At 66.1% G+C, this 49,067-nt stretch carries 41 protein-coding genes and 4 pseudogenes; 21 read left to right on the top strand and 24 right to left on the bottom strand.

Features of this window, described 5'->3' with window-relative positions; all coding sequences use genetic code 11:
* Positions 1–47 precede the first annotated feature (47 nt).
* Positions 48–845: pseudogene (locus tag CLG85_RS19285) on the top strand (FUSC family protein); the annotation flags it as partial.
* 193 nt (positions 846–1,038) lie between these two features.
* Here CLG85_RS19285 and CLG85_RS19290 read toward each other — a convergent pair.
* Positions 1,039–1,995: a zinc-binding metallopeptidase family protein gene (locus tag CLG85_RS19290; protein WP_095882087.1), complete on the bottom strand. Its 957-nt coding sequence runs from the start codon at positions 1,993–1,995 to the stop codon at positions 1,039–1,041.
* A gap of 313 nt (positions 1,996–2,308) precedes the next feature.
* On the opposite strand from CLG85_RS19290, the gene rimP reads away from it, so the two are divergent.
* The 4 genes and pseudogenes from rimP (at position 2,309) to infB (ending at position 7,724) form a co-directional block, all read left to right on the top strand.
* Positions 2,309–2,893, top strand: a complete 585-nt coding sequence (gene rimP / locus CLG85_RS19295) for a ribosome maturation factor RimP (RefSeq protein WP_095882086.1) — start codon at positions 2,309–2,311, stop codon at positions 2,891–2,893.
* Positions 2,894–2,897: 4 nt separating this feature from the next.
* Positions 2,898–4,529 (top strand): transcription termination factor NusA, encoded by a 1,632-nt coding sequence (gene nusA / locus CLG85_RS19300; protein WP_095882085.1) that lies wholly within the window; start codon positions 2,898–2,900, stop codon positions 4,527–4,529.
* A 7-nt stretch (positions 4,530–4,536) separates the two neighbouring features.
* Positions 4,537–5,191: pseudogene (locus CLG85_RS19305) on the top strand (RNA-binding protein).
* Between the two features lie 10 nt (positions 5,192–5,201).
* Positions 5,202–7,724 (top strand): translation initiation factor IF-2, encoded by a 2,523-nt coding sequence (gene infB, locus CLG85_RS19310; RefSeq protein ID WP_095882084.1) that lies wholly within the window; start codon positions 5,202–5,204, stop codon positions 7,722–7,724.
* Positions 7,725–7,943: 219 nt separating this feature from the next.
* Here infB and CLG85_RS19315 read toward each other — a convergent pair whose 3' ends face one another.
* From CLG85_RS19315 to CLG85_RS19330, 4 genes are all read right to left on the bottom strand, one after another.
* Positions 7,944–8,066, bottom strand: a complete 123-nt coding sequence (locus CLG85_RS19315; protein WP_095882083.1) for a hypothetical protein — start codon at positions 8,064–8,066, stop codon at positions 7,944–7,946.
* Between the two features lie 160 nt (positions 8,067–8,226).
* Complete coding sequence (gene mutT / locus CLG85_RS19320; RefSeq protein WP_095882082.1) at positions 8,227–8,628, bottom strand: 8-oxo-dGTP diphosphatase MutT; 402 nt, start codon at positions 8,626–8,628, stop codon at positions 8,227–8,229.
* A gap of 91 nt (positions 8,629–8,719) precedes the next feature.
* Positions 8,720–9,949, bottom strand: coding sequence for a bifunctional glutamate N-acetyltransferase/amino-acid acetyltransferase ArgJ (argJ, locus tag CLG85_RS19325; protein WP_095882081.1), 1,230 nt, complete (start codon positions 9,947–9,949; stop codon positions 8,720–8,722).
* Positions 9,950–10,825 carry a peptidylprolyl isomerase gene (locus CLG85_RS19330; protein ID WP_095882080.1) on the bottom strand — a complete coding sequence of 292 codons (876 nt, stop codon included), beginning with the start codon at positions 10,823–10,825 and terminating at the stop codon, positions 9,950–9,952.
* Positions 10,826–11,009: 184 nt separating this feature from the next.
* Here CLG85_RS19330 and secA point away from each other — a divergent pair, with 184 nt between their 5' ends.
* From secA to CLG85_RS19345, 3 genes are all read left to right on the top strand, one after another.
* Positions 11,010–13,733 (top strand): preprotein translocase subunit SecA, encoded by a 2,724-nt coding sequence (secA, locus tag CLG85_RS19335; RefSeq protein WP_095882079.1) that lies wholly within the window; start codon positions 11,010–11,012, stop codon positions 13,731–13,733.
* A 154-nt stretch (positions 13,734–13,887) separates the two neighbouring features.
* The gene (locus tag CLG85_RS19340) at positions 13,888–14,847 is read left to right on the top strand and encodes a translocase (RefSeq protein ID WP_095882078.1); all 960 of its coding nucleotides are present in this window, start codon (positions 13,888–13,890) and stop codon (positions 14,845–14,847) included.
* 22 nt (positions 14,848–14,869) lie between these two features.
* Positions 14,870–16,444 carry a phosphate ABC transporter substrate-binding/OmpA family protein gene (locus CLG85_RS19345; RefSeq protein ID WP_095882077.1) on the top strand — a complete coding sequence of 525 codons (1,575 nt, stop codon included), beginning with the start codon at positions 14,870–14,872 and terminating at the stop codon, positions 16,442–16,444.
* A gap of 3 nt (positions 16,445–16,447) precedes the next feature.
* Here CLG85_RS19345 and radC read toward each other — a convergent pair.
* The 3 genes and pseudogenes from radC to dnaK all read right to left on the bottom strand — a co-directional run bounded on the left by radC (position 16,448) and on the right by dnaK (position 20,516).
* A pseudogene (radC, locus tag CLG85_RS19350) lies at positions 16,448–17,213 on the bottom strand (RadC family protein).
* 143 nt (positions 17,214–17,356) lie between these two features.
* Positions 17,357–18,505: a molecular chaperone DnaJ gene (dnaJ, locus tag CLG85_RS19355; RefSeq protein WP_224847535.1), complete on the bottom strand. Its 1,149-nt coding sequence runs from the start codon at positions 18,503–18,505 to the stop codon at positions 17,357–17,359.
* A 76-nt stretch (positions 18,506–18,581) separates the two neighbouring features.
* Positions 18,582–20,516, bottom strand: coding sequence for a molecular chaperone DnaK (gene dnaK, locus CLG85_RS19360; RefSeq protein ID WP_095882934.1), 1,935 nt, complete (start codon positions 20,514–20,516; stop codon positions 18,582–18,584).
* 221 nt (positions 20,517–20,737) lie between these two features.
* On the opposite strand from dnaK, the gene CLG85_RS19365 reads away from it, so the two are divergent.
* Positions 20,738–21,343 carry an alpha-ketoglutarate-dependent dioxygenase AlkB family protein gene (locus CLG85_RS19365; protein ID WP_235865435.1) on the top strand — a complete coding sequence of 202 codons (606 nt, stop codon included), beginning with the start codon at positions 20,738–20,740 and terminating at the stop codon, positions 21,341–21,343.
* Positions 21,344–21,346: 3 nt separating this feature from the next.
* Here the strand turns inward: CLG85_RS19365 and CLG85_RS19370 are convergent, their stop codons facing one another.
* Together CLG85_RS19370 and CLG85_RS19375 are read right to left on the bottom strand one after the other, a co-directional pair.
* Positions 21,347–21,952: a COG3650 family protein gene (locus CLG85_RS19370; RefSeq protein WP_095882938.1), complete on the bottom strand. Its 606-nt coding sequence runs from the start codon at positions 21,950–21,952 to the stop codon at positions 21,347–21,349.
* Between the two features lie 81 nt (positions 21,953–22,033).
* Positions 22,034–22,864, bottom strand: coding sequence for an ABC transporter permease (locus CLG85_RS19375; protein WP_095882936.1), 831 nt, complete (start codon positions 22,862–22,864; stop codon positions 22,034–22,036).
* A gap of 121 nt (positions 22,865–22,985) precedes the next feature.
* Here CLG85_RS19375 and cysQ point away from each other — a divergent pair, with 121 nt between their 5' ends.
* The 8 genes and pseudogenes from cysQ to CLG85_RS19415 all read left to right on the top strand — a co-directional run bounded on the left by cysQ (position 22,986) and on the right by CLG85_RS19415 (position 32,435).
* Entirely contained in the window at positions 22,986–23,783 is a 798-nt protein-coding gene (cysQ, locus tag CLG85_RS19380) for a 3'(2'),5'-bisphosphate nucleotidase CysQ (RefSeq protein WP_095882937.1), read from the top strand.
* Positions 23,784–23,900: 117 nt separating this feature from the next.
* Positions 23,901–25,049 (top strand): glycosyltransferase family 2 protein, encoded by a 1,149-nt coding sequence (locus tag CLG85_RS19385; RefSeq protein ID WP_260349884.1) that lies wholly within the window; start codon positions 23,901–23,903, stop codon positions 25,047–25,049.
* Positions 25,050–25,140: 91 nt separating this feature from the next.
* Entirely contained in the window at positions 25,141–26,034 is an 894-nt protein-coding gene (gene galU, locus CLG85_RS19390; protein ID WP_095881006.1) for a UTP--glucose-1-phosphate uridylyltransferase GalU, read from the top strand.
* Positions 26,035–26,052: 18 nt separating this feature from the next.
* A complete protein-coding gene (gene galE / locus CLG85_RS19395; RefSeq protein ID WP_095881007.1) occupies positions 26,053–27,036 on the top strand; it encodes a UDP-glucose 4-epimerase GalE in 984 nt (327 codons plus the stop codon).
* Positions 27,017–28,234, top strand: a complete 1,218-nt coding sequence (locus CLG85_RS19400) for a glycosyltransferase family 4 protein (RefSeq protein WP_095881008.1) — start codon at positions 27,017–27,019, stop codon at positions 28,232–28,234. The genes galE and CLG85_RS19400 overlap by 20 nt, the downstream gene beginning before the upstream one ends.
* A 52-nt stretch (positions 28,235–28,286) precedes the next feature.
* Positions 28,287–29,298, top strand: a pseudogene (locus CLG85_RS19405) (glycosyltransferase family 2 protein).
* Complete coding sequence (locus CLG85_RS19410) at positions 29,295–30,995, top strand: DUF5927 domain-containing protein (protein WP_095881010.1); 1,701 nt, start codon at positions 29,295–29,297, stop codon at positions 30,993–30,995. The pseudogene CLG85_RS19405 and the gene CLG85_RS19410 overlap by 4 nt, the downstream one beginning before the upstream one ends.
* Before the next feature lie 6 nt (positions 30,996–31,001).
* Entirely contained in the window at positions 31,002–32,435 is a 1,434-nt protein-coding gene (locus CLG85_RS19415) for a nodulation protein NodH (RefSeq protein ID WP_095881011.1), read from the top strand.
* 85 nt (positions 32,436–32,520) lie between these two features.
* Here the strand turns inward: CLG85_RS19415 and CLG85_RS19420 are convergent, their stop codons facing one another.
* The 6 genes from CLG85_RS19420 to CLG85_RS19445 form a co-directional block, all read right to left on the bottom strand.
* Positions 32,521–32,985, bottom strand: a complete 465-nt coding sequence (locus tag CLG85_RS19420; RefSeq protein WP_095881012.1) for a PTS sugar transporter subunit IIA — start codon at positions 32,983–32,985, stop codon at positions 32,521–32,523.
* Between the two features lie 54 nt (positions 32,986–33,039).
* On the bottom strand, positions 33,040–33,606 hold the full coding sequence (gene hpf / locus CLG85_RS19425) for a ribosome hibernation-promoting factor, HPF/YfiA family (RefSeq protein ID WP_095881013.1): 567 nt from the start codon (positions 33,604–33,606) through the stop codon (positions 33,040–33,042).
* Between the two features lie 250 nt (positions 33,607–33,856).
* Positions 33,857–34,615 carry an LPS export ABC transporter ATP-binding protein gene (lptB, locus tag CLG85_RS19430; RefSeq protein ID WP_095881014.1) on the bottom strand — a complete coding sequence of 253 codons (759 nt, stop codon included), beginning with the start codon at positions 34,613–34,615 and terminating at the stop codon, positions 33,857–33,859.
* Positions 34,615–35,127: a lipopolysaccharide transport periplasmic protein LptA gene (lptA, locus tag CLG85_RS19435; RefSeq protein WP_095881015.1), complete on the bottom strand. Its 513-nt coding sequence runs from the start codon at positions 35,125–35,127 to the stop codon at positions 34,615–34,617. Before lptA ends, lptB begins: the two co-directional genes overlap by 1 nt.
* Before the next feature lie 7 nt (positions 35,128–35,134).
* Positions 35,135–35,734 carry an LPS export ABC transporter periplasmic protein LptC gene (locus CLG85_RS19440; RefSeq protein ID WP_095881016.1) on the bottom strand — a complete coding sequence of 200 codons (600 nt, stop codon included), beginning with the start codon at positions 35,732–35,734 and terminating at the stop codon, positions 35,135–35,137.
* A gap of 3 nt (positions 35,735–35,737) precedes the next feature.
* Positions 35,738–36,352, bottom strand: coding sequence for a ribonuclease D (locus tag CLG85_RS19445; RefSeq protein ID WP_095881017.1), 615 nt, complete (start codon positions 36,350–36,352; stop codon positions 35,738–35,740).
* 881 nt (positions 36,353–37,233) lie between these two features.
* Here CLG85_RS19445 and CLG85_RS19450 point away from each other — a divergent pair.
* The gene (locus CLG85_RS19450; protein ID WP_224847560.1) at positions 37,234–37,926 is read left to right on the top strand and encodes a sugar transferase; all 693 of its coding nucleotides are present in this window, start codon (positions 37,234–37,236) and stop codon (positions 37,924–37,926) included.
* A 127-nt stretch (positions 37,927–38,053) separates the two neighbouring features.
* Here CLG85_RS19450 and CLG85_RS19455 read toward each other — a convergent pair whose 3' ends face one another.
* Together CLG85_RS19455 and CLG85_RS19460 are read right to left on the bottom strand one after the other, a co-directional pair.
* Positions 38,054–38,704: a YiaD family glycine zipper/OmpA-like lipoprotein gene (locus tag CLG85_RS19455; RefSeq protein WP_095881019.1), complete on the bottom strand. Its 651-nt coding sequence runs from the start codon at positions 38,702–38,704 to the stop codon at positions 38,054–38,056.
* A 124-nt stretch (positions 38,705–38,828) separates the two neighbouring features.
* Positions 38,829–39,686, bottom strand: a complete 858-nt coding sequence (locus CLG85_RS19460; RefSeq protein WP_095881020.1) for a methylated-DNA--[protein]-cysteine S-methyltransferase — start codon at positions 39,684–39,686, stop codon at positions 38,829–38,831.
* Positions 39,687–39,839: 153 nt separating this feature from the next.
* Here CLG85_RS19460 and nth point away from each other — a divergent pair, with 153 nt between their 5' ends.
* Entirely contained in the window at positions 39,840–40,484 is a 645-nt protein-coding gene (gene nth, locus CLG85_RS19465; RefSeq protein ID WP_095881021.1) for an endonuclease III, read from the top strand.
* Positions 40,481–41,470 carry an adenosine kinase gene (locus CLG85_RS19470; protein ID WP_095881022.1) on the top strand — a complete coding sequence of 330 codons (990 nt, stop codon included), beginning with the start codon at positions 40,481–40,483 and terminating at the stop codon, positions 41,468–41,470. The genes nth and CLG85_RS19470 overlap by 4 nt, the downstream gene beginning before the upstream one ends.
* Positions 41,471–41,556: 86 nt before the next feature.
* On the opposite strand, the gene polA is transcribed toward CLG85_RS19470, so the two are convergent.
* Entirely contained in the window at positions 41,557–44,370 is a 2,814-nt protein-coding gene (gene polA, locus CLG85_RS19475; RefSeq protein ID WP_095881023.1) for a DNA polymerase I, read from the bottom strand.
* A 282-nt stretch (positions 44,371–44,652) separates the two neighbouring features.
* Positions 44,653–45,627, bottom strand: a complete 975-nt coding sequence (gene mbfA / locus CLG85_RS19480) for an iron exporter MbfA (RefSeq protein WP_095881767.1) — start codon at positions 45,625–45,627, stop codon at positions 44,653–44,655.
* Positions 45,628–45,779: 152 nt separating this feature from the next.
* Between mbfA and CLG85_RS19485 the strand changes: the two genes are divergently transcribed.
* On the top strand, positions 45,780–46,397 hold the full coding sequence (locus tag CLG85_RS19485) for a TetR/AcrR family transcriptional regulator (RefSeq protein ID WP_095881766.1): 618 nt from the start codon (positions 45,780–45,782) through the stop codon (positions 46,395–46,397).
* 7 nt (positions 46,398–46,404) lie between these two features.
* Here CLG85_RS19485 and CLG85_RS19490 read toward each other — a convergent pair whose 3' ends face one another.
* From CLG85_RS19490 to CLG85_RS19505, 4 genes are all read right to left on the bottom strand, one after another.
* The gene (locus tag CLG85_RS19490) at positions 46,405–47,112 is read right to left on the bottom strand and encodes an NYN domain-containing protein (RefSeq protein ID WP_095881765.1); all 708 of its coding nucleotides are present in this window, start codon (positions 47,110–47,112) and stop codon (positions 46,405–46,407) included.
* A 25-nt stretch (positions 47,113–47,137) separates the two neighbouring features.
* Positions 47,138–47,641, bottom strand: a complete 504-nt coding sequence (locus tag CLG85_RS19495) for a GNAT family N-acetyltransferase (RefSeq protein ID WP_141244503.1) — start codon at positions 47,639–47,641, stop codon at positions 47,138–47,140.
* Positions 47,641–48,423 (bottom strand): potassium channel family protein, encoded by a 783-nt coding sequence (locus CLG85_RS19500; RefSeq protein WP_224847579.1) that lies wholly within the window; start codon positions 48,421–48,423, stop codon positions 47,641–47,643. Before CLG85_RS19500 ends, CLG85_RS19495 begins: the two co-directional genes overlap by 1 nt.
* A gap of 90 nt (positions 48,424–48,513) precedes the next feature.
* A partial coding sequence (locus CLG85_RS19505; RefSeq protein WP_260349885.1) for a zinc-binding dehydrogenase occupies positions 48,514–49,067 on the bottom strand: 554 nt, incomplete at its 5' end.

The raw sequence follows: 49,067 nt of genomic DNA on the forward strand, positions 1-49,067 counted from the left end.
TCGAGCGCGCCGCCGCCCTGCCCGGGCTTGCCGAGACGCTGCGACCGCTGGCCCACGCCCTCGCCCGCTGGCGCGCGCCCGAGAACCGCTCGGTCCCCGGCACCGAAGACATGCTGCCGGTCGTGCTGCACAGAGACTGGATCGGTGCGCGCGAGGCCGCGATCCGCGCCAGCGGCGCCCTGCTGCTCTTCGGCGCGCTCTGGCAGGTCACCGGCTTTGCCGCCGGGGCGTTCCTGCTGCTCGGCATGTCGATCATGATCTCGATCTTCACCACCTTCGAGAACCCGATCGCCATGCTGCCCTCGGTCTTCTTCGGGCAGCTCCTTGGCGCGGGTATGGCGCTGGTGATCCGCTGTCTGATCTGGCCGCATGCCGGGGCAGACTGGCACTTGGTGGCGATGGTACTACCCTTCATCTTCGCGGGCGCGCTACTGGCAGGGCACGACCGGGGTATGAAGGTCAGCTTCGATTTCAACATGGTGATGCTGCTTCTGCTGCACCCTGCGCTGCCGCTCACCGGCGATTTTGGCACCTCGGCGCTAATGGCCCTTGCCGTCGTCGCAGCGCCACTCACGGCGTTGGTGGCATACCGCACGGTCTACCCGCCCACACTGCGCCGCAAGCAGGTCACGCTGGCGAGGATGATGCTGCACGACGTGGCGGCGCTGGCCGGCGACGCCGACGCGTTGCGCCACCGCGCGGTCTGGCGCGCGCGGCTCTATCATCGGATGCTGCGGCTGTTCCGGCTGACCGAACGCTCCGCCCGCGCGCAGCGCCACGCGTTGGACAGCGGGCTGGCGTTGCTCGACCTCGGCCATGCGACCATGCGGGCACATGAAATCCTCGCAAGCCCCGACACGCCCCCCCACAGAGCGCCGCGCGCTGAAAGCGGCGCTGGCCCGGCTCGAACGCATCCGCGAAACCCCCGCCCGTGCCGAAGGGGCGCTCAGCCGCCTTGCCCGCCGCGCCGTCGGGGCGGATGCCGAGATTTTCCGCCACGCGGCACGCAGCGCCGCCTCTCTGGCCGGCTGATCTGCCTCAGACGCGCCGCAGCCAGCGGTGCGCGAGGGCCATCTTCTCGCGCACCGGCTGGGTCAGCACGAAGGGATAGAGATCGGGCAGGTCAAGCGCCCGGTTCACGTGGTTCACCGCGATCGACAGGTGCACGGCGCGGGTGATCAGCGCCTCGGTGTCGGCCTCGAGGAAGGCATCGTAGCCCTCCGCCGGAAAATCCGGCAGCCGCAACCCGCTGGCCAGACCGCTGTCGAGCATCGACACGAGGTGCTGCAGATGCGCGAGCGTCTCGGCCCAGTCCTCGTGCGGGTGGGCGGTGGCATAGGTGGTGATGTACTCCGGTCCGCGCTCCTTCGGCGCGTCGTAGTGCTGCTGCAGCGCCGCCGTGTAATCGGCCCGCTCATCCCCGAAGCGCGCCCGGAAATCGTCGAGAAAGGCCGGATCCTCGGCCAGCCGCAGGAAGAGGAAATGCGCCATCTCGTGCCGCATGTGCCCCAGCATGGTACGGTAGAGCTCGTCGAACTGCTCTTGCCGGTGCGCCAGAACCGCGTCGCTTGCCTCGGTGACGTTGATCGTGATGATCCCGTTCGCATGCCCCATGATCACGTCAGCCTCGCCGTGAAGTGTCTCCTCCGAGAGCATGCGGAACACCGGGCGGGCGCCCGGGTCGGCGGGGGTGAACCAGCCCCAGCGCGCCAGTTCGGCGAGCATCCGCCGCTTGGCCAGCTCGCTGTCGGCCCAGAGCGGAAGATTCTGTTCGGCGCGCAGGTCGGGCACCGTCTCGGTCATTGCGCAGGAGCGGCAGAGGCCGCCCTGCTCGGCCACCCAGTTGCAGGCGATTTCGTCGCGATTGGCGCAATGAGGCGCGCCCGCGACCATGGTCTGCGCGTCGGGATCGAAACTGACCTCCTGCCCGCAACCGCAGGCGAGGTTGTGGAAGTAAACCGGGCTCGAGCAGGCGGGGCAGCGGAAGATTTGCATCTGGGATCCTCATGGGCGGGACACGGGTCGGTAACTTCGCAGGGCGACCAAGCGTTCCCATGCGCCAATCAAGCGTTATCGGGCGGCGCATGGGAAGAGAATTGCGTGACGGGCGGAGGACGCCGGCGCCCTCCCCCGGCGGCGGAGCGCACGTCCCCGCCGCCGCCCTTGGGTGAATCACCCTTGCGAAATCCGCTGCAGGCACGTATATGCCCCTTCAACAGCGGCGCGTCGGTCCTGGCACCGAAGCTCCACCGGGAAACACCGACGGGCCGCGCGCCCGTATTTTTGTTTCCGAAGGAGTCGGAGAAACATGACCGACCTCATCGCCAAATCATCGCTCGACAAGCGCCTCGCCGAGATCGTCGGCCCCGTCATCGAAGACATGGGGTTCGAACTTGTGCGCATCCGTCTCATGGGGGGCAAGACCGCCACCCTGCAGATCATGGCCGAACGCCCCGAGGGCGGCATCGAAGTCGATGAATGCGCCGACATCTCTACCGCGGTTTCCGCCGTGCTCGACGTCGAGGACCCGATCATCGACGCGTACACGCTCGAGGTCTCCTCGCCCGGCATCGACCGCCCGCTCACCCGCCTCAAGGACTTCGAGACCTTCGAGGGCTACGAGGTGAAGATCGAGACCGCCGAGATGATCGACGGCCGCAAGCGCTGGCGCGGCGTGGTCGCCGGGGTCGAGGGTGACGAAGTGCTCCTCAACATCGAGGAGGGCGGCGAAGAGCAGACGATCGGCCTGCAATTCGACTGGCTGTCGGACGCCAAGCTGGTGCTCACCGACGATCTGATCCGAGACATGCTCCGCGCCCGCAAGGCGCAGGAAGTGGACGAAACCAAATTCGACGACATCGAGGCCGACGACGCGGCCGCTCAGGAGGACTAAGACCATGGCAATCACCTCTGCCAACCAGCTCGAGCTTCTGCAGACCGCCGAAGCCGTCGCCCGCGAGAAGATGATCGACCCCTCGCTGGTGATCGAAGCGATGGAGGAGAGCCTCGCCCGCGCCGCCAAGAGCCGCTACGGCTCGGAGATGGACATCCGCGTGAAGATCGACCGCAAGACCGGTCGCGCCACCTTCACTCGCGTGCGCACCGTGGTCGAGGATGACCTCCTCGAGAACTACCAGGCCGAGATGACCGTCCAGCAGGCCAAGCAGTACATGGCCGAGCCCAAGGTCGGTGACACCTATGTCGAGGAAGTCCCGCCGGTCGACCTCGGCCGTATCGCCGCGCAGAGCGCCAAGCAGGTGATCCTGCAGAAGGTGCGCGAAGCCGAGCGCGACCGCCAGTACGAAGAGTTCAAGGACCGCCAGGGCACGATCATCAACGGTCAGGTCAAGCGCGAGGAATACGGCAACGTCATCGTCGACGTGGGCCGTGGCGAAGCCATCCTGCGCCGCAACGAGAAGATCGGCCGCGAGAGCTATCGCCCCGGCGACCGCATCCGCTGCTACGTCAAGGACGTGCGCCGCGAGGCCCGCGGCCCGCAGATCTTCCTGTCGCGGACCGCGCCGGAATTCATGGCGGAGCTGTTCAAGATGGAAGTGCCGGAAATCTACGACGGCATCATCGAGATCAAGGCTGTCGCCCGTGACCCGGGCTCGCGCGCCAAGATCGGCGTCGTTTCCTACGATGGCTCGATCGACCCTGTCGGCGCCTGCGTCGGCATGCGCGGCTCGCGCGTGCAGGCCGTGGTGAACGAGCTCCAGGGCGAGAAGATCGACATCATCCCGTGGAACGAGGACATGCCCACGTTCCTCGTCAATGCGCTGCAGCCGGCGGAAGTGTCGAAAGTGGTTCTCGACGAGGATGCCGAGCGCATCGAGGTCGTCGTGCCCGACGAGCAGCTGTCGCTGGCTATCGGCCGCCGCGGCCAGAACGTGCGCCTCGCCTCGCAGTTGACCGGCCTCGACATCGACATCATGACCGAGGAAGAAGAGTCCAAGCGCCGCCAGGCCGAGTTCGAAGAGCGCACCAAGCTGTTCATGGAAACGCTGGATGTCGACGAGTTCTTCGCGCAGTTGCTGGTTGCCGAGGGCTTCACCAACCTCGAGGAAGTGGCCTACGTCGAGCTCGACGAGCTGCTGGTGATCGACGGCGTCGACGAAGGCACCGCCGAGGAGCTGCAGACCCGTGCCCGCGAGTTCATCGAAGAGCAGGCCCGCAAGGCGCTCGAGAAGGCGCGCGAGCTGGGTGTCGAGGAGAGCCTCATTGAATTCGAGGGCCTCACTCCCCAGATGGTAGAGGCGCTGGCGCAGGACGACATCAAGTCGCTCGAAGACTTCGCCACCTGCGCCGACTGGGAACTGGCCGGTGGCTGGACCACGGTCGATGGCCAGCGCCAGAAAGACGACGGCCTGCTCGAGAAATTCGGCGTGGACCTCGAAGAGGCGCAGAACCTGATCATGACCGCCCGCGTGATGCTGGGCTGGGTCGACCCCGAGGAACTCGTGTCCGGCGCGGCAGAGAGCGATGAGCTCGACGCCGAGGATGGCGAGTCCGACGAGGCGGAGGCCTGAGTCCCAGATGAGCCGTGGAGGTCAGGATAAGGACAGGGCAGACGGGCCCGAACGGCGCTGCATCGCCACTGGCGACGTGGAGCCCAAGGGCGGTCTGATCCGGTTCGTGGTCGGGCCCGAGGGTCAGGTCGTTCCTGACCTCGCGGGCAAGCTGCCCGGTCGGGGCATCTGGGTCTCGGCCGATCGCAAGGCATTGGAAAAGGCGGCGGGCAAGGGTCTCTTTGCCCGCGCGGCCAAGGCGCCGGTAACGGTTCCCGAAGGGTTGCCGGATCTCATCGAGGGCATGCTTGCCCGGCGGGTGGTCGAGCTGATCAGCCTCGCCCGCAAGGGCGGCGGCGCCGTCTCGGGTTACGAGAAGGTGAAGGACTGGCTCTCGAAAGAGGAAGCCCGCGTCCTGATCCAGGCCGAGGACGGATCGGCCCGTGGAAAGACGAAATTGAGTACTCCCTACGGGGGGGAACTACATCGGCTGGCTCACCGCAGACGAGCTAGGGCTGGCCTTCGGACGCGAAAAGGTGATACATGCCGCGCTTGGCGCTGGTGGACTCACCAAACGTGTTGTAGAGGAGGCCCAACGTTTGAAGGGCCTGCGCGTCGCATCGGCAGACGCGAAAACGGCAGCAGGGGCTGCCGCGGGCGGCAAGGGCCGCCGGAAAGGATAAGAGAATCTTAATGAGCGATAACGACGGCAAGAAGACTTTGGGTTTGCGCGGCGGGTCCCATTCCGGGAACGTGAAGCAGAGCTTCAGCCACGGCCGCACAAAGAACGTCGTGGTAGAAACCAAGCGCAAACGCGTCGTGGTCCCGAAAGCGGGCGCCGCAGGCGGTGCAAAGGGTTCGGGCGGCGGATCGCATGGTGGTTCGGGCAAGCGCCCGGCGGGCATTTCCGACTCGGAGATGGAACGCCGGCTGCGCGCGCTGCAGGCCGCCAAGGCGCGCGAAGCCGAAGAGACTGCTCAGCGCGAGGCCGAGGAAAAGGCCCGCGCCGAGGAGCGTGAGCGCATGCGCGCCGAAAAGGAACAGAAAGAGCGCGAGCAGCGCGAGGCCGAAGAGCGTGCCAAGGCGAAAGCCGAGGAAGAAGAGCGCAAGGCCCGCGAAGCTGCTGCGGCCGCGGAAGCGGCCAAGAAGGCAGAAGCCGCGCCCAAGAAAGCCGCTGCAGCGGCCAAGGACGACGATGCCGCGGCTCCGGCCCGTGCAGGTGGTGCGCCCGCGGCCAAGCCTGCGGTCCAGCCGCAACGCAAGGCAGAGCGCGAGCGCGAAGAGCGCGGTCGGTCTGCCCGTGCCCGCGACGATGGCAACCGCCGCTCCGGCAAGCTGACGCTGAACCAGGCTCTGGGCGGCGAAGGTGGCCGGCAGAAATCCATGGCCGCGATGAAGCGCAAGCAAGAGCGGGCGCGTCAGAAAGCCATGGGCGGTGCGCAGTCGCGCGAGAAGGTCGTGCGCGACGTTCAGCTGCCCGAGGCGATCACGGTGGCGGAACTCGCCAACCGTATGGCCGAGCGCGTGGCTGACGTGGTGAAGTCGCTCATGCAGAGCGGCATCATGGCGACGCAGAACCAGACCATCGACGCCGACACTGCGGAACTGATCATCGAGGAATTCGGCCACCGCGTGACCCGCGTGTCCGATGCCGACGTCGAGGACGTGATCAAGACCGTGGACGACAAGCCGGAAGACCTCCTGCCGCGTCCGCCGGTCATCACGATCATGGGCCACGTAGACCACGGCAAGACCTCGCTGCTCGACGCGATCCGCAACACCAGCGTGACCTCCGGCGAAGCCGGCGGCATCACCCAGCACATCGGCGCCTACCAGGTGACGACGAAGAACGGCGACGTGCTGTCCTTCCTCGACACGCCCGGTCACGCCGCCTTCACCTCGATGCGCTCGCGTGGCGCACAGGTGACGGACATCGTGGTGCTGGTGGTTGCCGCGGATGACGCCGTGATGCCGCAGACGGTCGAGGCGATCAGCCACGCGAAAGCGGCCAAGGTGCCGATGATCGTGGCGATCAACAAGGTCGACAAGCCCTCGGCGAACCCGACCAAGGTGCGCACCGACCTGCTGCAGCACGAAGTCGTCGTCGAAGAGATGTCGGGCGAAGTGCAGGACGTCGAGGTTTCGGCCAAGACCGGCCTGGGTCTCGACTCGCTGCTCGAAGCCATCGCGCTGCAGGCGGAAATCCTTGAACTCAAGGCCAACCCGCACCGTGCCGCACAGGGTGCCGTGATCGAAGCACAGCTCGACGTGGGCCGCGGCCCGGTTGCGACGGTGCTCGTGCAGAACGGCACGCTCAAGCAGGGCGACATCTTCGTCGTGGGCGAGCAGTACGGCAAGGTCCGCGCGCTGATCAACGACAAGGGTGAGCGCGTCTCCGAAGCCGGCCCGTCGGTTCCGGTCGAGGTGCTGGGTCTCAACGGCACGCCCGAGGCCGGCGACGTTCTCAACGTCACCGAGACCGAGGCGCAGGCCCGCGAGATCGCCGAGTACCGTGCACAGGTCACCAAGGACAAGCGCGCCGCAGCAGGTGCCGCGACGACCTTGGAACAGCTGATGCAGAAGGCCAAGGACGACGAGAACGTCTCGGAACTGCCCGTCATCGTGAAAGCGGACGTGCAGGGCTCGACCGAAGCGATCGTCCAGGCGCTCGAGAAGGTCGGCAACGACGAGGTCCGCGTGCGCGTCATCCACTCCGGTGTGGGCGCGATCACCGAGACCGACATCGGCCTCGCCGAAGCCTCGGGCTGCCCGGTCATCGGCTTCAACGTCCGTGCCAACGCTCCGGCCCGCAACGCGGCCAACCAGAAGGGTGTGGAGATCCGCTACTACTCGGTGATCTACGACCTCGTGGACGATGTGAAAGCGGCGGCCTCGGGCCTGCTGTCGAACGAAATCCGCGAGAACTTCATCGGCTACGCGGCGATCAAGGAAGTCTTCAAGGTGTCCAACGTCGGCAAGGTCGCTGGCTGCCTGGTCACCGAGGGCGTCGCCCGCCGCTCCGCAGGTGTCCGCCTGCTGCGCGACAACGTGGTGATCCACGAAGGCACTCTGAAAACCCTCAAGCGCTTCAAGGACGAGGTTGCCGAGGTGCAGTCCGGCCAGGAATGCGGCATGGCCTTCGAGAACTACGACGATATCCGCCCCGGCGACGTCATCGAGATCTTCGAGCGCGAGGAAGTCGAGCGCTCGCTCTGATCTCCCCTGCCCCATTCAGGGCATCCGAATCCAGAAGGGCCGGCGATTTCATTCGCCGGCCCTTTTTCTTGTCCTGGGAAGTGCAGCAGCCCGGCACCTTTGGCCTCGCCGCCCTGAGCACACGGTGACCTTTGCGCAAGCTGACCTGTGCCGGGACAAGAAAAAAACGAGCCGCCTTATCAGGCGACCGCATGTCGTTGACTTCTAAGGGGCGTACAATCAGACCGGGCGCCCGGTGAAAACCTGCTGCCCGACGCGGACGACGAGACGTCCATCAGGGAGGGTCTTCTCAAGAAAGCCCTGGACCGAAATGCAGCTGCCCATAATGATGGTGCGCAACATGTTGTGTCCTCAACTAAAACTCTGTGCGAATTATTATTACCCCACCGAGGGCCACAAAACTACACAAATCTTGCACAAAACTGTTTCAATAATGGGCAAAACCGCCTGTTTTTGCGCTGAATTTCTGATCATAGGCACAGATAAGTTAAAAAATCCTTGATCAGAGCAAATCCCTGAGAATCGGAATAAGAGGCACGTCAGCGGGCGGCATCGGGTAATCGGTGAGCTCCCGCGCCCGGGCCCATTTCAGCACCTGGCCCTCGCGCGCCTGCGGCACGCCGTGCCACCTGCGGCAGGCAAAAAGCGGCATCAGCAGGTGGAAATCGTCATAGGCATGCGAGGCGAAGGTCAACGGCGCCAGGCAGCTGTTCCAGGTCTCGATCCCCAGCTCCTCGTGCAGTTCGCGGACAAGCGCCGCCTCGGGAGTCTCGCCCGGCTCGACCTTGCCGCCCGGGAATTCCCACAGCCCGGCCATGGACTTGCCCTCGGGCCGCTGCGCCAGCAGCACGCGCCCCTCGACGTCGATGAGGGCAACGGCGGAGACGAGGACGATCTTTTTCATGGCGAGGGGCCTTTGGTGGATGCAAAAAGGCGAGGGGCTCTGCCCCTCGCGCTCCCCGGGATATTTGCCCCTAGAAGAAGGGGCAACCCCGTTACGACCGGTAATCGGCGTTGATGCTGATGTAGCCGTGGGTCAGGTCGCAGGTCCAGACGGTGGCGCTGCCCCGCCCGAGGCCGAGATCGACCGAGATGGTGATCTCCGGTGCCTTCATGAGCCGTGCACCATCTTCCTCGCGGTAGTCCGGCGAGCGCCAACCCTTTTCGGCCACCAGCACGTCACCGAAGCGGATGGTGAGCAGGTCGCGGTCGGCGGCGGCGCCGGATTTGCCGATCGCCATGACGATGCGGCCCCAGTTCGGGTCCTCGCCGGCGATGGCGGTCTTGACCAGCGGCGAGTTGGCGATCGCCATGGCGTGGGTGCGCGCATCGGCATCGCTGGCCGCGCCGGTCACCTCGACGGTGACGAACTTGGTCGCGCCCTCGCCGTCCTTCACCACCTGGTGAGCGAGGTCGAGGAAGACAGTCTCGAGCGCCTCGGCAAAGCCGCTGTCCGCCTCGGTCACCTCGACGCCCGAAGCGCCGGTGGCGCCCATGAGCAACGTGTCCGAGGTCGACGTGTCGCTGTCGACGGTGATGCAGTTGAAGCTGCGGTCGTTGATCTGGCTGACCAGTTTCTGCAGCAGCGGCTGCTCAACCTTCGCGTCGGTGAAGATGTAGACCAGCATGGTCGCCATGTCGGGCGCGATCATGCCCGAGCCCTTGGCGATGCCGGCGATCTTCACCGGCCCGCCCGGCAGCTCGACCGTGACGGTCGAGCCCTTGGGGAAGGTGTCGGTGGTCATGATCGCCTTGGCCGCGCCGGAGATGCCGGTCGCGTCGAGCGAGGAAACCAGCTCCTCCACCTTGGCGGTGATGCGCTCGTGCGGCAGCGGCTCGCCGATCACCCCGGTCGAGGAGGAGAAGACGCGCGCCTCGGGCAGGCCCGTCGCCGCGGCCACGGCCGAGGTCACCGCGCGGGTGGACTCGATGCCGTTGCGGCCGGTGAAGGCGTTGGAATTGCCCGAGTTCACGATGATCGCCGCACCCTCGTCAGAGGCGGCGCCAATCTTGGCCTGGCAGTCGAGCACGGGGGCCGAGCGCGTCGCCGAGCGGGTGAAGACCCCCGCCATGGTGCTGCCTGCGTCGAGCAGGGCCAGCATGACGTCGGTGCGCCCCGCGTAGCGCACCCCCGCCGCGACGGAGGCGAAACGCACCCCCTCGATCACCGGCAGGTCGGGAAAGGCCGCAGGGGCCAGCGGGGAAACGGCGAGGGTCTTGGCCACTCAGTCCTCCAGCAGCTCGAGGTTGGACAGGATCGAGGGATCGACATCCCCCGAGGACTTGCGGGTGATCTCCGCGCCGGCCTCGGCTTCGTCCATATAGGCCGCCACGGCTTCCTGCTGCACCTGCTGCGAGAGCTGATCACGCACCTCGTCGAGCTTCGGCGCTTCCTTGGCGCGGGTCTCGTTGAGCTTGATCACGTGCCAGCCGAACTGGGTCTGCACCGGTGCGTCCGAGATCGCGCCCGGCTCCATGCCCGCGACCGCCGTTTCGAAGGGCTCGACCATCATGCCCTTGCTGAACCAGCCGAGCTCGCCGCCGTTCGGGCCCGAGGGGCCGGTGGACTTCTCCTTGGCCACGGTGGCGAAATCGGCGCCGCCGTTCAGTTCCTCGATGATCGCCTTGGCCTCGTCTTCGCTTTCCACGAGGATGTGCGAGGCGTTGTACTCCTGCCCCTGATCGGCATCTGCGAACTGTGCGTCATAGGCGGCCTGCAGCGCCTCGTCGGTCACCGCGGCATCGGCCACGGCCGACACGGTCTCGGCGGCGAGCAGCGTACGGCGCTCGGTCTTCAGCGACAGGTCCACGCGCTTGGTCTCGACCGCCTTCTCGTCCTGCGCCAGCACTTCCTGCTGCACCAGTTGGTCGAGGATGCCGTCCCAGAGCACGTCATCGCCAAGCTGCTGGTACTGCTCGGGCAGGCTGGCGCGCACGACCAGCATCTCGCCGAGGGTGATGTCCGTGCCGTTCACCGTTGCCACGACGGTGTCGGCGCTCAGCGCCTCGGTCTGCTCCGCGGCCTGATCCTGGGCGTGAAGGGGCAGCGCGAGGGTCAGGGCGAGCGCGGCCGCCCCCAGTGTGGTGAGGGTTTTGGGCATCTAGGCGTCCTTCCAGTTGGCCGCCCGCCACCGGGCGGCGTTGACACTTACCGACCTGCCGCTTACATCGCCTGAAGGCTCTGCAAGGCCGGTCGTTCCCCTGTGTCATATGGGTTGAGTGCGAGGCGGGCAAGCGGATGCCTCACGCAGAACACGACTTTGTCAGACAGCACAGGCAGGCCAAATGCTCGGAATGGGAAAACTCGCGCGGAAGGTGTTCGGCACCCCGAACGACCGCAAGATCAAGGCCACCCGACCGCTGATCGCACAGATCAACGCTCTGGAACCCGAGTACGAGGCCCTCGACGACGCCGGGCTGATCGCCAAGACCGAGGAGTTCCGCAAGCGCTTTGCCGAGGGCGAAAGCCTCGACGCGCTGCTGCCCGAGGCCTTTGCCAACTGCCGCGAGGCCGCCAAGCGGGCGCTCGGCCTGCGCGCCTTCGACGTGCAGCTTATGGGCGGCGTCTTCCTGCATCAGGGTAACATCTCCGAGATGAAGACCGGCGAGGGCAAGACGCTGGTCGCGACCTTCCCGTCCTATCTCAATGCCCTTTCCGGCAAGAGCGTGCACGTGGTGACGGTGAACGACTACCTCGCCCGCCGCGACGCCGAATGGATGTCCAAGGTCTTTGCCGCGCTCGGCATGACCACCGGCGTGGTCTACCCGCAGCAGCCCGAGGATGAGAAGAAACGGGCCTACGCCTGCGACATCACCTATGCGACCAACAACGAGCTGGGCTTCGACTACCTGCGCGACAACATGAAGTCCGAGCTGGACCAGATGATGCAGCGCGGCCATGGCTTCGCCGTGGTCGACGAGGTGGACTCGATCCTGATCGACGAGGCCCGCACCCCGCTGATCATCTCCGGCCCCTCGCAGGACCGCTCGGACCTCTATGTCGCCATCGACCGGCTGATCCCCGAGCTGCCCGACGAGGGCTACACGCTCGACGAGAAGACCCGCAACGTGACCTTCACCGACGAGGGCAACGAGGCGCTCGAGGACATGCTGCACCGCCGCGGCATCCTGCCCGAGGGCCAGACGCTCTATGATCCGGAAAGCACCACCGTGGTGCACCACGTGAACCAGGGCCTGCGCGCGCACAAGCTCTATACCAAGGACAAGGATTACATCGTCCGCGACGGTCAGGTTGTGCTGATCGACGAATTCACCGGCCGGATGATGGCCGGCCGCCGCCTCTCGGATGGCCTACACCAGGCAATCGAGGCCAAGGAAGGCTGCCAGATCCAGCCCGAGAACGTCACACTCGCCAGCGTGACCTTCCAGAACTACTTCCGCCTCTACGACAAGCTGGGCGGCATGACCGGCACCGCGCTCACCGAGGCCGAGGAATTCGCCGAGATCTACAAGCTCGGCGTGGTCGAGGTTCCGACCAACCGGCCGATCGCGCGGATCGACGACGACGACAAGGTCTACCGCACCACCGCCGAGAAATACGTGGCGATCACCGAAGAGATCAAGAAGGCGCACGAGAAGGGCCAGCCGGTCCTCGTCGGCACCACCTCGATCGAGAAATCCGAGATGCTCTCGCAGCTGCTGACCAGCGCCGGGCTGACCCACAACGTGCTCAACGCCCGCCAGCACGAGCAGGAGGCGCAGATCGTCGCCGACGCCGGCAAGCTGGGCGCGGTCACCATCGCGACGAACATGGCCGGTCGCGGCACCGACATCAAGCTGGGCGGCAACTTCGAGTTCCTCGTGATGGAAGCCATCGCCGCCGACCCCGAGGCCGACCCCGAAGAGATCCGCGCCCGCATAGAGACCGAGCATGCCAAGGCCGAGGCCGAGGTGAAGGAGGCCGGTGGTCTCTTCGTCCTCGCCACCGAGCGCCACGAGAGCCGCCGCATCGACAACCAGCTGCGCGGCCGGTCGGGCCGTCAGGGCGACCCGGGCCGCAGCTCCTTCTACCTGTCGCTCGAAGATGACTTGATGCGCATCTTCGGCTCCGAGCGGCTCGACCGCGTGCTGACCAAGCTCGGCATGAAGGAAGGCGAGGCGATCATCCACCCCTGGGTGAACAAGTCGCTCGAGCGCGCGCAGGCGAAGGTCGAGGGCCGGAACTTCGACATCCGCAAGCAGCTGCTGAAGTTCGACGACGTGATGAACGACCAGCGCAAGGTGATCTTCGGGCAGCGTCTGGAGATCATGGAAGCCAAAGATCTCTCGGAGATCGTCGAAGACATGCGCCACGAGGTCATCGACGAGCTGGTCGAGACCCATGCCCCCGCCAAGGCCTATGCCGACCAGTGGGACATGCAGGGCCTCTACGCCGCCTGCATCGAGAAGCTGGGCATCGACCTGCCGGTCATCGCCTGGGGCGAGGAAGAGGGTGTCGACGCGGAAGCCATCCGCGAACGCATCGAAGAGGCAACCGACAAGCAGATGGCCGAGAAAGCCGAAGCCTTCGGTCCCGAGACCATGCGCCAGATCGAGAAGCAGGTGCTGCTGCAGACCATCGACACAAAGTGGCGCGAGCATCTTCTGACGCTCGAGCACCTGCGCTCGGTGGTGGGCTTCCGAGGCTACGCGCAGCGCGACCCGCTCAACGAGTACAAGACCGAGGCCTTCCAGCTCTTCGAGACGATGCTCGAGTCGCTGCGCGAGCGCGTGACCGAGCAGCTTGGCCGGGTGCGCCCGATGACCCAGGAAGAGCAGCAGAAGATGCTGCAGCAGATGGCCGAACAGCAGGCCCAGCAACAAAAGCTCACCGAGCAGGCCCATGCGGTCGGCCCGAGCGAGAACGCCGGCGTGCCGGAGTCGCACGAGCCGCTGGTCGACGGGTTTGACGAGAACGAGCCGGCAACATGGGGCAACCCGAGCCGCAACGACCCCTGCCCCTGTGGCTCGGGCAAGAAGTTCAAGCATTGCCACGGCAGCCTCGCCTGACCGGGCAGCGCTGACATCGCAGACCGACTTTCCGGGGTGGGTCCGGGGCAAAAATGCCCCAGGCCCGCCCCGATGACTCCTCCCCATCGCCGCAACCATGCCTCTTTTGAAGGCCAGATTGTTTCCCGTACGAGTTCAGTTGTCGGGGACGATCATGGGACGGATCAAGACCTACAGGCTTGCAGTTGTAACCCTCAGCGCAGCCGTCAGCATCGGTTTCGTGATGCAGCAGCACGACGCCCGCAGCCGAAGCGCCGGCGCGATGCAGATCGCGCAGATCGAGGACACTTCCTCGGCCCGACTGCCGGATCTCCCCTCTGATCGCGCCGCCGAGGCCAGCCTGCCCGCACCTCAGACGGTGCGCGCCGCTGCCGTGGCCGAGCCAGAGGCCACCCCGGCGACCCTTCCCGAAGAGACCGAGATCACCGCAGCCGATTGCTCGGTCGCCATGTCCGCGCGCACCGGCGCGGGAGCCATGGTCTCGCTCGACATCGTGGCGCCCTGCTTCGCCTCGGAGCGGGTGACGATCCACCACAACGGGTTGATGTTCACCGAGGTGACCCAGCCCGACGGCACGCTGCGTGTCGAGGTGCCCGCGCTGTCCGAGCGCGCGCTCTTCATCGCCTCCTTCGCCAATGGCGCCGGGGCGACCGCCATGGCCGAGGTCCCCGCCCTGCCCTTCTACGACCGTGTCGCGCTGCAATGGCGCGGCGAGAGCGGGCTGTCCCTGCACGCCAATGAATTCGGCGCGGCGGGGGACGAGGCGGGCCATGTCTGGGCCGCCGCCGCCGGCGATCTCACCCGCACCGCGCGCGGCGAGGGCGGCTTTATGACCCGGCTAGGCGATGCCGCCAGCCCCGAGGCGCGCATGGCCGAGGTCTATACTTTCCCCGCTGCCGCCGCGAAAACCGCCGGCGCCGTCACGCTCACCATCGAGGCCGAGATCACCGCGACCAATTGCGGTCGTGGGCTCGAGGCACAGACACTTGAGCATCGCCTGGGCGGCAGCCTGCGCGCCCGCGATCTTACGCTTTCCATGCCCGATTGCAGCGCCGCCGGTGACTTTCTGGTGTTGAAAAACCTGCTCGAAGACCTGAAGATCGCCGCCAACTAGAACGAGCGGTCAAGAGGCCCCGATGCGACAGGTCCGTGCGGCGATCATCGCCGCACTTTTCATTCCGGGCGCCCTATCGGGCCTCGTTTTCCCGACACAAGCCGCCGCTCAGGACGTCACCCTGCGCTCGCGGGACGGCGGCATCGAGCTGAGCGGCACCATGCTCGGCTTTGACGGCGAGTTCTACCGCATCGACAGCCGCTACGGCGAGCTGACCGTCGACAGCTCGGGCGTGCTCTGCGAGGGCGTCGGCTGCCCATCGCTGACCGATTTCGTCGCCGAGTTGCGCATCTCCGGCGCCGCCACCATGGGCGCGCTTCTCATGCCCGCGCTGATCGAGAGCTTCGCGCAGCGCAATGGATACGGCGCCGAGCCGGGCACGCTGGCCGAAGGCGGGACACGCTATTCCTTTACCGATGGCGACCGCGAGATAGGCCGGTTCGACATCGCCCCCTCGAGCACGGACGAGGGCTTTGCCGACCTGCTCGCCGACGAGGCCGATATCGTCGTCGCCCTGCGCGAGGTGCGCCCCGCCGAGCAAGAGCTTGCCCGGCAGGCCGGGCTCGGCGATCTGACGCAGCCCAACCGCAGCCGCGTGCTGGCTCTCGACGCGCTGGTGCCGGTGGTTGCGCCCGACAACCCGGTCACCGAGGTCTCGCTGCCGCATCTCGCGGGTGTGCTCTCAGGCCAAATCGACAACTGGCAGACCCTCGGCGGGCCGGACGCGCCGATCGTCCTGCACCTCCCGCGCGAGGGGTCGGGGCTGGTGCAGGCGCTTGAGGACCAGCTCCTGCAGCCGCCCGCGCTGACCCTGCGCAGCGCCGAGACCGTCCGCCACCAGAACGCGGCGGACCTCGCGGCGGCGGTCTCCGAGGATGCGCTAGGCCTCGGATTCGTCAGCGCGGCCGAGGTCGGCAACAGCCGTCCTATCGTGCTGACCGGCAGCTGCGGATTCCACCTGCGCGGCACCCGGCAGGCGATCAAGACCGAGGATTACCCGCTGACCATGCCGGTCTTCGTCTACATGCCCGCCCGCCGCCTGCCCAAGCTGGCCCGCGAATTTCTCGAGTTCACCCGCTCCGCCCCCGCGCAGATCGTCATCCGCCGCGCGGGGTTCGTCGACCAGACCCCCGAAGAGCTGCCGCTTGACGCGCAGGGCGACCGGCTTGCCAACGCCATCGCGGTTGCCGAGGGCGAGGTCGGGCTGACCGAACTGAAGCGGCTGGTCGACACGCTCGAGCCGATGCGGCGGCTGACCACCTCCTTCCGCTTCGAGGCAGGCTCCGCGGGGCTCGATGCGCAGTCCCGCTCGAACGTCCAGCAGCTCGCCCGGGCGCTGGAGGTGGGCGAGTACGACGGCCGCACGCTGGTCTTCATCGGCTTCTCCGACGGACAGGGGCCGAGCGAGGGCAATCTGCAGATCGCCGGAGAGCGCGCCGCCTCGGTCCGCGACGCGGTCATCGCTGCCGCCGAGGCCAGCGACCTTGCCGGCATCACGCTGGAGACCGACGCCTTTGGCGAAGCCATGCCCATGGCCTGCGACGACACGGTCTGGGGCCGGCAGGTGAACCGCCGCGTCGAGGTCTGGCTGCGCTAAGGCTCAGAGCAGCCCCTCGGCGCGGAAGCTCAGCTCGCGCGAGCGGCCGATCACCAGGTGGTCGTGCAGGGTGATGCCCAGAGCCTCCGCCGCGATGCGGATCTGCTCGGTCATCTGTACGTCTGCATCGCTGGGAGTGGGATCGCCCGAGGGGTGGTTGTGGACGAGGATGAGCGCGCTGGCGTTCAGTTCCAGCGCGCGTTTCACCACCTCGCGCGGGTAGACCGGCACGTGGTCCACCGTGCCGCGCGCCTGCGGTTCGTCGGCAATCAGCACGTTCTTGCGGTCGAGGAAGAGCACGCGGAACTGCTCGGTGTCGCGGTGCGCCATGGCGGTCTGGCAATAGTCCAGCAGCGCCTCCCACGAGCTGACCACCTGCCGCTGCAACACCCGACTGCGGGCGAGCCGGTGCGCCGCCGCCTCGACGATCTTCAGCTCGGTCACCACGGCATCGCCCACCCCGTCGACGTCGCGCAACCGGGCGGGCGGAGCCGAAACCACCGCGTTGAAATCGCCGAAATGCTCGATCAGGCGGCGGGCGAGCGGTTTCATGTCCTGTCGGGGGATGGCGCGGAACAGCAGCAGCTCCAGCAGCTCGTAGTCGGGCACGGCATCAGCCCCCCCCGGTGAGGAACCGATCCCTCAGGCGCCTTCTGTGGTCGCGAATGTAGGACGGAAGTGCCCGCCCGCCGTGCGCGGGGCGCAGCGGCACCTCGTCGCGTGCAAAGAGCGAGGGCTGGCTGTCGGAGAAATGGCGCGGTGGGCTCATGCGCCCAGGGTGGCGCCAGCACGGTTAGAAAAGCGTTAATCCACGCGCGCGAGGCGCTGGCCGCCACACACCCCGCAGCCTCTCCGCAAATGAAAGCGGCGCGGAAATTTCCGCGCCGCTTCCGATTCCTGCGAAAAGGCCGATCAGCCCTTCATCGAGTCCCAGAACCCTTTCACCGAAGAGAAGAAGCTCTTCGATTCCGGGTTGTTGTCCTCGGACTGGTCCTCGAACTCGCGCAGAAGCTCCTTCTGGCGCGAGGTGAGGTTCACCGGCGTCTCGACCGCCAGCTCGATGAACATGTCCCCGGCCGCGCCGCCGCGCAGGGCGGGCATGCCCTTGCCACGCAGGCGCATCTGGCGACCGGACTGGCTGCCCGAGGGGATCTTCACGCGGCTGCGGCCGCCGTCGATGGTCGGCACCTCGATGTCGCCGCCAAGCGCGGCGGTGGTCATCGACACCGGCACGCGGCAATGCAGCTCGGTGCCCTCGCGCTCGAAGATCCCGTGCTTCTTCACCTCTATGAAGATGTAGAGATCCCCCGGAGGCCCGCCGCGCATACCCGCCTCGCCTTCGCCGGCAAGACGGATGCGGGTGCCAGTCTCGACCCCCGCCGGGATGTTCACCGACAGCGAGCGCTCCTTCTGCACACGGCCCAGGCCGCCACAGGACGCGCAGGGGTTCTTGATGATCTGCCCGAGACCCGAGCAGGTCGGACAGGTGCGCTCGACGGTGAAGAAGCCCTGTGTCGCACGGACCTTGCCCATGCCCGAACAGGTCGGACAGGTCACCGGCTCGGCGCCACCTTCGGCACCCGAACCATGGCATTCGCCGCATTGCACCGAGGTCGGCACGTTGATCGTCTTCTGCAGGCCGCCGTAGGCGTCCTCGAGCGTCACGCGAAGGTTGTAGCGCAGGTCTGCGCCGCGCGCCGCGCGCTGGCGTCCGCCGCCACCGCGGCCGCCGCCCATGAAGTCGCCGAAGAGATCGTCGAAGACGTCGGAGAAGGCCGAGGCGAAATCGCCCTGCTGGCCGAAGCCACCGCCGGGACGTCCGCCGCCCATGCCACCCTCAAAGGCCGCATGGCCGTAGCGGTCATAGGCTGCCTTCTTGTCGGCGTCCTTGAGAACCTCGTAGGCCTCATTGATTTCCTTGAACTGAGCTTCCGCGTCAGGGTTGTCCGCGTTCCGGTCGGGGTGAAGTTCCTTCGCTTTCTTGCGATAGCCCTTCTTGATCTCGTCCGCGGAGGCCCCTTTGGCGACGCCGAGCAGCTCGTAATAGTCACGCTTGGACATACATGCCCTCCTTGGCCCGGAACAGAAAAGGGCCGGTCCGGCATCCGGACCGGCCCCCGTCTGGTTCCGCTATGGCTTAGCTGCGCTTGCGGTCGTCGAGGTCTTCGAAGTCCGCGTCCACGATGTTGTCGTCATCCGACGGGCCCGACTTGTCGCCGGTGTCGTCGACATCGGCTTCGGGAGCGGAGTCGCCCGCCTCGGCCTGTGCCTTGTAGATCGCCTCGCCCAGACGCATGGCCACTTCGGTCACGTTCTGGATGCCGGACTTGAGCTTCTCGCCGGTGATGTCGCTCTTCTCGAGGTCATCCTTGAGCGCGGCAATCGCCAGCTCGATGGCTTCGATGGTCGACGGGTCGACCTTGTCGCCATGCTCCTCGATCGATTTCTCGGTCGAGTGGATGAGGCTCTCGGCCTGGTTGCGGGCCTCGACCAGCTCCTTGCGCTTGCCATCCGCCTCGGCATTCTCCTCGGCGTCCTTGACCATGCGCTCGATGTCCTCGTCGGTGAGGCCACCCGAAGCCTGGATGGTGATCTTCTGTTCCTTGCCGGTGCCCTTGTCCTTGGCCGACACGGAGACGATGCCGTTGGCATCGATGTCGAAGGTCACCTCGATCTGCGGCATGCCGCGCGGTGCCGGCGGGATGTTCTCGAGGTTGAACTGGCCGAGCAGCTTGTTGTCGGCCGCCATCTCGCGCTCACCCTGGAAGACGCGGATCGTCACGGCCGACTGGTTGTCCTCGGCGGTGGAGAAAATCTGCGACTTCTTGGTCGGGATCGTGGTGTTGCGGTCGATCAGGCGGGTGAACACGCCGCCCAGCGTCTCAATGCCGAGGCTCAGCGGAGTCACGTCGAGAAGGACCACGTCCTTCACGTCACCCTGCAGCACGCCGGCCTGGATGGCGGCGCCCATGGCAACCACTTCGTCCGGGTTCACGCCCTTGTGCGGCTCCTTGCCGAAGAACTTGGTTACCTCTTCAATAACCTTCGGCATGCGGGTCTGACCACCAACGAGGACGACCTCGTCGATCTCTTCCTTCGAGATGCCGGCGTCCTTGAGAGCGGCCGCGCAGGGCTTCAGCGAGGCCTTGATCAGGTCGCCTACGAGGCTTTCCAGCTTGGCGCGGGTCAGTTTCATGACCATGTGCAGCGGCTGACCGTTCGAACCCATCGAGATGAACGGCTGGTTGATCTCGGTCTGGCTCGAGCTCGACAGCTCGATCTTGGCCTTCTCGGCAGCTTCCTTGAGACGCTGCAGGGCCATCTTGTCCTTGGTCAGGTCGACCGAGTGCTCTTTCCGGAACTCGTCCGCCAGGTAGTTGACGATCCGCATGTCGAAGTCTTCACCGCCGAGGAACGTGTCGCCGTTGGTGGATTTCACTTCGAAGAGACCGTCGTCGATCTCGAGGATGGTCACGTCGAAGGTGCCGCCGCCGAGGTCATAGACCGCGATGGTCTTCGATTCTTTCTTGTCGAGGCCGTAGGCCAGCGCAGCCGCGGTCGGCTCGTTGATGATGCGCAGCACTTCGAGGCCGGCGATCTTGCCGGCGTCCTTGGTGGCCTGACGCTGGGCGTCGTTGAAGTAGGCCGGGACCGTGATGACGGCCTGGGTCACTTCCTCGCCGAGGTAGCTCTCGGCGGTTTCCTTCATCTTGCCGAGGATGAAGGCAGAGATTTGCGACGGGGAGTATTTCTCACCCTTGGCTTCAACCCAGGCGTCGCCATTGCCGCCGTCCACGATCTTGTAGGGGACGATGTTCTGGTCCTTGGTCACTTCCGCATCGGTGGTGCGGCGGCCAATCAGACGCTTCACGGCGAAGATGGTGGCTTCCGGGTTGGTCACGGCCTGCCGCTTGGCGGGCTGGCCGACGAGGCGTTCGTCGTCGGTGAAGGCGACGATCGACGGGGTGGTACGTGCGCCTTCGGCGTTTTCAATCACGCGAGCCTGGCTGCCGTCCATGATGGCGACGCAGGAGTTCGTGGTGCCGAGGTCGATACCGATCACTTTGCCCATGATTCGATCCCTTTTCCAATTCAAGGCGATGACGCGAGGCATACGGACCCGTTACGGCATCCAGCCCCGCTTGTTGAAGAAGCCGTCCGGCGGGGGCCTCGCGGCGTTCGAAGGGTATATAAGGAGGGGGTTTGAGCCCTGCAAGCGGCCTTGGCGGGGCTTTGCCTGCATTTGCCGGGATTTTCTTTGCACGTCGCCACGGAATGCCCGACAAGAAGGCCATGACGGCCCCTCTCGACATCCGCGGTTTCCAGCTCTTCCCGGGCTTCCTCGACCGCCCGGCGCAGGACGCGCTGGTTGCGGTTTTGCGCGGGCTGCTGCGCGTCGCGCCGCTCTATCAGCCGGTTACGCCGCGCGGCCAGAAGATGTCGGTACGGATGAGCGCGGCGGGCCGTTTCGGCTGGGTCACCGACCGCCGCGGCTACCGCTACGAGCCCCATCACCCCGGCGGCATGGACTGGCCGCCGATTCCCGAGGAGGTGCTGGCGATCTGGCGCGCGGTCTCGGGCGTCACGCGCGAGCCCGAATGCTGCCTGATCAACTGGTACGGCGAAGGCGCCCGCATGGGGCTGCACCAGGACAAGGACGAGGCGGATTTCTCCTGCCCGGTGGTCTCGGTCTCGCTCGGCGACGAGGGGCTCTTTCGCATGGGCCATGAAGAGCGTGGCGGCAGGACCGAGTCGGTCTGGCTGAAGTCCGGCGATGTGGTGGTGATGGGCGGCGCGGCGCGTCTGAAGCACCATGGGGTCGACCGCATCCGCTTCGGCTCTTCGACGCTGCTGCCGCAGGGCGGGCGGATCAACCTCACCCTGCGGGTGGTCACCTGAGGCTCAGCGCATCAGCTCGCAGCAGCCCGAGAGCGTGCGGCTGACGCGGCCGGTCAGAACCAGCGTCGCGGAAAGCCCGTAAAGCTGGTCGGACATGCCATCGCTGCATTGCGCCGCCGGACTGCTGACCAGCACCGCCTGCAGTTGATCCGCTCCGGCGACCGAGGTGTACGGCCAGCGCTGGCCGCTGGCGGTCTCGAAAGCCCCGGACAGCAGCACCTCCTCGGGGTCGTCGGGGGTTGTCCAGGTTGCCGCCTCGCCCTGCCGGACCTCGTAGCTCCAGAAAGGTTCGGTGCCGAAGCAGCGCAGCCCCTCGACCTGCGGCAGGCTGCCGTTTTCCTCGGGCGCGAGGAACTCCATCGACACCCAGCCCACGCCTTCCCCCGAGGTGATCCGCCCCCAGGTGCCCGCCTCGTTCAGCGCGCTGACCTGCACGGCGATTGCGGTGGGCGCAAGGGTGCCGAGCACCGCCGCCGAGGGATCGGGCGCCGCGCGGATGTTCAGCACGTCATCCAGGGTAACGCCGGTCACCGCGTAGAAGGCGGGCAGGTCCTGGGCCGCGGCAGATGTTGCGAGCAATACGGCGGTGAGCGTGAAAACATGGCGCATGAAGGGCTCCTCCTCGGGTCCGTCATGCTCGATCATGGGGCAGAGAGACGCCTCGCGTCCAGCGCCGAAGGAGAAAGCCGCCTATCGCCGCGCCGACCAGGAGGCCGAGGCGTGCTTGCGGGTGTAGAACTCGCCCATCAGCCCGATCATCAGCAGCACGATCGACACCCACAGCGCGTATTCCCAGCTCGAGTTGCGCGGAAAGTAGTTGGCGAAGGCATAGCCGCGCGACTGGTCGATGGTGTGAAATAGCGGGTTCCAGTCAAAGATCGCCAGCATCCCCGGAGTCAGCGAGTTGGCGACGAACATCTTGCCCGAGGCGATCATGTTGGCACGTTGGTAGACCGTGGTGGCGATCGACACCGGCGTCGGGAACCAGGGCTTCGCCGCCAGGAAAACCATGCCGATCGCCGCCCCCGAGAACCACGACAACAGCAGCATCGCCATGGCCCCAATGGGATCGTGGATTTCGCTCATGACGAAGGGATTGAAGGCCACGTCGTAGACGAAAAGGATCGCGAAGAGCGACAGCACCTGGATGTAGAGCGTCGAGAGCATGGCCGAGGCGATGGCGATCGCCGTGTTCATCGGCGCGTGCTGCATCATCGGGCTCGCCGGTCCCTCGGACCCGGCGACCGCCCCCAAGGTCTTGGAATGGGTCATGTAGAGAAAGACCCCGGTCATGATGTAGATCATGAAGTCGCCACGGATCGCCGTGCCGCGCATCCCGAGAACATGGAACATGAAGTAGAAGGCGAGCACGAAGATCACCGTCTGCAGCATGTTCATGAAGATCGCCATGAACGCATTGCCATGGCTCTTGCGCACGGCGCGCACCGAATTGTGGTAGATCAGCTCGCAAATGTAGAGGGCGGAACCCAGCCGAGAGCGCGGCTTGGTGGTCTGAAACATGGCAACTCGGCTCCGGTACGGGCTCAAACAGACGGGTCGGCTTGCCCATCTTCACGCAGCGCAGCATAAGAGTCGCAGGCTTTCAAATCAATAAATCCGCGCGGCGGAAAGGAGTAGCTCTTTGAATTACGAAAATCTTGTTTCCGTGATCCGTCGTCTCGCGCTCGAAGCGGGGGACAAGATCATGGAGATTTACAACTCCGACGAGTTCGAAGTGAAGTCCAAGTCCGACGCCAGCCCGGTGACCGAAGCCGACGAAGCCGCCGACGCGCTGATCTCGGCCGGCCTTCGCGACGCCTTCCCCGACGTGGCGCTGGTCACCGAAGAACAGGCCGACAGCCACGACGTCGAGGCGATGACCTTCCTCATCGTCGACCCGCTGGACGGCACCAAGGAATTCGTCAACCGGCGCGGCGATTTCACCGTGAACATCGCGCTGGTCGAGGACGGCGTGCCAACCTTCGGCGTGGTCTATGCCCCGGCCAAGGAGCGCATGTTCTACACCGACAGCGTCGGCAACTCGGTCGAGGAAATGGGCCCCTTCGACAAGGAAACCCCCGGCGAGACCAAGCCGATCAAGGTCTCGACCCCCGACAACTCGGCGCTGCTGGTCGTCGCCTCGAAGTCGCACCGCGACCAGGCCACCGACGATTACATCAACAAGTACAGCACCGCCGACATGAAGAGCGCCGGCTCCTCGCTGAAGTTCTGCCTCGTGGCGACCGGTGAGGCGGACATCTACCCGCGCCTCGGTCGGACGATGGAATGGGACACCGCCGCGGGCCAGGCCGTGCTGCAGGGTGCGGGCGGCCGCGTGGTGCGTTTCGACGATCACACCCCGCTGGCCTACGGCAAGCCCGGCTTCGCCAACCCGTTCTTCATCGCCTATTCGCCCGACGTCGCGTTGAAAGAGGGCTGAGACGGCCATGACCGCCCTGCCGGTCAGCGTGGTCATCGTCAGCCGCGGACGTCCCGCGCGCTCGATCTCTGCCTGACCGGCGTTTCGCAGCTCGACCACCCCGCCTTCGAGGTCGTGGTGGTCGCCTGCCCCGCCGGGGCCGCCGCCGTTGCGGCCCGGGCCGACCGGCCGCACATCAAGCTGGTGCAGTTTGATGAGCCCAACATCTCCGCCGCGCGCAATCTCGGCATCGCACAGGCGGCGGGAGAGATCGTCGCCTTCCTCGATGACGACGCGGTGCCCGAGCCGCTCTGGCTGCATCACCTCTGCGCCCCCTTCACCGATCCGCAGATCGCCGCCTGCGGTGGCTTCGTGCGCGGGCGCAACGGCATCTCCTTCCAGTGGCGGGCCCGCTCCGTGACGCCGGACCTTCGCGAGCGCGACCTCGGGCTGGACGTCCCCGGCCCGCACCTGCCCGAGCTACCGCCGGGCGAGACGGTGAAGCTGCAGGGCACCAACATGGCGCACCGGCGCGCGCTACTCGCCGGGATGGGCGGCTTCGACCCGGCCTTCCGCTTCTACCTCGACGAGACCGACCTCGACCTGCGCCACGCGGCGGCGGGCCACCGGGTCGCCATAGCTCCGCTGGCCGAGGTGCATCACGGCTACGCCGAGAGCGCCCGCCGGGGCGCTGACCGGAGCCCGCGCGACCTGACCGAGATCGGCGCCTCGATCCGCTGCTTTCTCGATCGGCATTGCCCGGACGCCGGGCGCGAGGCCGCCTGGGCCCGGCTCCGCGAGGCGCAGCGCGCGCGGCTGCTGCGCTTCATGCAGCGCGGCCCGCTCGGTGCGGACGACGTGGCGCGGCTGTTGCGGGGACTCGAGCGCGGTTGGCAGGATGGCGCCGAACGCCGCCCAAGCAAAAGGCTTGAGCCCCTCTCTGCCCCGGTTTCGCCATATCTGCGCTACCCCGGACGCCCCGCCGCGCCGCGCATCGCACTGACGGGCGGGGTCGCCCAGCGCGAGACCTTGCGGAAAAAGGCAAAACAATGCGCGGAAGAGCAGCAGATTGTCACAGTCTACCGGTTCTCGCGAACGGCGCTTTTCCACCAACTGCACTTCCATCCCGGCGGGTTCTGGGAACAGGCCGGCGGGCTGTTCGGACGTAGTGAAAGAACCGGAAAGCTATTCCGTTTCCACAGCTTTCAGACCCGTACGAGCAAAGAAATCTCGCGCACCGAGAAAGTGCGTGGGTCAATCGGGTCTTTGCTCTTCCATAGACGCTAGATTTACTTTTACGCTATCGCAGCAATATGCTGTTGATTAATTGATTCACTCCAGGGCCTGAGGCCCGGAGAAAGTACCAGGAGCGCCTCCCATGTCCCGCAAGGTTACCAAAGCCATTTTCCCCGTCGCCGGTCTCGGCACCCGTTTTCTTCCTGCAACCAAGTCGGTGCCCAAGGAAATTATGACCCTGGTCGACCGCCCGCTCGTCCAGTACGCGATCGACGAGGCGCGCGCCGCCGGCATCAAGGAATTCATCTTCGTCACCTCGCGCGGCAAGGGCGCGCTCGAGGATTATTTCGACCATGCCCCGCAGCTCGAGCGCGAGCTTGAAGCCAAGGGCAAGGACAAGCTGCTGAAGGTCCTGCAGGATACCAACATGGACTCGGGCGAGATCGCCTACATCCGCCAGCACAAGGCGCTCGGTCTCGGCCACGCGATCTGGTGTGCCCGCCGGCTGATCGGCGACGAGCCCTTCGCGGTGATGCTGCCCGATGACGTGATCGCCGCGGACAAGCCCTGCCTGCAGCAGATGGTCGAAGCCTACGAAGAAGTGGGCGGCAACATGGTCGCCGCGATGGAAGTGCCCGCCGACAAGGCCTCGTCCTATGGCGTCCTCGACGTGCAGGAAGACATGGGCTCGCTGGTCTCGGTCAAGGGCATGGTCGAAAAGCCCGCGCCCGGCACAGCGCCGTCGAACCTCGCGGTGATCGGCCGCTACATCCTGTCGCCGCAGGTCCTGCAGAACCTCGAGGACAAGCAGGTCGGCGCCGGCGGCGAGATCCAGCTCACCGATGCCATCGCCAAGCAGATTGGCTCCGACGAGGGTGTCTACGGCTTCCGCTTCAACGGCCAGCGCTTCGACTGCGGCTCCAAGGCCGGCTTCCTGCAGGCCACGGTCTCCTTCGGCCTCAGCCGCGACGAACTGCGGGACGATCTCGAGGGCTACCTGCACGAGGTCATGTCCTCGCGCAAAGCCGCACAGTAAGGCACGCCTGAGAACTTCATGACAAACGTACTGGTTACCGGCGGCGCGGGCTACATCGGCTCGCACGCCTGCAAGTCACTTAAGGCGGCGGGCTACACGCCCGTCACCTACGACAATCTCGTCACCGGCTGGGAACAGGCGGTGAAATTCGGCCCCTTCGAAAAGGGCAGCCTGTCGGATCGCACGCGGCTCGACGAGGTCTTCGCCAAGTACCAGCCGGTCGCGGTGATGCATTTCGCCGCGCTCAGTCAGGTCGGCGAAGCTATGTCCCAGCCCGGGCTCTACTGGCGCAACAACGTCGAGGGCTCTCTGACGCTGATCGAGGCCGCCTGCGCCGCGGGCTGCAAGAACTTCGTCTTCTCCTCGACCTGCGCAACCTACGGCGAGCATGACAACGTGGTGCTCGACGAAGAGACGCCGCAGATCCCGCTCAATGCCTATGGCGCCTCGAAGCGCGCGGTCGAGAACATCCTGCGCGACTTCGCCGCTTCGGACGGGCTGAACCACGTGATCTTCCGCTACTTCAACGTCGCGGGCGCAGACCCCGAGGGCGAGGTGGGCGAGCATCACCGCCCCGAGACCCACCTGATCCCGGTCATGCTGGAAGCGATCGATGGCAAGCGCCCGGCGCTCACCATTCATGGCACCGATTACGACACGCCGGACGGCACCTGCATCCGCGACTACGTGCACGTCATGGACCTCGTGGACGCGCATGTGCTCGGGCTGAAATGGCTCGAGGCGGGCAAGCCGTCGTCGGTGTTCAACCTCGGCACCGGCAAGGGCTTTTCGGTGCGCGAGGTGATCGATGCCTCGCGCGCGGTGACCAACCGCGAGGTGCCGCATTCCGAGGGACCGCGCCGCGCGGGCGATGCGACGAAGCTGGTCTCGGGCTCGACCCGTGCGCTGGCCGAGCTGGGCTGGGAGCCGTCGCGCTCGACCATGCCACAGATGATCGCCGATGCCTGGAACTGGCATCTGAATGGGCATTACGATCACTGAGATCACGGCCCCTGCCCGGCTGCTCGACCTGACCCGGCTGGTGAGCCGCGCGGGCCGGGTGAGGACCGGGGTCGACCGCGTGGAATACGCCTATCTGGACCGGCTCCTGCAGGAGCCGGTTCCGCTTTTCGGGCTGGTGAGAACCTCGCTGGGCTACCTCCTTCTTGACGGTACCGGCTGCGCCGCGTTGAAGGCACAGATGGATGCGCAGGACTGGCCGGAAGCAGACCTGCTGGGCCGCCTCGCCCGCCGCCGCGATCCACACAGGGCCGGGACAGAGACCGCGCTTCGCGCCAATGCCCTTGCCCGCGCCATCCCGGCATTGCTCGGCCCGATGCTGCGCCGCCACCTGCCCGCCGGAACGGTCTACCTCAACACCGGCCACTCGAACTTCTCGGAGCAGGTCATCACCGCGCTCCGTCGGGTGGAGGGCAGCCGCATCGCCGTCCTTCTCCACGATACCATCCCGCTTGACTGGCCGCAGTACCAGCGCGCGGGCAGCGCCCAGCGTTTTGCCGGCTTCCTGAGACGCGTCGGTAAACACGCCGACCTGGTCATCTGCAATTCCGAAGTGACCCGCGCAGACATGGCCCGGCACCTTGGCGCGGACGCTCTGCCCGAGACGGTCGTCGCGCATCTGGGCATCACGCCCCCTGCCCCGGGCACGGCGCCCGAAGGCCCATGGACCAAAGCCCCCTACTTCGTCACCCTCGGCACCATCGAGCCACGCAAGAACCATGCGCTGCTTCTGGACATCTGGCGCGAGCTGACACCTGCCGCGCACCTGCTGATCTGCGGCGCACGTGGCTGGAACAATGCCGAGGTCTTCGCCGCGCTCGACGCGGGCATCCCGAACGTGCACGAGTTGCCCGGCCTCGACGATGCGCAGATCGCCGCGCTACTCGCGAGGAGCGCCGGGCTCCTCTTCCCCAGCTACGCCGAGGGGTACGGCCTGCCCCCGGTCGAGGCCGCCGCGCTCGACGTGCCCGTGCTCGCCGCGCCACTTCCTGTCCTGCGCGAAGTGCTTGGCGATATACCCATTTACGCAGACGAATCGGACCGATATCTTTGGGCCTCAAGAATAAGGCAAATGGCCAAAGGGTATCGGGCACAACCGGACGAGGCGGAAAACACGCAGGCAGGGTATCTCCCGCCGACGTGGGACGCCCATTTCAAAGCCGTGTTAACCCTGATCTGATATCTGGCCCCCGGGTCGGCTCCGGGGCATTGCCCCGAACGAGGGAAGTGTTGTGGGTGCATGGCAGTCATACAGGCTCCGGCTGCAGCGCAAGCGGTGGCTGGTCCGGGCATTGCGCAAGCGGCGTGAGCTGCGCTGCGTCGCTGACCGCACCGACCGCATCCGCCCCTCCGATCTCATCGTCTTCTGCACTGCCCGAAACGAAGGTGTGCGCCTGCCGTGGTTCCTCAAGTACTATCGCGACATGGGCGTGAACCATTTCGTCATGGTCGACAACGACAGCACCGACGGCTCGCTCGACTATCTTGCCCGGCAGGAGGACGTCTCGGTCTGGCACACGCGCGGCAGCTACAAGCGCTCACGCTTCGGCATGGATTGGATCAACTGGCTGCTGCGCAAGTACGGCGACGGGCACTGGGTGCTGGTGGTCGATCCCGACGAGCTTTTCCTCTACCCCTTCTGCGACACCCGCCCGCTGCGGGCGCTGACCGACTGGCTCGACGCCTCGTCGATCAAGAGCTTCTCGGCCATGCTGCTTGACATGTACCCCAAGGGCCGGCTCGACGCGCAGCCCTATACCGCCGGGCAGGACCCGCTGGAGATCGCATCATGGTTCGACGCGGGCAACTACTCGGTGAAACGCAACAAGCGCTTCGGCAACCTGTGGATCCAGGGCGGGCCACGGGCGCGCATGTTCTTCCCCGACCAGCCCGAGCGCGCCCCCGCGCTGAACAAGGTGCCGCTGGTGAAATGGGACCGGCGCTACACCTACGTCAGCTCCACCCACATGCTGCTGCCGCGAGGGCTCAACCTCGTCTACGACGAATGGGGGGGGCGAGAAGGCCTCGGGCCTGCTGCTGCACACCAAGTTCCTCGACACGTTTAACGCCAAGGCCGAAGAGGAGCTAGCGCGCAAGCAGCACTATGCCGGCTCAACCGAATACATCGCCTATGCCGAGGGGGTCCGCGACAACCCGGACCTCTGGTGCAAGTGGTCCGAAAAATACATCAACTGGCGCCAGCTCGAGATCCTCGGCCTCATGTCGAAGGGGAACTGGGCGTGACCGTCGGAATCATCATGCTGGTGCACACCGCCTTCGACCGCGCCGAACAGGTGGCGCGGCACTGGGCCAGAGCGGGCTGCCCGGTGGTGATCCATGTCGACGAGAAGGTGTCGCCCAAGACCTACGGCGCCTTCGCCGAGGCGCTGTCTGACCTGCCGCAGGTGCTGTTCTCGCGCCGTCACCGCTGCGACTGGGGCACATGGGGGCTGGTCGCCGCCAGCCAGGATGCCGCCGAGCTGATGCTCGAGCGTTTCATGGACGTGCGCCATGTCTACCTCACCTCGGGCTCCTGCCTGCCGCTGCGCCCGGTCGAGGAGCTGATCGACTACCTCGACGCGCGACCGCAGACCGACTTCATCGAAAGTGCCACGACAGCCGATGTACCCTGGACCGTGGGCGGGCTTGATCGTGAGCGCTTCACCCTCTTCTTCCCGTTCTCCTGGCGCCGGAACCGCTATCTCTTCGACCGGCTGGTCGAGGTGCAGCGCCTCCTGCGTATATCCCGCCGCATCCCCAAGGGCGTGGTGCCACACATGGGCAGCCAATGGTGGTGCCTCACCCGGCACACGCTGTCGGCGATCCTCTCCTCGCCGGAGCGCCGCCCGCACGAGCGCTATTTCCGCCGCGTCTGGATCCCTGACGAGAGCTACTTCCAGTCCCTCGCACGACTGCATTCGCGCAACATCGAGAGCCGGTCGCTGACGCTGTCGAAGTTCGACTTCCAGGGCAAACCGCACATCTTCTACGACGACCACCTGCAGCTGCTGCGCCGCTCTGACTGCTTCGTCGCGCGCAAGATCTGGCCGCATGCCGGGCGGCTTTACGAGGCCTTCCTCAACCACCCGGAAAGCGCCGCGAACCGGCAAGAGCCGAATCCCGGCAAGATCGACCGCGTCTTTGCCAGGGCGGTGGACCGACGGACCCGGGGCCGTGCCGGTCTCTACATGCAGTCGCGCTTCCCCAACTTCAGCTGGGAAAACGGCGTGACCGCCGGGCGCTACTCTGTGTTCCAGGGCTTCTCAGAGCTCTTCGAGGAGTTCGAGCCCTGGCTCGCCCGCGCCACCGGGGCCCAGGTGCATGGCCACCTTTTCGCCCCCGAGCGGGCAGAGTTCGCCGAAGGGCAGCCCGTGCTGAACGGCGCCCTTTCGGACAATGCCGCGCTGCGCGACTGGAACCACCGGGCCTTCCTGACCAACCTCATCTGGAACACCCGCGGCACCCGGCAGTGCTTCCAGTTCGGGCCGCACGACGCGCCCGAGGTCATGTGGGATCTCGCCCGCGACCCCAATGCGCAGATCAGCGTCATCTCGGGCGCCTGGGCCGTGCCGCTGTTCCGCGCGGGCGGCGATTTCAGCACGCTCCGCGCCGAGGCCGCCGCCCTGCAAAAGGCCGAGCACCTGCTGCTCGACGAGCTGCGCTCGCCCGAGGCCAAGGCGCGCATCCGAATCTGGACCATGGCCGAATTCATCGAGGCGCCGATGGAGCCGCTGCAGCTCATCCTCGACGAGATCGGCCAGAAAGAGCCGCGCCGCCTTGCCGAGGCGCCGGTGATGCAAGACCTCACAGGCTTCGGTCGCTTCCTGCAAAACCTCAAGAACCAGGGGATGCACCCCTACCTCATGGGCGACTTCCCGGTCGAGCCGGCCCCGGGCCCCAGCAGCGCGCCCACGCGCAAGCCCTACCTCGTAAAGAACTGAGTTTTCATGTCCGACCGTTTCGACAGTTTCGTCGTCTTCGCCGAGATGCGCACCGGCTCGAATTTCCTCGAGGCCAACCTCAATGCCCTCGAAGGCGTCACCTGCCACGGCGAGGCCTTCAACCCGCATTTCATCGGCTATCCCAATGCGAGCGACATCCTCGGCGTCACCCAGCCCGAGCGCGAGGCCGATCCGCTGCACCTCCTCCAGGTTATCCGGGACGACACGCCGGGCCTGGGCGGCTTCCGCTTTTTCCACGACCACGACCCGCGGGTGCTGCAGCCGCTGCTGAATGACGCGCGCGTCGCCAAAATCGTGCTGACCCGCAATCCTGTCGAGAGCTACGTCAGCTGGAAGATCGCCCAGGCCACCGGCCAGTGGAAACTGACCAACGTCAGCAAGCGCAAGGACGCCCAGGCCGCCTTCGACGGTGCGGAGTTCGAGGCGCATCTGGCGCGGCTGCAGGACTTCCAGGTCACGCTGATGAGCGCGCTGCAGGTAAGCGGCCAGACGGCCTTCTACGTCGCCTACGAGGACCTCCAGAGTCTCGATGTGATGAACGGACTGGCCAAGTGGCTCGGAGTCCCGGCGCGACTGGGATCGCTCGATGGCAAGCTCAAGCGGCAGAACCCCGAGCCGGTGGCCGAGAAGGTGGCCAATGCCGCGGAGATGGAATGCGCGTTGTCCCGGCTCGACCGGTTCAACCTGTCCCGCACCCCCAATTTCGAGCCGCGCCGCGGTCCCGTGGTGCCGGGCTATCTTGCCGCCGCCGAGACGCCGTTGCTCTATATGCCGATAAACTCCGGCCCGACCGGTGCCGTGCAGCGCTGGCTGTGCGCCCTCGATGGCGTCGATGACGGAAAGCTCACCGGCGACTTCAGCCAGAAGTCCCTGCGCCAGTGGAAACGCGCGCGTCCCGGGCACCGCAGCTTCACCGTGATCCGCCATCCGCTCGCCCGCGCCCACGAGGCCTTCTGCAGCCGCATCCTGTCCACCGGCCCCGGAAGCTTCGGCCGCATCCGCAAGACCCTGCGCCGCGTCCATGGCCTGCCCCTGCCCGAGGGCGCGCCCGGACCCGACTACAGCCTGGCCCAGCACCGCGACGCCTTTGCCGCCTTCCTGATCTTCCTGAAGGCCAACCTCGCCGGTCAGACCGCGGTGCGGGTCGATGGCCATTGGGCCTCGCAGGCGCACTGCCTGCAAGGGATGGCCGAATTCACCTTGCCCGACATGATCGTCCGCGAGGAGGAGATGGCCGTCTACCTGCCCGCTCTGGCGATGCAGGTCGGCCATGCCGCGCCGCCTGAGCCCAAGGCCGAGCCACATCAGGATCCCGCGCCCTATGCGCTGGCGGACATCTACGACGCCGCTCTGGAGGCGCTCGCCCGAGAGGCCTACCAGCGCGATTACCTGATGTTCGGCTTCGGCGACTGGGGCTGAACCGGGCCCATCCCGAGCCAAGGACGCAAACACAAAAGGAGCGGGCCTTTCGGCCCGCTCCTCCGGAATGTCTGGACTGTCCGGCTCAGGCCGCCTGCGAAGAACGGTCCTCGGTCAGCACCGCATAAAGCGTCGACGGATCGGGGTTTGCCCGCAGCTTGGTACAGAGCGCCGCATCGCGCAGCGAGCGTGACACCAGCGCCAGCGCCTTCAGGTGCTCCACGCCCGCGTCTTCCGGCGCGAAGAGGGCAAAGACGATATCCACCGGCTGCCGGTCCACCGCCTCGAATTCGACGGGTTTCTCCAACAGGATAAACACGCCGTGCACCTGGTCGATACCGGTGATCCGGGCATGCGGCAGCGCCACGCCATGGCCCACACCGGTGGGACCGAGGCTTTCGCGCTCCATCAGAGCCTCCACGGCCGAGGCCGCGTGAATGCCATAGGCGGATTCGGCCAGCTCGGCGATGTCATGCATCAGCCGCTTCTTGCTGCTTGCCGCTCCCACGACCTTCACGGCCTGCGGTTTCAGGAGTTCAAGAAAGGTCATTGACCGCCCTTTACTGTCTGCTCGAAGGCGCCGATCCACCGACTGCACCGCCCGTTACGGATCGATCCAGCCGATATTGCCGTCTTCACGCCGATAAACGACGTTCACGCCATCCTTCTTCTCATTGCGAAAGACCAGCACGGGGGCTCCGGCCAGTTCCATCTGCATAACGGCTTCGCCGACGGTCAGAGAAGGAATCTTGGTTTCCATCTCAGCCACGATGATCGGCTGCAGCGTGTCGGGCTCGGCGTAGTCCTGCGAGTCCTCTTCGCGGGCGAGGATATACGAGGCCGCGTTGTGGAGTTCAACGGGCTCCGCGCGATCCTTGTGATGGTCCTTCAGCCGGCGCTTGTAGCGGCGCAGCTGCTTGTCGATCTTTTCGCCGCAGCCGTCGAAGGCAGCGTAGATCTCGGTCGCCTTGTCCTTGGCCGAGGTGGTCAGCCCGGTGGAGAGGTGAACCGTGACCTCGCAGACGTATTCATGCGCACTCTTGGAAAAGGTGATACTCGCATCGGTCGGACGCCCGGAGTACTTGCCGAACACCGTGCCAAGCTCTTGTTTGACATGGGTTTGGAGCGCGTCGCCGATATCGATCTGCTTACCCGTGATCTGATAGCGCATCTTTGTTCCTTCTCTCTTTGGATCCGTTCGCATCCAGCCCTAGGGCTGCCTCAGATGTGGTGCGGATCAGGGGTGACGCAAGCCCGCTGCAGAATGGATCCGGGGGTCCCTCTCCTCAGGGGACGCGAGTTCCGGAGCTGCAGAATAACGGTGCGTCATACCCTCATTTGAGGTCAGCAGCGCCCGATTTGTCAATGATCTGTCGCAAACGGGTGAGCTCATCATAGGCGGATTCTCTCGGAGAATCGCTTCAGCTGATGCGGAAATTCTCACCAAGGTAAACACGGCGCACGTTTTCGTTTTGAACCACCTCGGCCGGGGTGCCCGACATGAGCACCTGCCCGTCGTGCAGGATATAGGCACGGTCGACGATCTCGAGCGTCTCGCGAACGTTATGGTCGGTGATCAGCACGCCGATGCCGCGTTTCTTCAGATCGGCGACGAGGTGGCGGATATCGCCGACGCTGATCGGGTCGACCCCGGCGAAAGGCTCGTCGAGCAGCAGGTACTTGGGGTTGGCCGCAAGGCAGCGGGCAATTTCCACCCGGCGCCGCTCGCCACCGGACAGCGCCAAAGAGGGGGCGCGGCGCAGGTGCTCTATCGAGAAGCTGCCAAGCAGTTCCTCGAGCCGCTCGCGGCGGCGGTGGCGGTCGCTCTCGGCGATGTCGAGCACCGCCGCGATATTGTCCTCGACCGACAGGCCGCGAAAGATCGACTTCTCCTGCGGCAGGTAGCCGATGCCGAGCCGCGCGCGACGGTACATCGGCAGGTAGGTCACGTCGCGCCCGTCGATGGTGACCTGCCCGCCCTCGGGGTTCACCAGTCCGGCGATGGAATAGAAGGTGGTGGTCTTGCCGCAGCCGTTCGGCCCAAGCAGCGCGACGACCTCGCCGCGATCGAGTTTCAGAGACACGTCGCGGATAACCGTGCGCTTGCGGTAGCTCTTGCGCAGGTGATCGATCCGCAGGCCGTGACTGCCTTCGGTGACGGTGAGCGTCGGGCGGGCCATCAGTTCTGTCCCTGCCCGCTGCCGTCCTGGTTGATCACCGTCTTCACCCGCCCGGCCATCTGCGCCGTGCCGCTCGTCAGGTTCACAACCATGCGCTCGGAGGTCAGCGCGTTGCCGCCCTGCGTCAGCAGGACATTGCCGGTCATCACCACGGTGCCGGCGTCGATATCGTAATCGGCGCGCTCGGCCTCTGCGGCTTCTTCGCCGCTGACCAGCGTGACGCCGCCGGTGGCCTCCATGCGTTGGATCCGGCCCTGGCCACCGTCCTGCCCCTCGGCATAGACCACCAGCACGCGGGGCGCGGCCAGGCGCATCTCGCCCTGGCCGATCACCACGTTGCCGGTATAGAGCGCGGTGCCGTCGGTCTGGTTGACTTCAAGCTGATCGGCGGTCACCTCGACCGGGGCACTGGTGTCCTGCGTCATGCCGCCAAAGGCCACCTGCGTGCCCTGGGCGGCGGCAGGGCCGCCCCAGGCGAAGAGAGCAATCATCAGGGCGACACTGCGGACCATCGGGATCTCACTTCTTTTTCGGATCGTATATCAGCTTCACGCCATCGGTGAAAAGCAGTTGCACGTCATCGGCTTCGCCGGAAGAGGTGATTTTGAGCCGCCCGGCGGTGAAACGGCCCGCCGGCCCTTCTCCGCTGACCGGGGCCAGCGTCTCTGCCTCGATCCGGTCGAGCGCCGTGCGCATCTTCTCGGTGACCATCTCGTAGCCAGCGGAGCTGGTGATCCGCACGCTCTTCTGCAGCAGCGCGCCCTTCTCCTCCTCGCGAATCGTCGCGAGGTCGGCATCGAGCGTCAGATGGCTGCCATCGGTCATGTCCATGGTGGCGGAGAAGCCGTCCGCCTCGAGTTCACCCTCGCGTTCGCCGGTGGGGCGCAGGCGCTGTGCGGTCATGGTGATCGCATCGCCGCGCGCCGTGGTCCCGGCATATTGCGGCGCCATCACCACCTCGGAATCTGGCACGCTTCCCTCGGCAAAGGGCAGATCCTGCGAGGTCTGCGAGCCGCGCGACAGAAGGAACAGCGTCGAAAGCGACACAAGCGCCACCAGCGGCAGCAGCAGCTTCAGCCAAGCGATCAGCCGTGAATATGTGTCCCCGCGCTGCACCATCGGTCAGACATGGGCAAAGATGTCGGTGTCCGGCCAGCCGGCGAGGTCAAGTTTCGCGCGGGTCGGCAGGAACATGAAACAGGCCTGGGCGATCTCGAGACGCCCCTCGCGCTCGAGCATGGCGTCCAGAACCTCGCGCAGGCGGTGCAGATGCAGCACGTCCGAGGCGGCGTAATCGAGCTGCGCCGGCTTCAGCTCGGCGGCGCCCCAGTCGCTGGACTGCTGCTGCTTCGAGATGTCGACGCCGAGCAGCTCGTGGGTGAGGTTCTTAAGCCCGTGGCGGTCGGTATAGGTGCGCACCAGCCGGCTGGCGATCTTTGTGCAATAGACCGGGGCGGCCAAGGCCCCGAAGGCATGGTACATGGCGGCAATGTCGAAGCGGCCGAAGTGGAAGAGCTTCAGCACCTGCGGATCCTCGAGCAGCCGGCAGAGGTTCGGCGCCGCGGTCTGGCCACGGGCGACTTGCACCAGGTGCGCCTCGCCGTCGCCGCCCGAGAGCTGCACCACGCAGAGCCGGTCCCGCTGCGGGTTGAGACCCATGGTCTCGCAGTCGATGGCCACGACCGGACCAAGATCGAGCCCGTCCGGCAGGTCCCCCTGATAAAGATGGTTCGCCATGACGGCCCTTTCGCTTGCAACTCACCCGCACGCCCGCACATAGGCCCGAGCCGGGCGCCATGCAACCGCGCGCGCCAAGGCAGGACCGCCACATTTCGCCGCCCCGCCTCGAAAATTATGACATCAACCAGACGATTTGGGGCAGTTTTTCGACGTGACGGCGGTGTGATTCGGACCTAAATCTCTCGTAAAGCATACGATTGTAACATTTCGTGAGCGACTCCACTCACCTCCTGCGTGTCGCCTCGACGCGCTCGGCTCACCGCCCAACCAAGGAATGATCCGTCTGAACACCGCTGAACGCGGTGTGACAACCTATCCAGCACTGTTTCCATTAGAGAACCGCCCGCCAGGGCGCCGAGCGAGGGGGTTTTGCCGGCCCTCGCAACAGCCGGGAAAGAATGCGTCGATTGACCACCATGCCGGCAGTGCTACCCGCGCCCTGCCAGAGAGATTGTTTCCGAAGCTGGAAAGACAAACCGATCCCAACAAAGCCCGCAGCCCGCCCGTCGCAGCGCGCCCTGCGCGGGCTATCACCCTGCGCGCCATCGCGCTCCCCATCCGCGCCCGGTACCTACCCATTCGTCCCCGAGTTGCACTCTAAAGGTTCCGTTGACGCCTACGGCAGGCAGATGCATAACCAAGCCTGTCGGTCGAACGCCTTATTTCGGCCACATGTCGGCACTGGGGGTTGGTGCTTCCACTTTTGGGAGTGTTTGCGAGTTTGCTGAAGTTCTTTCGGGACTGACACTCGGACATGATCGGAAACCTGTATCTCGCGTTGCCGCCCGGCAATGCGCCGGGTCCGTGCATGCCGAGCCCCTGCCGAAGAGACCCACCGCCTTGCAGCGCTTCCGTCGATGACCCTCGAGGAGGTCGAATTGACGACGCATGTATCTCTGCCGCACAACCCGGTGCTCGAACTCGAAACGCTGATTGACGAGACGCTGTTCGGCGCGCCGCGCCACATCGCCTATCGCGCGCTGTTCAAGCGGCTGCTCGACGTGACGCTCGTTCTCCTCCTCGCCCTGCCCGCGTTGCTCGTGGTGCTGGTCTGCGCCGCCCTCATCGCGCGTGACGGCCACTCGCCGATCTACCTGCAGAAGCGCGTGGGCCGGAACGGCAGCATCTTCCACATGTGGAAGCTCCGCTCGATGGTCGCCGATGCCGACCAGCTTCTCGAGGCGCACCTGCGCTCGGACGCGCAGGCCCGCATGGAATGGGAGTTCGCCCAGAAGCTGCGTAACGACCCCCGGATCACCCCGATCGGCCGGATCATCCGCAAGAGCTCGATCGACGAGCTACCGCAGCTCTGGAACGTGCTGCGCGGCGACATGTCGCTTGTCGGCCCGCGTCCGATGATGGTCGAGCAGCGCGCGATCTACCCCGGCACCGCCTATTACGCGCTGCGCCCCGGCATCACCGGCTTCTGGCAGACCTCGGTGCGCAACGAGGCGAGCTTCACCGAGCGTGCCCGCTTCGACACCGACTACCTGCGGGATATGTCGCTGGTCACCGACCTCAAGCTGCTGCTGCGTACGGCCAAGGTGGTCTGGATCGGCACCGGCTGCTGAGCCGCCGCCCGGCGATATCTGCAAAGGCCCGCGCTCCGGCGCGGGCTTCTTCGTTGCGGCGGGCGAAAAAAAAAGGCGCCCCGGTCTCCCGGAGCGCCTTTCCTGTCTGCGACCTGTACCGCGCCGATCAGGCGTTCGGCAGGATCACGATCTCGACGCGGCGGTTTTGCTGCTTGCCCTCCGCGGTCAGGTTCGACGCGATGGGCTGGTCTTCGCCGCGGCCGATGGCCTGCACGCGGTAGGACGGCACGCCCTGCTGCATCAGCAGCGAGGCCACAGAGGACGCGCGGCGCTGCGACAGCGACTGGTTGTAGGCAGCGGCGCCGTCGCTGTCGGTGTGGCCGATCACCTGCACGGTGGTGTTCGGATACTCGAGCAGGCTGCGGCCGACGGTGGCGATATCGCCCTGCAGGTCGGGGCGCAGCGAGGCGCTGTCGGTGGCAAAGAGGATGTCCTGCGGCATGGTCACGATCAGGCGGTCACCGGTGTTGGTGATGCCGACGTTGTTGCCCAGTTGCTGGCGCAGCGCCGCTTCCTGCTTGTCGAGATTGTTGCCGATCAGGCCGCCGGCGATGGCGCCCGCAGCCGCGCCGGCCAGCGCGTTCTTCACCGCGTCATCGTTGTTGCCGCCAATGGCGCGGCCCGCGACGGCGCCGCCGAGCGCACCGATCATAACGCCGTTCTTCGCCTGACGGTTGGGGTCGTTGACGTCAGTGCAGGCGGTCAGCGCCATGGCTGCTGCAAGCGTCGTGAAAACTGTGGTCTTTGCCCGGAACATGTAATGCCTCGTGTCGTTTGCCCAAACTGGGTGTGCTCCAGTTATAGTGCGACGCGCCGCTTCGCCAATGGCCGTCCGTGCACAATGTTGGCAAGTCTCCGCCCATGGCTGCAACATCCCGTGCTCAGAGCGCGAGCTCTTCTGCCTCGAGCCGCGCTGCTTCCCAGGCGAGGATCGCGCGCTTGACCGGCAGCCCCCAGTGATACCCGCCGAGCCCGCCCGACTTGCGCAGCGCCCGGTGACAGGGGATCAGCCAGGAGACCGGGTTTCGCCCCACCGCCGTGCCCACGGCGCGCACAGCGCGCGGGCTGCCGATGGCTTCGGCGATCTCGGAATAGCTGGTCACATGACCCGAGGGGATGCGCATCAGCGCCTCCCAGACCTTGATCTGGAATGGCGCGCCGATCAGATAGATGGGCACCTCGCCCTCCTGCTGCACCCCGAAGGCGGTTTGCGCCCAGGGGCGGAGGAACATCGGGTCCTCGGTGAACTCCGCGTTGGGCCAGCGCGAGAGCAGGTCGCGGAAGGTCTCCTCCTCTCCCGCCTCGGCGGCGAAGCCCATGCCGCAGATGCCCTTCTCGGTGCCCATGACCAGCGCCGGACCGAAGGGGCTCTCGAACCAGCCCCAGAAGATCGTCAGCCCCGCCCCGCCCTTGGCGAACTCGCCCGGGCTCATCGCCTCCCAGCGCAGGAAGAGGTCATGCAGCCGCCCGCCGCCCGAGAGCCCCGTCGCATGCGCCGTTTCCAGCGTCGAGAAGCGCTCCGACAGCAGCGCCTTGGCATGGCCGAGCGCGAGATACTGCTGGAAACGCTTCGGCGAGACCCCCGCCCAGCGCGAGAAGAGGCGCTGGAAATGCGCCGGGCTCATGTCCATCTCGTCGGCCAGCCGCTCCAGGGTCATCTGCGTGCCGCCAGCGTCGATAAGCTCGATCGCCCGGCGCATGACGTTGAAGTGGTAACCCTGCTGTGCAAGCTCGCCCATCGCGGCCTCCTGTGCTCTCACTTCTGGCATAGCGGCAAACGGGCGCATCGCGCGACCCGAATGTTGCGCAAGCGGCGCGGGCGGGATTTGCGTATTTGGAAAGAGAAGAAGCCGGACTTGCGGGAAAAGGCCCGGCGTTGCATAGCATCCGTCATGGCCAAGCAGCTCGATTATCACACGATCCGCGAGATCTTCACCCGCTTCCACGCCTCCGAACCGGAGCCGAAAGGGGAGCTCGACCACGTCAACGCCTACACGCTCGTGGTGGCGGTGGCGCTCTCGGCGCAGGCGACCGACGTCGGTGTCAACCGCGCCACGCACGCGCTGTTCAAGATCGCGGACACGCCCGAGAAGATGCTCGCCCTCGGCGAAGAGGTCCTGATCGAGCACATCAAGACCATCGGGCTTTATCGCAACAAGGCCAAGAACGTCATGAAGCTGTCGAAGATCCTCGTCGAGGAATACGGCGGCGAGGTGCCCTGCTCGCGCGCGGCGCTGGAGAGCCTGCCGGGCGTCGGACGCAAGACCGCCAACGTGGTGCTGAACATGTGGTGGCACTATCCGGCGCAGGCGGTGGACACCCACATCTTCCGCTTCGGCAACCGCTCGGGGGTTTGCCCCGGCAAGGACGTGGTCGCCGTCGAGCGCGCCATCGAAGATAACATCCCCGTGGATTTCCAGCAGCACGCGCATCACTGGATGATCCTGCACGGGCGCTACACCTGCGTCGCGCGCAAGCCCAAATGCGGGGCCTGCCTGATCCGCGACCTCTGCCAGTTCGAGGAAAAGACCCTATGAAAAAGTACCAGGTTGTCGGCATCGGCAACGCCATCGTCGACGTGCTGACCCGGGCCGATGACTCGTTTCTCGAGCACATGGGCATCACCAAGGGCATCATGCAGCTGATCGAGCGCGAGCGCGCCGAGCTGCTTTACGGCGCCATGGACGGGCGCGTGCAGGCCCCCGGCGGTTCGGTCGCCAATACGCTGGCGGGCCTCGGCAATCTCGGGCTGCGCACCGCCTTCATCGGCCGGGTGCATGACGATGCGCTGGGGCGCTTCTACGCCGAGGCGATGGAGAAGGACGGCACCGCCTTCGTCAACCCGCCGGTGCCGGGGGGCGAGCTGCCGACCTCGCGCTCGATGATCTTCGTCTCGCCGGATGGCGAGCGCTCGATGAACACCTACCTCGGCATCTCCGCCGAGCTGGGGCCGGATGACGTCGACGAAGCAGTGGCCGCCGAGGCCGAGATCGTCTTCCTCGAGGGCTATCTCTTCGACAAGGACAAGGGCAAGGAAGCCTTCATCCGTCTTGCCCGCGCCTGCCGCGCGGCGGGGGGCAAGGCCGGGATCGCCATTTCCGACCCCTTTTGCGTCGAGCGCCACCGCGCGGACTTCCTGCAACTCATCGAGCACGAAATGGACTACGTGATCGGCAACGAGGCCGAGATCCGCTCGCTCTACCAGGACAATTCGCTGGAGGCCGACCTGGAGCGCGTCGCGGCGATCTGCCCGCTGGTGATCTGCACCCGCTCCGGCGATGGGGTGACCATCCTCAAGGACGGCGTCCGGACGGATGTGCCGGTGACCAGGATCGTCCCAGTCGATGCCACCGGCGCCGGGGATCAGTTCGCCGCCGGCTTCCTCTACGGGCTGGCGACGGGCACCGACATGCAGACCGCGGGCCGCATGGGCACCGTGGCGGCGACCGAGGTGATCACCCACATGGGGCCGCGCCCCGAGGCAAGCCTGCCCGAGCTGTTCCGCGAGGCCGGGCTGCTCTGAAGGCTTCTGCCCCAGGAAACTGACCCCGAAACAGGAAACGGCGCCCCCGCGGGGACGCCGTTTTTCTTTTCCTCGATGGGGAAGGCTCAGTGCGCCTCGGCCCAGTTCTTGCCCTGCCCGGCGTCGACCACCAGCGGCACGTCGAGCTTCACCACCGGCTCGGCCGCGCCTTCCATGACCTCGCGGGCGGTGGCGATCAGCTTGTCGACGCCCTCCTCGGCGACCTCGAAGATCAGTTCGTCGTGCACCTGCAGCAGCATCTTGGCCGGCAGTCCCTCGATCGCGGCGGGCATGCGGATCATCGCCCGGCGGATGATGTCCGCCGCGGTGCCCTGGATCGGTGCGTTGATCGCCGCGCGACGGGCGAAACCGGCGTGCGGCCCCTTGGCGTTGATCTCGGGCGTGTGGATCACCCGGCCGAACAGCGTCTCGACCCGGTCGTGCTCCTTGGCGAAGGCAATAGTGTCGTCCATGTAGGTCTTGATGCCCGGGAAACGCTCGAAATAGCGGTCGATGAAGGCCTGCGCCTCGCCGCGCGGGATGCGCAGGTTGCGGGCGAGGCCGAAGCCCGAGATCCCGTAAATCACCCCGAAGTTGATCGCCTTGGCGCGGCGGCGGATGTCCGGGGTCATCTCTTCCATCGGCACGCCGAACATCTCGGACGCGGTCATCGCGTGGATGTCCTGCCCGTCGCGGAAGGCCTGCTTGAGCGCGGCGATATCGGCCATATGCGCAAGGATGCGCAACTCGATCTGGCTGTAGTCGAGCGAGACGATGAGTTTGCCCTCGGGCGCGACGAAGGCCTCGCGGATGCGCCGCCCCTCTTCCGAGCGCACCGGGATGTTCTGCAGGTTGGGCTCGGTCGAGGCGAGGCGGCCGGTGTTGGCCCCGGCGATGGAATAAGAGGTATGGACGCGCCCGGTCTCGGGGTTGATGTGCTCCTGCAGGGCGTCGGTGTAGGTAGACTTCAGCTTCTGCAGCTGGCGGTAGTCCAGAACGCGGGCGGCGAAGTCATGCTCGGTGGCGAGGTCCTCCAGTACCTCGGCGGGCGTGGACCAAGCGCCGGTCTTGGTCTTCTTGCCACCCTCCAGCCCCATCTCGGCAAAGAGGATCTCGCCGACCTGCGCCGGGGAGTTGACGTTGAACGGATGGCCTGCCAGCTCGTGCAGCTCGGCCTCGAGCCCCGCCATCTTCTGGGCAAAGGCGGTGGACATGCGCGACAGCGTGCCCCGGTCCACCTGCACCCCCGCCAGCTCCATCTCGGCCAGCACCGGCACCAGCGGGCGCTCGGTGCCCTCGTAGACGCGGGTGACCCGCGAGAGGTGCAGCCGCGGCTTCAGCAGCTTCCACAGGCGCAGGGTGATGTCGGCATCCTCGGCGGCATATTTCACCGCGTCCTCGATCGGCACCCGGTCGAAGGTGATCATCTTCTTGCCCGAGCCGAGCAGATCCTTGATCGGGATCGGCACGTGGCCGAGATAGCGCTCCGACAGCGCGTCCATGCCGTGATTGTGCAGCCCGGCGTTGAGCGCGTAGGAGATCAGCATGGTGTCGTCGATCGGCGCGACGCCGATGCCGTAGCGCGAGAACACCTTGGCATCGTATTTCATGTTCTGGCCGATCTTCATCACCGCCGGGTCTTCGAGCAGCGGCTGCAACAGGTTGAGCGCATCGTTCATCGGCATCTGGCCCTCGGCCAGATCGTCCGAGCCGAAAAGATCCGCCTCGCCCCCGGCCGCGCGATGCGCCAGCGGGATGTAGCAGGCCTGCCCCGGCTCGACGGCCAGCGAGATGCCGACGAGATCGCAGGTCATCTCGTTGAGGCCGGTGGTCTCGGTGTCCACCGCCACCCAGCCGCGCTGCCGCGCCTGCGCGATCCACGGCGCGAGATCGGCGGCGCTCTTCACCCAGGTGTAGGCGGCAGGGTCGATGGGCGGCATCTCGGGGGCGTCCGCAGCGGCGGGCGTATCGGCTGCCGGCGCGTTGGCCTCGGTGATCACCGGCGCCTCGGCCCCGAGCGCATTTGCGATTCGCTTGGTGAGGGTCGAGAACTCCATCTCGGCGAGGAAGGCGAGCAGCTTCTCGGGGTCCGGCTCCTTCACCTCGAGATCGTCGAGCGTGAAGTCGAGCGGGGTTTCGCAGTCGAGCTGCACCAGTTTCTTCGACAGCTCGATCTGCGCGCGGTTCTCAACCAGCGTCTGTCGGCGCTTGGGCTGCTTGATCTCCTCGGCGCGGTCCAGAAGCTCCTCGAGCGAGCCATACTCGTTGATCAGCAGCGCCGCGGTCTTGATGCCGATGCCCGGCGCGCCCGGCACGTTGTCGACCGAGTCGCCGGCCAGCGCCTGCACGTCGACCACACGCTCCGGCCCGACGCCGAACTTCTCGATCACCCCGTCGCGGTCGATCCGGCGGTTCTTCATCGCGTCGAGCATCTCGACCCCGTCACCGACCAGTTGCATCAGGTCCTTGTCCGAGGAGATGATCGTCACGCGCCCGCCCGCTTCGCGCGCCTGGCACGAGAGCGTGGCGATGATGTCGTCGGCCTCGAAGCCCTCGAGCTCCTTGCAGGCGATGTTGAAGGCGATGGTGGCGGTGCGGGTCAGCGGGATCTGCGGGCGCAGGTCCTCGGGCATGGCCTCGCGATTGGCCTTGTAGAGATCGTAGAGATCATTGCGGAACGTGTGGCTGCCCTTGTCGAAGATCACCGCCACGTGGGTCGGCGCGTCGGGACCGGAGCTCTCCTCGACGTATTTCTGCAGCATGTTACAAAAGCCGCTGACCGCGCCGATGGGCAGCCCGTCGGACTTGCGGGTGAGCGGCGGCAGCGCGTGGTAGGCGCGGAAGATGAAGGCCGATCCGTCGATCAGATGCAGGTGGCAGCCCTTGCCGAACTGGGTCATGGTGGCGTCTCCTTGGCCTCGCGCTTTTGCAAGGGTTTGCCATGGGCGGGCGCGGGGTGCCAGAGGGGATCACGAGGCAGGCACAGGGCACGGTCCTCGGCTCGGCAGCAAATCGGGCAGGAGGGGGCTCTGCCCCCGCCGCGCTGCGCGCGCCTCCCCCGGGATATTTTCGCCTAGAAGAAGTCCGGGGGGGGCGGCGCCTGCCTTTCTTCTAGGTCCAAATATCCCCGCCGGAGGCAGGCCGAACGGCGCCCGCGGCGCTCCGCCGGGGAAACGTGCCGCTCAGCCGCTACCGATCAGCACCCCAGCCGCGAGCACCAGCGCGCCGCCCAGGACCACCTGCAGCGCGGCACGCAGGAAAGGGGTCTCCATGTAGCGCTTCTGGATCCAGGCGATGGCCCAGAGCTCGAAGAAGACCACGATCCATGCAATGATCGTCGCGGTCCAGAAATGCGGGATGAGATAGGGCAGCGCGTGACCGAGCCCGCCGACTGCGGTCATCACCCCCGAAGCAATGCCCCGCTTCAGCGGCGAGCCACGGCCCGAGAGCTCGCCGTCGTCCGAGGCGGCCTCGGTGAAGCCCATGGAGATGCCCGCACCGACCGAGGCGGCGAGACCGACGAGGAAGGTGGTCCAGGTGTCCTGCGTGGCAAAGGCGGTGGCGAAGATCGGGGCCAGGGTGGAGACCGAACCATCCATCAAGCCCGCCAGCCCCGGCTGCACCCAGGTCAGCACGAACTGCCGGTGCGCCATGCGGTCCTCGGAATCGCGCGCCGCGCCGTCCAGGTGTTTCTCAACCAGTTCCCCGGCGCGCTCCTCGTGGCCCGCCTCGGCGGCGGCGAGATCGCCAAGCAGCTTGCGCGTCGCGGCATCGCTGCTGCGCTTGGCCGCCTCGTGGTAGAAGCGCTCGGCCTCGCGCTCCATTGCCTCGGCCTCGTCGCGGATGCGCTCCAGCGGCAGGTTCTGCACCAGCCAGACCGGGCGGCGGGCGTAGAAGCCCGCCACATGCTCGCGGCGGATCAGCGGGATCACCTCGCCGAAGCGCATGCGGTGCAGGCTGATCAGTGCACGGCGGTGGCCGTCCTCCTCCTCGGCCATGCCGTCGAAGACGGCGGCGGTATCGGGGTACTCGGCGCGCAGCCGCTCGGCGTAGGAGCGGTAGATCCGCGCGTCGTCCTCCTCTGAGGAGATTGCCAGGGCAAGCACCTCCTGCTCGCTCAGATCGCGGAAATGGCGCCGCTGGGTGAAGAATCGCATGGGGAACTCCGGCCTGCACTCACTTTAGAATGATTCCAATCTAAAGCGCTTTGCGGCAGGTGCAAGACGGCAGAATGTCCTTCGCTCGCGGCATGTTGCTTGCCTGAACTGAACCGTGCGGTTTACAGTTGCCGGGACAAAGGAGCTGCCTGATGGGGACCGAGACGGCTGGTGTGCGCCGCGGGCGCAAGTTCGAACAGGTGCTGGAAGGCGCGCGCACCATCTTCCTGCGCGACGGGTTCGAAGGGGCCAACGTTGACGACATCGCCCGCGCGGCCGGGGTCTCCAAGGCGACGCTCTACAGCTATTTCCCCGACAAGCGGCTGCTCTTCATGGAGATGGCCAGCCGGCAATGCGCGCTGCAGGCCGACGAGGCGATGCTGAAGATCGACCCCAGCCGCCCGCCGGCCGAGGTGCTGCCGCTGGTGGCGCGCAGCTTCCTGAAGTTCGTGCTCTCGGAGATGGGCCAGCGGATCTTTCGAATCTGCATCGCCGAGGCCGACCGCTTTCCCGACCTCGGGCGGCAATTCTACCAGAGCGGGCCGATGACCATGCGCGGCAAGCTGGTCAATTACCTCGCCACCGCCCGGGAGCGCGGCGAGGTCGATGTGGAGGACCTCGAGCTCGCCGCCGACCAGTTCACCGAGCTCTGCAAGGCCAGCCTCTGGACGCGCTGCGTCTTTGGCGTGGCCGAGGCGCCGGGCGAGGCCGAGATCGCCCGCACCGTCGACGGTGCGGTGGCAACCTTCCTCGCCCGATACGGCGCCTGAGCGCCGGTCAGTCCAGCCGCCGCACCAGCATCTGGTTGCCCGGGCCGCGCTTGGTCTCGAAGACCTTCAGCTCGTCGACCAGCTCCGAAAGCTTGCGCTTTCCGTAGCTGCGGGTGTCGAAATCGGGATTGGCCGCGGTGATGAACTGGCCGAGCTGGCCGAGCGTGTACCAGTCGTCTTCCTGGTCGATCGCATCCATGGCGGTGAAGATGAGGTTGCGCGCATCCTCGATGCTGCCGCTTTTCTGCGGCTTGATGCCCGCCGCCTTTTCCGGGGCGCTGTCGAGGTTCTCGAGGAAGATGAAGCGCTTGCAGGCCTTCCGGAAGGCGTCGGGAGTCTTTTGCATGCCCATGCCGAAGACGTCGAGCCCCTGCTCGCGGATACGGCTTGCGAGCCGGGTGAAATCGCTGTCCGAGCTGACCAGCACGAAGCCATCGAAACGGCCCGAATGCATCAGGTCCATGGCATCGATCACCAGCGCGATGTCGCTGGCGTTCTTGCCCACGGTATTGGCCGGTTGGTGGTGCGGCACGAGCCCGAACTCGGCGGCGATCTTCGACCAGCCCGCCATTTGCTGGCTGGAGAAATCGCCGTAGCAGCGGCGCACGCTGGCCTCGCCGAGGCTGGCCAGCTCGTCGAAGATCGCCTTGGCGTACTTGGGGGACGTGTTGTCGGCGTCGATCAGGACCGCCAACAGGCGGGTGTCGTCTCGCATGGGATACTCCTCTGCGGGCTCAGCGTCAGCTGCCCGCAAGTGTCTTGTACAGGACCAGCGCGTCCACGTCGCCCTGTGTCGGGTGATGGAAGGCGCCAGGAAGGCGGCCGACGATCTCGAAACCGGCGCGCAGCCAGGTGTCGACGGCCCGGGTATTGGTCGAAACCACGAAGTTGAACTGCATGGCGCGGAAACCGAGCTGCGGCGCGATCTCCAGGGAATGCGCGAGCATCTGCCGCGCCACGCCGCGGCCGCGCGCCTCGGCTGCGGTGACATAGCCGCAGTTGCACACATGCGAGCCGCCGCCCTTCTGGTTGCGTACGATGTAATAAGTGCCGAGCAGGCGCGCGCCGTCACTCACGACGAAGACGTGGCGTTCCGGACCGGTCCAATAGGCGATCGCCGCCTCGCGCGAGATGTCCGCGTCTATGGCATATGTGTCGCCGGCACGGAACACCGGCTCGAGCATCTGCCACAGCGCCTCGGAGTCTGCGGGCGCATAGGCGCGCAGTTCCAGTGTCTCGCTCATCAGCCCTGTCCTTCGGTCTCGATGCGGATGATCTCTCCGCAATGTTTGCAATGTATGGCGTCGGCGTCATGCAGGCGAAGCCCGCAGGTCTCGCAGGTCTTCTTCACCTTGATCGGACGGAACAGCACCTGCGCCAGACGCAGGAAGAGGGTCACGCCGCAGATCATCACCAGCACCGAGATGATCCGCCCCCAGGAGCCGTCTAGCGTGATGTCGCCGTAGCCAGTGGTGGTGAGCGTGGTGACGGTGAAATAGAGCGCGTCAGCGTAGTTGTTGATGTCCGGGTTGGTCCGGTACTGCGTGGCGTAGACCAGCCCGGTCATCACGAAGAGGAAGACCATCAGGTTCACCACCGCGATCAGCACGTCCTCGTTCTGCCGGAAGAACCTGAAGTCCTCGCGCAGGCGCTTGCTGAGCTGGTAGGTGTGCAAAAGCCGAAGCGTGCGCAGCACCCGCAGGAAGCCCAGTCCCTCGCCCGCCAGCGGCGCCAGGAAAGAGATCATCGACACCAGGTCGGCCAGGGTGGCCGGGCTGAACAGGAAGCTGCTCTTCTTGGGCGCGATCCAGAGACGGGCGAGGAAATCCGCGAGGATCACCACGCCAAAGGCGACATCGATGATCTCGACCACCCGGCCATGCGAGGTGAATGAGGTGGCGATGACGAAGAGCACGGTGAAGATGTCGAAGCCGAGCAGCGCGTAGCGGAAGCGATGCGCCTCGTCGCTGTCGCCCTCGTAGAGTTCCCTCAGCTTGTCGCGCAGGCCCATGTCCGCCGTCCCCATTCCGGTTCTTCGATCCTATAGGGTGGCGCGGGACTCCCGGCAAGCCAAGCGCCTGCCGGGAGAAATTTCATGCCGGTGGCCCGGAGCGGCTCAGAACTCGACCACCGCGCGGATCGACTTGCCCTCGTGCATCAGGTCGAAGCCGTGGTTGATCTCTTCCAGTTTCAGCTTGTGGGTGATCATCGGGTCGATCTCGATCTTGCCGTCCATGTACCAGTCGACGAATTTCGGCACATCGGTGCGGCCCTTGGCGCCGCCGAAGGCGGTGCCCTTCCACACCCGCCCGGTGACCAGCTGGAACGGCCGGGTCGAGATCTCGGCCCCCGCCGGCGCCACGCCGATGATCACCGAAACGCCCCAGCCGCGGTGCGAGCACTCGAGCGCGTCGCGCATCACCTTGACGTTGCCGGTGGCGTCGAAGGAGTAATCCACCCCGCCGATCTGGTCCGCGCCGCGCTTGGTGAGGTTGACGATCTCCTGCACCACGGTGCCCTCGATCTTCGAGGGGTTCACGAAGTGGGTCATGCCGAACTTCTTGGCCATCTCGGCCTTGGAGTCGTTGAGATCGACGCCGATGATCATGTCGGCCCCGGCCATGCGCAGGCCCTGGATCACGTTGAGCCCGATGCCGCCGAGGCCGAAGA

Origin of the sequence: Alloyangia mangrovi (assembly GCF_002300555.2) — a bacterium.
GTDB classification, from domain to species: Bacteria; Pseudomonadota; Alphaproteobacteria; order Rhodobacterales; family Rhodobacteraceae; genus Salipiger; species Salipiger mangrovi.

Excerpts from the sequence above, each read along its gene's own strand:
- mutT (WP_095882082.1), bottom strand. The coding sequence starts at position 8,628 with ATGAAAAAGATCGTCCTCGTCTCCGCCGTTGCCCTCATCGACGTCGAG.
- CLG85_RS19455 (WP_095881019.1), bottom strand. The coding sequence starts at position 38,704 with ATGTTCCGGGCAAAGACCACAGTTTTCACGACGCTTGCAGCAGCCATG.
- CLG85_RS19485 (WP_095881766.1), top strand. The coding sequence starts at position 45,780 with ATGGGGACCGAGACGGCTGGTGTGCGCCGCGGGCGCAAGTTCGAACAG.
- CLG85_RS19470 (WP_095881022.1), top strand. The coding sequence starts at position 40,481 with ATGAAAAAGTACCAGGTTGTCGGCATCGGCAACGCCATCGTCGACGTG.
- nth (WP_095881021.1), top strand. The coding sequence starts at position 39,840 with ATGGCCAAGCAGCTCGATTATCACACGATCCGCGAGATCTTCACCCGC.
- hpf (WP_095881013.1), bottom strand. The coding sequence starts at position 33,606 with ATGCGCTATCAGATCACGGGTAAGCAGATCGATATCGGCGACGCGCTC.
- CLG85_RS19315 (WP_095882083.1), bottom strand. The coding sequence starts at position 8,066 with ATGTTGCGCACCATCATTATGGGCAGCTGCATTTCGGTCCAGGGCTTT.
- CLG85_RS19440 (WP_095881016.1), bottom strand. The coding sequence starts at position 35,734 with ATGGTGCAGCGCGGGGACACATATTCACGGCTGATCGCTTGGCTGAAG.
- CLG85_RS19340 (WP_095882078.1), top strand. The coding sequence starts at position 13,888 with ATGGGACGGATCAAGACCTACAGGCTTGCAGTTGTAACCCTCAGCGCA.
- lptB (WP_095881014.1), bottom strand. The coding sequence starts at position 34,615 with ATGGCCCGCCCGACGCTCACCGTCACCGAAGGCAGTCACGGCCTGCGG.
- rimP (WP_095882086.1), top strand. The coding sequence starts at position 2,309 with ATGACCGACCTCATCGCCAAATCATCGCTCGACAAGCGCCTCGCCGAG.
- CLG85_RS19400 (WP_095881008.1), top strand. The coding sequence starts at position 27,017 with ATGGGCATTACGATCACTGAGATCACGGCCCCTGCCCGGCTGCTCGAC.
- polA (WP_095881023.1), bottom strand. The coding sequence starts at position 44,370 with ATGACCCAGTTCGGCAAGGGCTGCCACCTGCATCTGATCGACGGATCG.
- CLG85_RS19460 (WP_095881020.1), bottom strand. The coding sequence starts at position 39,686 with ATGGGCGAGCTTGCACAGCAGGGTTACCACTTCAACGTCATGCGCCGG.
- CLG85_RS19365 (WP_235865435.1), top strand. The coding sequence starts at position 20,738 with ATGACGGCCCCTCTCGACATCCGCGGTTTCCAGCTCTTCCCGGGCTTC.
- CLG85_RS19445 (WP_095881017.1), bottom strand. The coding sequence starts at position 36,352 with ATGGCGAACCATCTTTATCAGGGGGACCTGCCGGACGGGCTCGATCTT.
- CLG85_RS19415 (WP_095881011.1), top strand. The coding sequence starts at position 31,002 with ATGTCCGACCGTTTCGACAGTTTCGTCGTCTTCGCCGAGATGCGCACC.
- infB (WP_095882084.1), top strand. The coding sequence starts at position 5,202 with ATGAGCGATAACGACGGCAAGAAGACTTTGGGTTTGCGCGGCGGGTCC.
- mbfA (WP_095881767.1), bottom strand. The coding sequence starts at position 45,627 with ATGCGATTCTTCACCCAGCGGCGCCATTTCCGCGATCTGAGCGAGCAG.
- nusA (WP_095882085.1), top strand. The coding sequence starts at position 2,898 with ATGGCAATCACCTCTGCCAACCAGCTCGAGCTTCTGCAGACCGCCGAA.
- CLG85_RS19345 (WP_095882077.1), top strand. The coding sequence starts at position 14,870 with ATGCGACAGGTCCGTGCGGCGATCATCGCCGCACTTTTCATTCCGGGC.
- CLG85_RS19375 (WP_095882936.1), bottom strand. The coding sequence starts at position 22,864 with ATGTTTCAGACCACCAAGCCGCGCTCTCGGCTGGGTTCCGCCCTCTAC.
- dnaJ (WP_224847535.1), bottom strand. The coding sequence starts at position 18,505 with ATGTCCAAGCGTGACTATTACGAGCTGCTCGGCGTCGCCAAAGGGGCC.
- lptA (WP_095881015.1), bottom strand. The coding sequence starts at position 35,127 with ATGGTCCGCAGTGTCGCCCTGATGATTGCTCTCTTCGCCTGGGGCGGC.
- CLG85_RS19490 (WP_095881765.1), bottom strand. The coding sequence starts at position 47,112 with ATGCGAGACGACACCCGCCTGTTGGCGGTCCTGATCGACGCCGACAAC.
- CLG85_RS19500 (WP_224847579.1), bottom strand. The coding sequence starts at position 48,423 with ATGGGGACGGCGGACATGGGCCTGCGCGACAAGCTGAGGGAACTCTAC.
- secA (WP_095882079.1), top strand. The coding sequence starts at position 11,010 with ATGCTCGGAATGGGAAAACTCGCGCGGAAGGTGTTCGGCACCCCGAAC.
- CLG85_RS19420 (WP_095881012.1), bottom strand. The coding sequence starts at position 32,985 with ATGACCTTTCTTGAACTCCTGAAACCGCAGGCCGTGAAGGTCGTGGGA.
- CLG85_RS19495 (WP_141244503.1), bottom strand. The coding sequence starts at position 47,641 with ATGAGCGAGACACTGGAACTGCGCGCCTATGCGCCCGCAGACTCCGAG.
- dnaK (WP_095882934.1), bottom strand. The coding sequence starts at position 20,516 with ATGGGCAAAGTGATCGGTATCGACCTCGGCACCACGAACTCCTGCGTC.
- CLG85_RS19330 (WP_095882080.1), bottom strand. The coding sequence starts at position 10,825 with ATGCCCAAAACCCTCACCACACTGGGGGCGGCCGCGCTCGCCCTGACC.
- galU (WP_095881006.1), top strand. The coding sequence starts at position 25,141 with ATGTCCCGCAAGGTTACCAAAGCCATTTTCCCCGTCGCCGGTCTCGGC.
- CLG85_RS19370 (WP_095882938.1), bottom strand. The coding sequence starts at position 21,952 with ATGCGCCATGTTTTCACGCTCACCGCCGTATTGCTCGCAACATCTGCC.
- galE (WP_095881007.1), top strand. The coding sequence starts at position 26,053 with ATGACAAACGTACTGGTTACCGGCGGCGCGGGCTACATCGGCTCGCAC.
- CLG85_RS19290 (WP_095882087.1), bottom strand. The coding sequence starts at position 1,995 with ATGCAAATCTTCCGCTGCCCCGCCTGCTCGAGCCCGGTTTACTTCCAC.